The sequence below is a fragment of the Enterobacter sp. RHBSTW-00901 genome, from assembly GCF_014103115.1.
Taxonomy (GTDB): domain Bacteria; phylum Pseudomonadota; class Gammaproteobacteria; order Enterobacterales; family Enterobacteriaceae; genus Enterobacter; species Enterobacter cloacae_P.
The window spans coordinates 3389373-3447043 of record NZ_JABXPB010000001.1 but is presented as its reverse complement, the minus strand read 5'-3'; the positions used below and the strand labels follow the sequence as shown (position 1 = coordinate 3447043).

Here is a 57671-nt window from a genome sequence, read left to right as displayed (position 1 = left end):
CGCGTTTTATGAATAGCTTTCTGCATCAGGCGTCGTTCGCCACGGGGTATTGGTACTATGATCGGCATCGCTCAGTCCGGTTGGTGATTTTGGTTGGTTTGGCGATTGATCAGATCGCACAATCCGGGCTGAGTTCCCTTTCAGTGATCTACTATTCCGCGCAGCTATTTAGTAACACATGAAAGTCTGAATGGCGTTTGGAACCTACTAATTGATGGAGGCAACGCTGCTACCTTTCAGTTCGGCCAAAGAGGTCGTTATAGCGGTGCTCTTCGCTGTGTGCTTGATGAACTCAAGGAGAAGGGGCAAAAAATTGATTTAGCGATTTTAACTCACATCGATGATGATCACATTGGCGGCCTGTTAAAAGCATTTGAGACACCGGGCTATCTGAGTGAAATGGTGTCGTCAATCTGGTTCAATTCATCGCGGTTCATTACTGACTACTTCAATGTTGCCGAAATTTCAGACAACGATATTCATCTCCGGGACGATTCGCCCCTGACGAGCGTCAGGCAAGGTAAAAACCTGGAAACACTGTTGAATGAAATCAGTTGCGCGCGGCAACCTGTTGTAATGGCTTCTCAAGAAATCATAAAAGGTCCTTTCACATTTACTATATTATCTCCCGATGAAGACAAGCTCAGGAAACTTCTTCATAAGTGGCCTGATGACCCTGATCCAACTACTACCTCAGGGCATGCTACTGATTACGACTTGAGCCTTGATGACATTTGGGCTGATGATATATTTGAAAATGATCCTTCTGATTACAATGGCAGTTCTATTGCTTTCATTCTTGAAGCTGAGGGGAAAAGAATGCTTTTTCTCGGCGATGCTCATGACAAAATAATTGTGCGTAGTCTCCGGGCACTTGGATATAGTGAGACGAGAAAACTGCCGCTTGATTTTGTAAAGATTTCTCATCATGGCAGTCAGTACAATACCAGTTCAGAATTTCTTTCATTGCTAAATACACACCGGTTCATTATATCTACCAATGGAGCTATACACGGACTACCTAATAAAAGAACTATCGCCCGAATTTTGGCCTCTGGTAGTGGGAATATATATTTTAATTACTCTGAAATTATTTCGCCATTACTGCATGAACATGAGACCGAAACCTATTCCTCACGACTCGTAGCACTTGACGGAAAAATCAGGCTATAAAATGACCGCATCAGAATTAATGGCTTCCTATTGCGTCGTTGTAAATAAGGGCAGCGGCGTTCTGGTCAATGCTATGTCTCAGGATTATTCTTACGTTCTTACGGCAAGGCACGTGCTAACAGAGGCCGACGCTAAACTTGTCGTCACAGACGTTCAAGGTAGAGAGCTCAAGGTTTTATCAGTTCTGAATCACACCGATCAAAGTCATTCAGACACATATGACTGTGCCGTGATACAGGTTGAGTATATTCCAACAGTTGCACAACAATCATTCCCAGCCTCATCATTGCCTGATATGGCACCTCTTAAGCTTGTCGGTTTTCCGGGAACAGAGAGAGGAAGTACAGACCCAATGAAAGTCCAAGACGGACATATGACAAGCGTAAGGGACCATTTGATTGTCTTCACAGTCAGTGGCACACCAGGGAAAGATGCAATTGATGGTATGTCTGGTGGTGGTATTTATCATGTAGCCAATGAACGACCCTATTTGGTGGGGGTTGAATTTGGTATGGATAGTATCAACAAGCATCAACAATATGGCCGTGTTCAATGTCAAGGGCTAGTGAGATTTGAAGAAATCATCGAGGCAAATAATAAAGCCCCCATTATACCAGCCTATTTGGAATGCTTTTCGCGTCTGAGAGAACAGATATTCAGTTTTAATGTTATTAATAAAAATACTATTATTAGTTTAAAGACTGAGTTACTTAACTTTGCTGATAGCCTTGTCGCTCAAGGGATACCGCCTCCGTACGAGCTCATGACAAAATATAAAGACGATTTAATAATCGGACCTTTTCAGCCTGCTGACATAAAAGATAAAAGGTTATGGGTTGCTTATTTTGAATTTTTGATAATTTGCGCAATTCTGGATAATGTAAGCGCCACTGACTATCGCTATATTAAAGAATTAGAGCGACGCCGAAGAATCCTATATACAAATGATGGTTCTAACTGGGTTGGTAAGCTAGACATAATTCTAAAAGCCGCTAGAAAATTTCTTGATAAAGAAGGAACTGTGATTGTTGCGTCTCCAGAACAGGGAGCTGATTTATTGCCAGATGGATTTGAAGTGGACAGAGTTATACAAAATATCGCACTGGTTCCGGGAGCTGGACCTCTTGCCCCTATCGATCAGGTTGAACGGGCGATGTACAAAAGTTTTGTATTGACACACCTCGAGGGACTTCGTAAACAATGCGTCGTACGTAATGAAAGACTTTTTGCAAATACCGAACCTGGTGTTGCTCAGTTGCGTGCATTTAAGGAGCACTTCAATGCATTTATTAAATAAAGAACACGACTTAAATTTCCTGCATACAAAATTCAAAGAGATGAGCTTTCAGCTTTTTGTTTCAAATGATGAAGGTTCATATATCTCTTGTGTGGCATGCTGGTGTGAAAGTGCTTCCCAAGTTGTTGACAACTGGAGTGCCATCCAGAACTATTTATCTGTTTATTATCAACCCCCGGGGGATATAGCGTTATGGAATATTTACCTGGCATTTTTTTGTACAGAAACGCTTCCAATATGGGAGAAATATAAAATTGAAAATGATAAGTATGCTGTCAGAAAGTTGGTACTCGATGGAACTGGAACCATTCTTCCTAATGCTGAATCCCTGACTCTTCTAAACAACCACTTGTTAGGTGCTGATCTGGAGCTTACCGAACGAAACAAGGGTACAGAGGATGATTTTTCCTTATCTTTGGGTGATTATGTTCGAGGTACTCCTTTAGATTCAACTTTTGAATCAAGAGAGGCTCGAGCCCGAAGAATCGATAACATAATTGAATTTCTGAGCAAAAATGAAAATAAAAAAAGTTGAGATCGAAGGTTTCCGTGCCTATAAATATAAGGAGGATGGAATTTTCGATTTTACGAACGATGATGAAATGCCTTCTAACTTTGTTGCGATTTATGCTCCTAATGGTTTTGGAAAAAGCTCCTTTTATGATGCAGTTGAATGGGCGATTACGAATCATTTGGAAAGGCTTGGTGGTGACTATAATCGTTCAAATCATGAACTCGCAGCTAAAAGTACTAAAGAAAAAGGCATAGCTCAAAAAATCCTACGCAATAAGGATGTTGATAGCAGTATACCAACACGCGTTACAGTTACCACCACTCTCCCAAAACCGTTCAACCGAAACCTTAGAGCGCCACGTTCAAATTCAAGTGATATCAGAATCGGTGTAAATAAGAATAAAGAAAATGAATACTTTAGAAAAATCATCCTAAGCCAAGATGAAATTGATCGATTTTTAAGAGAGGCTAAACCGCAGGATCGATATAATCGTTTCATGGAAAGCTTTGGGTGCGATGCCGAGATTGCCCGTCAGGAGTTAACAGTTTTAATTAATGATAACAAGGTTGTACTAGCTGATCTGGAAAAAGAGAGAAACAAACTTCTAGATCAACTACATGAACCAGTTGATGTATATATGTTCGAACAATTTAATAAAATTGTGTCTGAATTGAATAAAGACGATGAAAATTTGATCTTGGTGGATGATCAATTCTCATTAAATACTCAACATGACATGGTTTCAGCCATCATAACCCGTACTCAAGAATTAAAAAAACAAGCTTCTGCTAATATCAATTTGCGAGAATCACTAACTAAATATTTTTCTAAATTGCCAGAATTAAAACTTAATCTTAGCCTAATTAAGGAGCAACAACACAAGCTGCTTAAATTTAGTAAAGGATTGCAGGAGGCTGAACGATATCAGTCATTGTTAACTTCATACTCGACTATTCAGAACGAATACCAGTATGCAAGCCAGCAATTGCTAACTCTAAATGAAGTGGCTGAATGCTTAAAAGTTTTTCTAGATACTCAATCAGAAATAACAAATGCCACTGAAAAACGCTCCTCGCTTTCCAGGCAACACACTTATGAAGCAACCATACTTGTTGATCTTCAACAGTCACTCAGCAAACTTGATTCAGACTTAACCGAGGCTGATAATCGCTCATTGCTTCTACGTACGGCGTTAGATAATTGCTCCTCTATTTACTCTGAAATAAATGTACAACAAGAACGACTAAAAAAACTTAGTGCTCAAGTTGCAAATACAAATTTGTCATTAACTCTAAATAAGAATCTTCGAGATAACATTCAGGTTGAGTTAACAACGATATCTTCCCTCACGGTTAATTCGGAATCATTGCTTAATTCTGATTTAAGCGCAATTAATTTTGATAAGCTTAAACTGGATGAATTAGGGCACATTTCTGAAGAACTGAATGCGTTACTACTGCACGATCAATCTATTAAGAAAACTCAAATTTCTTTAGCCGAACAAATGGGACTTCATGAACGTCTGGTTACCTCTGGTCTAGAGTATCTGAGTATATGGCCCACTAATATTTGCCCTTTATGTAACAAGCCGCATGATTCTGAGTCGGCTCTCCAAAAAGAAGTAAAGAATACAGAACTATTGTCAATTCTAAGTAAGGAGAATGCAGAAAAACTCAATGCTTCCACTAAACGACAAAACTTACTCAAAGCCAAAATGGATGCAATCGTCCAAGAGGCCGTTAGGATTCAGATGGATCGCCTTTCTGATCTAAGAACTAAACTTAACGACCTAGGTTTGCAAGTATCTAAACTAGAAGAGCAAAAATCATTACTTCAGGCAGAGGTCAACTCTCTGCAGTTGCAAATCAAATCCCTTCAACTTTCTGTCTGGGAACTTACTAAAGAAGAACTCATATCTCGGACAGAAGCCGAACTCAAAGATCTTAATTTAAAGAAAGAAGAATTGCTTAATAGTAAAACAGTGTTAAGCCAAAATATTGATGAAAAAAAATTGCTCATAACGCAGATTGAGTCATCGATTAAAATGCTCAATTTACAAATCCAAACCACTTCCTCTAGATCAGCTTATCAAAAGGTAAATGTTTACCTTACTGAAAATAGCTTGCAGCCACATGAATTTAAAACATATTATATCGAAAAGCGAACGGCAATTGAAAAATGCAGAAAAGAACATTTATCTGATGCAAAAAAAATTGCTGAGCAGTCAAAATCCCTGAAAGAGACTATGATTGCTAACGAAACTGTGACTGATATTGAGGTATTATCCGCAGAGAAAAAGCAGGCAGAGAGTCATATCGCTGAGTATGAATCATTTATACAGTCTTTCGTTGCGTCTTTAAATCAAATGATTGGCCCACAGGATGGCAAGACTGCCGATGAGATAGGAAATACTATAACCGAAACCATTAATCTCCAGATACTGCAATATCGAGGAATTGATAGCAAACTGAAAAAATTTGAACTGTTATCAGAATTATTGAAAGCAACAGAGTTGTATTTAACAAATCAAGTGCTCCGAGAAAACCTTACCACCGTGGAGAAACGCTTAGTTCAGAGAAATCAAGTTGATAAAGTACTGCTGGCTGAGAGAGAAAAGGTTATTGATGAACTTAGAAAGCTCATAAGAGAGTTCTTCTATGAAGATCTTATTGATTCTATTTACAGAAAAATCGATCCACATCCATCCCTAAAAAAAGTTGAGTTCCGCCCAGATTTTGAGACATCAGATCGTCCTGGATTAAATATTGTCCTCAGCGATGAGGAAGGGAAAACTGTGTCGCCAATTCTTTTTTTCAGCGCTGCTCAGCTGAATATTCTCAGTTTAAGCGTATTTTTGGCTAGTGCACTTCATGCCAAGGATGATAATGGTGATCCAATAGATGTCATTATGATTGATGACCCGATACAATCAATGGACTCAATTAATGTCTTAGCCACAATTGATCTCCTACGAAGCATTTCTGTTCGTTTTAATAAGCAGATTATAATCTCAACACATGATGATAACTTCTTTAATTTGCTTCAGCGCAAGATCCCTTCACAAGTAATGGGTTCAAAATTCCTTAAGCTGGAAAAATTTGGTGTTGTGGTTCCTGTCGAATCATTGAGTAATTAATAGCTAATAAAAATATGACCATATACTGGGCCAGTCCCGGACCAGTATATGGGATAAAATGGTCTGAATTAATCCTACGTAGCCCCTTTAGACCATCCCCCTTCTTGGGGGTAAAGATTGTGAAATTATTATGTTCACAATAAAATTAATTATTTTATAAAAACTAATGATTTACTGCTCACTGATAGTGAGTAGCCGCGTCTATCGGTCATGATTTTTATTTTGGAATAACAGAAAGCATATTCTTAACATGTCTTCTGTTTTCATTAATCGATTAGCACTGCTGCCCTACTTCGCAAAATCAAACGGACTAATCCCCTTATCACGATTAGCGTCAAGAAAATCTGCCCACCACTGCACCATCAATCTACGCTCTCCCAAATGCTCAGCCTTATGAATGTAGGCCGCACGTACAGAGTTACGTTCCTGATGGCTCATCTGCCTCTCTACCGCATCCTTCGACCACAATCCCGATTCAATCAACGAACTACAAGCCATCGTCCTAAAACCATGCCCGCAGACTTCAACTTTCGTATCGTACCCCATAACCCGCAGCGCCTTGTTCACCGTGTTTTCACTCATCGGTTTACGTGGATCGTGATCGCCAACGAAAATCAGCTCTCGATTCCCGTTCATGCATTTGATCTTTTCCAGAATAGCTAAGGCCTGACGCGATAAGGGAACAAGATGTGGAGTCCGCATCTTCGAACCACGCTGTGAATGTTTAACACCGTCCAGCGGTTCACGTGTAAGCACACCTGTTTTAGTTCCACGCACTTTTTGAGATTTCCGGTTTTTCAGCCATCAGCCGGTACTCTTCCGGAGTAAGGTTGTTCAGGGATTCATGAGGCCGCTCGTTGTTATATTCCATCAGCCAGCGCTCGGTAATTTCCCGTGCTTCATTCAGTGTTCTGAACAGGTAAAAATCCAGAATTTCTGTCCGGTATGTCCGGTTGAACCGTTCGATAAAAGCATTCTGTGTTGGTTTACCCGGCTTGATAAATTCGAGCTGCACGCCATGTTCTTCGGCCCATTGTGCCAGCGCCAGTGAGACCAGTTCTGGCCCGTTGTCCATCCGCATCTTCAGCGGGTAGCCGCGATTTGCTACGATCCTGTCCAACACCCGGATGACTCGCTGAGCCGGGATATTCAGGTCGATTTCTATCGCCAGTGCTTCACGGTTAAAATCATCCACCACATTGAAGGTCCGGAAGCGTCTGCCGCAAAGCAGCGCGTCATGCATAAAATCGATGGACCAGCTCTGGTTTAGCGCTTGCGGCGTCGCCAGTGGTGCTGGATTACGCACTGGCAGCCGCTGTTTTCCCTTGCGACGAAAATTCAGTTTCAGCAGGCAGTAAATCCGGTGAACGCGCTTATGGTTCCAGGTATTGCCCTGCCTGCGCAGCAGCTGGAACAGCTTCTTAAAACCGTAGCGCGGATAGCGTTCAGCCAGTTCAGTCAGTGCATGGATCACCGGTTCATCACGCCGGGTATCGGGCCGATAAAAATACACTGTCCTGCTCAGCGATAACGTCCTGCAGGCCTGGCGTAAACTCATGGCAAATTGCGCCGTCAGATAGCTGACGAGTTCACGCTTTATCGCTGGTTTTAAAGCTTTTTTTCGATTACGTCTTTAAGTGCCCGGCACTCAAGGCTAAGATCAGCAAACATCTGTTTAAGCCTTCGATTCTCATCTTCCAGATCTTTGATTTTTTTAATATCGGCCGCTTCCATCCCGCCATATTTCGCCTTCCAGTTGTAATAGCTGGCTTCGGATATCGCGGCCTCCCGGCACACATCTTTGACGGTTCGTCCGGCTTCGACGGACTTCAGCACGGCGATGATCTGGTGTTCAGTGAATCGGATCTTGCGCATAGCGACCTCCTCAGGGGACATAATCAGTATGTCGGAAGATCTCTAAAAGTGAATGGGTCGTTTTACCGGGATACTTACACACGCTCACCGGGGATCGTCCACATAGCCGTTTCAAAATCCACTTCTGTCCAGCGGGCAAAACGCAGCTCGCTTGAACGGATGAAAACCAACAAAGTGAGTTCAACCGCCAGTCGGGTTAACGGCCTGCCAGAATAGTGATCGATGCGGTGAAGTAATTCGGGAATGCGATTAAGCTCCAGAGCCGCACGATGCTGTCTTTTCGCCGTAGCAACCGCACCGGCAATCTCTTGTGCTGGGTTGTAATCGATTAAGCCGCTCTGCACAGCAAAGCGCATAATCGCGGTAGTACGCTGCTGTAAACGAGCAGCGACTTCAAGACGCCCGGAGGACTCGACGGCTTTGATGGGTACAAGCAGATCCCGAGTCTTCAGTTCCGCAATGTTCCGCTTACCGATAGCAGTAAAGAGATTATCTTCCAGGCTTTTCAATACACGAGCACTATGCGCTGAAGACCATTTCTGATTACTGGCATGCCAGTCTCTGGCAACTACTTCAAACGTTATCGCCTCTTGTTCTTGCTCTACTTTAACGGCTTTCTTGTTCTCACTTGGATCGACACCATTAGCTAACAGCTTACGGGCTTCATCCCGGCGTGCCCGGGCATCTGCCAGCGAGACTTCAGGGTATTTCCCCAGTGCCAGCATCTTCTCTTTGCCGCTGAAGCGATAACGAAGTCGCCAGTATTTAGAACCGTTAGGGTGAACCAGCAATACCATACCGTCACCATCAGTGAGCTTATAGGCTTTTGCTTCAGGCTTAGCCGAACGAACTTTCACATCACTCAGAGCCATGATGAGTATCCTTTCAAGGGTTCTTTGTGGGTACAAACATTATCGAACCGGGATATACCCGCAGATGTACCCGCATCAGTAAGTTGATGTAGATTGAATCAGGTTGACTTAGGTTGAGTGAAAAAGCGAGGAAAGCCTTGCGGATACTGGATTTCAGGCACAAAAAAAGACGTCCGTTGACGTCTATTGATGTTCCGATGGTGCCGAAGGCCGGACTCGAACCTAAGTCTCCATAACCTGCTGTAATCACGTTCCTATTAGCCTTTAAAAGAACAATCGTAGGACCTTTTTGTTCTAGGGGCTACATCTTAAGTTTGATCTGCTGGACGGAATCAAACCGAGTGTTCGTGGCGGCACAAATCATCAACGTGCCATACCTGCCTTTTGATGTTTATGGAGGTCTACCAGGTCGGGAGGAAAGAACATTTGTCAGCTATGTGGATGTTAAGTAAACGCCACTGCGTTCGGATTTTGAAACCAGTTAAACCCCGTCAGACCTTGTTCAGAATAACTATTTAACTCAATGTTATTTATATGAATTAAGCCATTCAGCGTCAAAGTAAAACGCCACCGTAACGCCTACGTAACGCCTACGTAACGCACCCGCATTTTGCTGTTTTATTCACTCTTATAGAAACAAAGAGCTGATGAAACGTGAGGCTATCAGCATCTAATGAACACTGTTCATCCATACAGCATGAAAATTCATAAACTTACACTTGAGCTACTTTCTCAGCTTGTCCCACCGAACCGCAGATACGATACCCCAGTTGCCGCTAGGATTAGGCCTACGCCATTTTGCTGTCTCCATGCTACGAAGATACTCAAGAGCTTCAGAAAACGTGCCAAACCGCTTCTGAGCCGTTTTATCACCTACGCCAAACGAGCCATCGCGAGTGCTTGCCAGCCCGGGATGAAAACACGAGCCATCAGCTGCATAGGGAACCAGTAATTCCGGGTCACTATCTTCAGATGAATCAGACACCAATAGTCGCCACGGTTCAACACTCAGAGCATTAGCCAGCACCTCAATCGCATCCAAAGACGCATTAGAGCCACCGCGTTCAATGCGGCTCATATAGCTACGAGCAAACCCACACCGATCGGCAAAGGCTTCTTGGCTCATTCCGGTGGCAATGCGCAACTCTTTTACTCGTTGTCCAAACAGTTTTCTCAGGGTCATGTTCATGCCCTGAATTTGCGCAGATGTCCACTAAAGAGCCACGCACCAATAGTGACATTTTGAATCAATGCGTTATCATGCGGTTAAAATCACCGCTGGGGTGGATTCTGAGGGATAACAACATGTCAAAAACACGGCTTAGTAAGCCCGGTTTTTCAGCCAAGTCTGTGCTGACCATTATGTTAATCGCTGCGTCATCTGCATCTTATGCAGCAGAAAGCATCGATCAACTGGCGACGCGCATCGGTATAGATCACTTTCGGGAAGCGATTAAGAATGGCGACCGTAACGCCTTTAAAACCCTACCGGCAAAAGGCTATAAAAACGGCTTAACCGGGTTACTACTTAAAACGAACACCTACGTTAACCCCGAATACAGCTTTGCTGATTGCGATACGGACACCGTTATTGTCTCGGTGCAAGAACACAAAACGCTCCCCGGTTGCCGCATATCTCTAAAGCTAGCGACTAAAGATGCTGACGGTAGCTATCACGATAATGGCATTCGCGTTGAATACGGTATTGCCATCGGCTCCAAAAAGTTTATCGCCAACAATTCAGCGTGGGCGCAGCATGCCATTACAGGTGATAAGGCGCTGGAAAGCTCGTTGAAGAGAGATGCTAACGATACTGTATGCACTGCATGGTCAACGATGGCAAAAAATATTGCCATCGGGCGAGACGAACACAACCCAATTTCTGTCTACCAACAACAAATTGAAGATCTCAGAGGCAAACCCGGCATCACTGAGAGTAATATTGTTTTTGCCCACGCCCTTGCTGGCATGGTTTACAAAGACATGGCCGCAAAAAAACCGCAAGAAGTTGAAGCATTGGTTTATCAAACCTGCCAATCAGGTATGTGAAAAATTAAAGATTAATCAAAGATTGCGGTAATAGTTGCTCTGGAAACGCCGTATTCGCGCGCTAAAGCACTGACACTGGTTCCATTATTCTTTTTCTCGGTAATCGCTCTACGGTCTTCTGGGGCGATTCTCGGCGGTCTTCCCAGCTTCTTACCTTCGGCTTTTGCCCGCAACAAACCCGCCTGGGTCCGCTCAATCAGCAGGTCACGTTCCATCTCTGCAACCGCTGCCAGCATTGACAGCAGAAGCTTACCCGCAGCGGAGGTGAGATCAGTCGTGCCAAGCTGGTGGACAATAACCTTGATGTTTCGGTCAGCCAACTTTCTGACCGTTTGCAGAACGTCAATCGCATCACGTCCCAGACGGTCTAGTTTTGCAACTACCAATGTTTCACCATCGCGGATTTTGCTGAGCATTTCAGAAAACGCTTTGCGTTGCACCGCAGGAACCTTCCCGCTAACAACATCAGTAAACCAAAAGTCGAACGTCCACCCAGCTTGTTCAAGTTCAAGACGCTGGTTCTCAGTATCCTGCTGCGATGTCGAAACACGCCCGTAGCCAAAAATCGCCATAGTCATCTCCTCATCCGGCCCCTGCCAGAAAACGGTGATGAAAATAGGATGGCCTGCCAAAAAAGCCAAGGCTAATTTTCCAACAGTGTGAAAGCACGCGATTGGAAGGTGCCGGAAAACGGTCGTTTGCTGGCAGCAACTTTTTGAAGAATCGAAAATTTCTACCATGAGTGCGAGGTAATGGCGGTATCACTATAAAATCCATACATCCGGGCTAATTGTCGTCAGAGTATTTATCCTGCCATTCCGACAACCACATAGTGCGTTCTTTCATCCAGCTAAAAAGTCTCATACAAACAAATGCCCCAACCAACCAGCCTACAACTAACGCTGCACCATTGATGGTGTAGTAAAGTAATGGTGAAGTGAAAAAATATGGATTGAATGGTTCAACAACTGAAACAAACAAAAGTGCGAACATAACGGGTAGTATCCATCCCTTCTCCCTGACAAATAAAGTCAAAGAATACTTAAATCTGATTGGTCTGCGTTTATTGTCGTTTCGATATAATTCTGGGAAAGCGTTCATGTGTGACCCAAGACCAAAAAACAGGGAGGCCCCCCCAAGAAAACCAAACATCAGAAATCCCCATAGCTGCAAAAGAAAGCAGGAAACCGGATGTTTCCAATCCCTATCAACCCAGTCCAAAAACTCATAACGAGCCCGATAGAACTTCTTGTGTGTTTGGATGCTTATCCAGTGTTTACTCTTCATGCGCCCCCCCAATGGCTGCCTGACATTATGTCACTACGCTGGTGAAGAATATGCGGTTAAGTATGCTCATCTCGACAGACTTCTCCAGACTCACTGAGATAGTGCCACAAATTTCGAGCCAGAAATCCACAGCCCCTGTTAAAAAACATTCCACAGGGCTTCCCAGCGTGTTGAATGCGTATGTCACCGCATCTGCAACGCTATGTGCTTCGTCTTATACACTACAGGTGAGCCGAAGCACCCTTTGTATATGAAAAACGACAGTGTTCTCATACCCTTAGGTTAACAACGGCTACTGCGTTCACAATATGAACGCAGTTTACTGATAAGTAAGGTTTTTATCGTAAAGCCGTTGTGCTAACGTGCTCGAAATGTTCTCAAATATGCTCAGTTCAAATTACCCTGATGCCGGTTTGAGGTTTCGTTCAATAAGGTCGCATGATGAAGATTCGAGAATGCAAAGCTGCCGAAGCAGACCGCAAATTCTTTAAAGTCTCAGCCGGGATTGACTGGCTGGACTTAAAGATCAGCTTATCCAGACTGACCCAGCATCGCTATGTTCAGGAAGAATTACTTAAAATCACCGGGTTAAAACTCTGGGTTGAACCCTGTGGCCTACGTATCTCGAAGTTGACATCATGCGAACCCCGTCCCGATAGCAACGTCAAAACGTGGGTAAAACCCATGATTAGCAGCACTAACGATACTTTTCGGATTCGCTTCCGCGATCTACTGGTAAAACATTGTGGGAAGCTAGAAACGGCACTCAAATCACTGCAAAACCGTTTCCCCTTTGTGCATGAGCCGCAAATCGTGGGAGTCGAAGTTTTCTGCGATTTCAGGCATAAACAACGGTCAGTATCAGCGACACGAGCAATGACCTATCGGCTTCAGACAAGCCTGCTTAGTAACGGAACCCGACCAAGGCAATTCAATCCCACTTCGTGGAAAAACGTCTACCTTTTCCCTGGAACACGTATCACTCCATATCGAAATTTCAGGATAGGTAACAAGTGGGACAACATCTCGTGGCAGGTCTACCACAAACGCACTGACGACGGTCAGAAACTACCTGTAGAAGAGCAACGCGCTCGTGTTGAAGTCACGTTAAAAGGTGCTGCGCTCACTCGTTACTCTCTTTTCAGTCTCAGTGACATGCAACGCTTTCGATTTGAAACCTTCGCTCACCTGTTCAAGTTTCGCAAACCAATTGAGCCTGAAATGATGGCTAACGGTGATATGTTCAGATTTACCGCTATCAACGCAGCTCGTAAGGTGAACGACGCAACAGCCGAGCGCGGATTGCATTCTTTCAATAACATCGGACGAAGGGATAAACGTAGCTGGATGATGGTCAACGGTGACAAGCGCCTGCGGAAAGAAAGCTCTCATCTGGCGGTTGTTAGCGATCTGCAAAACGCCGTCAAGGGTGCGTTACGTCGTCTACACGTTTGAGCCGCAGCCCGTTCCGTTATTCCAAAAAAAAGTGACAATCAGCAGGATAGAAGCCGCATTCCTGCTGGTTTGAATGCTGTTCTCTTAATAACTGTATATATAGCAACTCAACTATTAGCTCAAACACCTTAGCTATCGTTGTTTGTCGGTTGCTGTTCCCTTCAATCAAACACGAACCGAACGTTATTAGCCTTCAGCGTGTTCGCAGTGTAAATGCAGCTAGATAAGCTGGGCGAGAAAAAGTCGATCTCCTAGATCGGCAAACATCCCTCACAGGCATTGCATTCAAAAACTTCGGATGTGGCAGGCTTCTCCTTATAGAGGCAAACACCCTCCAAAGTTAAGCGGCGCGGTAAAGCTAAAGCTCACCCAGATTTCTCATTGATTGCTCGATCTCCGCTACCCACTGCTCAGGGCAAGGATAAACCCGGCTTTCGGTGTTAATGCGGTTTGGAGATACGCGGCGGGTGAGCCCATGCAATGACTTTACATGCGCTATCCAACATGTTTTGACTGTTTTTCCCGTTCGGGCTTTAACATCATCGGCAATCTGCCGGTAAGTCGCCATAAACACTCCTGCCCCATCAAGTTACAGCTGGGTTCTTTGAACAACCTTCACCATTTTGCCGTTCTTATCAAACAAAACAGCAATATGCGCCCCAGATCCTCCAGCCAAAGATCCACGAGAATACATCCATTGTAATAGCGTTCCACCATCTGGAGCGGCTGATATAGATTCTGGTTTGCCAAGCTTAGTTGATGCCTCTTGTATGGTTGTTAGCCCGGGCTGCATCGAATCCAAAGCATTTGCATCGAACTTATGACCTACGGTCATACAGGCAGTAAGTGTCAGTGAAGCAAGAACCAGAATAACGGCTTTCTTCATCTTCATAAATTTCCCTTTAAATTAATAAGATAAATTGAATAACGCATGCACTAGTCAATTGAAATGTAGTTATAGCCTACGAGGCCATTTATGAATACATGTGAAACATCACGAAATCAATATGATGCCGTCTGGTAACTCGCTGCATGACCCGGACTGCTACTACCTCATCCGCGCCTTTGATAACGCTGAAAGCATGGCTATGGTTCTAGATTCTTTCTACGCAAGCGCTGATTGGCGCAACGGCCCACGCGAAGACATCATTGGGAGCATAGGAACCAGCATTAAAACAGTGATGATCCTACCATCGGAAAGCGTGGAAGGGCTGCGGGTGCAATCGTAGGTCATATGGCTTCACCAGACGCGTTTTAAGCGCCTCCAAATTCAGCACTATGAAATCCACTACCCTCAATGAAAAACGCACCAGGTAGCCTTTCAGTGCGTTTTTCACTCATCGGAGAAGTAATCACAAACTAATCACGTTCCCTAACCGCGCTTTCTTCGAAGTGCATCTCTGACAGCATCCAGCCCATCAGGAATGTTGAATTTAGCTATCTCGGGTAACGAAAAATCAATTTTCTCGACAACTTCAACCATATACACCGGCTTGAGATCTTTGCTGTATCTCACTTCCGTTTCCGTTTTGCCGCGCACGTGCCCAGCAAGTTGAGCACGTAGTTCTGCGCTTACGCCTTTCTCTTTGAGCAAGGTCGAGACTGAGTGACGGAAAGAATGAAACGCCTTCGTTCTGTCTCTTTCGAGTTTTAATCGTTTCTTGAGAATCGATTCATTAAACCACCCGGACACAACCTTACCATGCCCCTTATCTTTATTGGGTGTGATTTCAGGGAATAAGCTATCATAACCAGCTCGCCTTAAAGCTTTCACATATTCAATTAACCCCAGTTTAATTAGAGTTGAGTGAACCGGGATCTCACGACGCGCATTTGCATTCTTCAGCTTCTTGTCACTTTCATCATCGATATCAAGATTGAAAAAGTAAATACCGTCATTCTCCTTGATGTCATCAAGCCTTAACTGAGCTAGTTCGTTAACTCTGGCTCCAGTAAACAACGCAAGCAAGGGCATCCAATAGTAATAAGGCTGATATTGATGAAAACGCCCATGTTTATTTCTCTCACCAGTTCCTGAAACATATTGCGGTAACGAGAATATGGCTTGTAGTTCATGCGGTTCAAAAACATCAACTTTATCTTGCTCTCTCTCGGTTTTATCTTCAGGAGGGAAGAAGTCAACACATGGAGACTTTAGAAGTATCCCCTCAGCTACAGCCCACTTCATCGAACCGTAGAGACCGTTTATATACTTCCTGACTGACTCACCTGTCATCAGCTTATCACCATGCTCTGCCGACTTAACTATGAGTTCATCCAGCGTTTTAACGCCGTATTTAATCTTCATTAAATTACGATTGGCAGGGATGGTGCGGAGCTTGCTTTCATAAGCACGTAGGAAATCCCGATCGAAATATTCAAGCCGGATATCCCCCATAACTTCAATCATTAAATCAAAGAAGTCTCGGTGAGCATTGAGCACCGTTTCAGCAGCTTTATGGTCGCGTCTGTATGTTAGATATTTATCACGTAGCCACGAGAGGTTGTTACCATAATTCTTACGGTTAACATGCTCATTGGCGGTAGCAGGTAAAACGATAGCAGAAGCAATCGTGGCTGGTGGTGTAGTCTTAGCCAGCCAGGCAAGCCGGAGGCTTTCTGCGTGGATTTTATTGATTAACAGATTATCGGGCTTAATTACCGGACAACAGGAAGTGAAAAACCAACCGCCTTTAGCTTCGCTTCCGGCAGTTTTGAATACCGAAACCTCTGAATAACTGTCGCTGATGATGTTACGCAAATGCGCTGGCTGCGCGGTGAGTTGCAGATAACCTTTAGCAACCCCCTCAATACCCTGCTCTTCGCCATAGTTCAGCACGTAGCTGCCATCAAGAGGATCTAACTCGGCCTCAGAGAGAGACTCAACATAAAATCCAGACTGCCCCGTTGCCAGCCAGAATACCGGGAGATTGCGATTCATCACCGCCTGAATCAACTGCGATACAGGCAACTCGATTGACTCCGCAAAGTTAGAAAGCGAGATCATACCCTCACCAGCAAGCAGCGGGGCGCAATCAGTTAAAGTTCGATAATCCAATTGTTCATACTCTTGTAAGGTCTGATACCAGACCGCCAACAGGAGCGCGGACCTCTGCTTTGCTTCATGAAGATCGTGAGTGCCTGTTGAAGTGTGAATCTCACACTGTCCTGCGTATCGACGAAAACGTTGGGGAACGCTAATGCGGACAACAAAAATGCCGCTGGTTCGACGATAGAGTTTATATCGCTGAGACATCGCCTCGTATACCCTTTTGTAAGAGGGGCTACGCGATTTCAAGCAAAGTTATGGATTAAATTGCTTTAAAACAATGACTTACATGAGACTTGGTGCCGAAGGCCGGACTCGAACCGGCACGTATTTCTACGGTTGATTTTGAATCAACTGCGTCTACCGATTTCGCCACTTCGGCACTGAAGGGGATGCGGAAACGTTGTGGATTATACCTGTCGCGCGCCGCCATGCAAGCGGCGACGCGCTAAACCCGCGCTAAGTGTCGAAAAAACCAGCGCAACCCTCAGTCCAGCTCTGAAACCGCCAGCCGAATCACCCCCGCGGCCTGCTTCTCTGGCAGCTTCAGCACCTTCGCCCACATCTCCTGCACCATATCGCAGGAAAGCTTCTCTTTGCCCACCGCCTTCTCTGGCATCTGCAACAGCTGAATGTCCTCGCCGTATTTGTCGGCCAGCGCTTTCATTATCGGGCGGACATCGGTCACGGCGGCTTCACGTTCTGCCGGGGTAACGGTGTGGCGATCTTTGCCGTAGGCCGAGCGCATCATGTCGGCATCGGCCTGCATACGGCGCTGCATCATCGGTTTATCCAGCACGCGCATGGGGTTAACGCCCCCCTTCACCGCCGGGTAGAGGAAGCGAAAACAGGCGTCGTCACTCACCTTCTGGATAGCGGCAGTCTGCTCCATGTTGGCCTTCATATACTCCACCACGCTGGCGTCCGGGGCATATTGCAGGCGCGACATCTGCAGGTTCAGGATCTGCGGCTGGATCACGTCGATGATGTGCTGCTCAGACTCACCCGCTTTCTGCATGGTGAGGATCTGGTCGCGGATGCGTTTTTGTAACGCAGGTTCCTGCTCTTTCAGCACCTGCCAGGCGGGCATCGCATTAAGGGTAGTATCAAGCTGTTGCTCAGGGTCTTGCTGCAAACGTTGCTTGTCAAAATAGACCCAGAACGCCACGGCGGCGGCCACAATAGCCACCACGGCAATACGCATCCACGTTCTTCTCATCTCGATATCGCATCCTGTTGATGTGTCGGTTTACACCGGCACGCCGCTATGGAAGCGAAACGCGTTATCCGGTGTCGAGATAAGTGTGGCTTCAATTTCACCAAAAAGCTTTATTCGGGGGGAGATATCATTGTCACTCACCTGTTGGGCAAGCGTCAGATAGTCCTGATAATGCCGTGCTTCCGAGCGCAGCAGCGAGAGATAGAACGTCTGCAACTCGTCGTCCAGGAACGGGGCCAGCGCGGCGAAGCGTTCGCAGGAGCGGGCTTCAATGTACGCACCGCAGATAAGCTTGTCGATCAGCGTCAGCGGTTCGTGGGTACGCACTTCTTTCAGCATCCCTTTGGCGTAGCGGCTGGCGGTGATTTTCACATACGGAATGTTGCGCGCCAGCATCGCCTCGCGCACCTGCCAGAAGTGGTGTAGCTCTTCTTTTATCAGCAACACCATGCTGTCGATCAGTGCCTGGCCCCACGGGTCGTCGGTTTTGGGCATCACGCTTTTGCCAATCTGCTTATGCAGGGCCACAAAATCCGGCTCCGGGCCTTCGCGGAAGGTAAAGGCTTCGTAAGGTTTGAGCCAGTCGAGCAGCGCGTCGGCACCGCTTTCATCGGCGACGTATTTGCGCACCAGCAGCAGCGCGGTCTGTGCAGCCTTCAGTTCGCACACCATATGGTCGGTGAGCAGCAGCGGCAGGTTAGCCGGGTCGCGGGCTTTATCAATCCATGCTTGCGGGGTTGGGCACTGGAGGAAGTTGAGTACGGGGGCGAGAATCTGCGGGTAATCCATTTTTTAACCTTGAAAAAGCGGTGGCAAATGCCACCGCCTGAAACGCTTAGTGACGCACGCCATCGTCGTCTTCATCGACGTAATCTTCGTCGTCTTCGTCGCCGTCTTCACCGTTCGGATCTTCGAAGTAGGTTCCCCAGCCGTCGTACTCCACGTCAAACTTCTCGGCCAGGTTCATCAGCTGTTCAACCTGTGCGTCGATAAGCTCCGCTTTCAGCGCGCCTTCGCTCAGGATGTCGCAGCAGATGACGGTGTCGCCCTCTTCCACTTCCAGCTCTTCCGGCTCAGTCACTTCGTAACCCAGTTTGAAGGCTTCAACCGCCAGTTTTTCCAGCGCATCGAAATCGTCGGCAGAGAAATGGTGCTCGATGGTGTACAGCGCGTCCGGATCGCTACCGTCTTCCAGCAGTTCTTCAATAATCAGACGCGTCTCTTCGCGTTGCTCTTCCAGGTGTTCCGGGTTTGCCATGGCTCATTCCTCTTTAAAGTGCGGCAGATACTTCTATTTTCACACACGGACGTGTTTGCCTCCACCTTTGTAAGAAAGATTTGTTAAACAGGGTTGCAAATGAATATTCATACATATAAAGTGAATTTTAATTCAATTAGTGGCGTTTGCCATGTGAGGATAAAATGTCTGATCTGTATAAGAAACACTTTCTGAAATTGCTCGATTTTACGCCTGCACAGTTCACCTCTCTGCTGACCCTTGCCGCACAACTCAAAGCGGATAAAAAAAATGGCAAGGAAGTACAAAGGCTTACTGGTAAAAACATCGCGCTCATCTTCGAAAAAGACTCAACCCGTACACGATGCTCTTTCGAAGTTGCCGCATTTGACCAGGGCGCACGCGTCACGTATTTAGGGCCGAGCGGCAGCCAGATTGGGCATAAAGAGTCAATTAAAGACACCGCTCGCGTGCTGGGCCGTATGTACGACGGCATTCAGTATCGCGGCCACGGTCAGGAAGTGGTCGAAACGCTGGCGCAGTATGCGGGCGTACCGGTCTGGAACGGGCTGACCAACGAGTTCCACCCGACGCAGTTGTTGGCAGATCTGCTGACCATGCAGGAGCACCTGCCGGGCAAAGCATTTAACGAGATGACGCTGGTCTACGCAGGCGATGCGCGCAATAACATGGGCAACTCAATGCTCGAAGCGGCGGCATTAACCGGGCTGGATCTGCGTCTGGTGGCACCAAAGGCCTGCTGGCCGGAAGAGAGCCTGGTGGCCGAGTGCAGCGCACTGGCAGAGAAGAATGGCGGTAAGATCACCCTGACGGAAGATGTGGCGGCGGGCGTGAAAGGGGCGGACTTCATCTATACCGACGTGTGGGTATCGATGGGCGAGGCAAAAGAGAAGTGGGTGGAACGTATCGCCCTGCTGCGCGGCTATCAGGTGAACAGCCAGATGATGGCGCTGACCGGCAACCCGAACACCAGGTTCCTGCACTGCCTGCCCGCCTTCCATGACGACCAGACCACGCTCGGCAAGCAGATGGCGAAAGAGTTCGATCTGCACGGCGGAATGGAAGTGACGGACGAGGTGTTTGAGTCGGCGGCAAGCATTGTGTTTGACCAGGCAGAAAACCGGATGCACACCATTAAGGCGGTGATGGTCGCGACGCTTGGGGAGTGATCCTCTGCGGTCTGGTGCCCTCACCCCAGCCCTCTCCCACGGGGAGAGGGAGTAAACATTAAAAAACGACAACAAAGTTGTCATTTTTGCTTTTGCCTTGCACGGGGAGAGGGAGTAAACATTAAAAAACGACAACAGAGTTGTCGTTTTTGCTTTTACCTTGCACGGGGAGAGGGAACAAGCCCGTTTCAGGCAACCCGCATTTTGACGACGACTTTTCTGACCTGCGCAGGCGCACCCACCGCGCACAGCGGCTTGTGTACTTCACCCGGCCAGAACACCACAAAATCCCCTTCGCTTAGCACCACGGTTTTCTCCTGCTCACCTTCCGGCAGAAACGCGATGTCTTTGTCCGCCAGCCAGTCGGTGTCAGGCGTGCCGTGCGGCAGGGTGCTGAAGGTCATCCCTTCCTGGCCTTTCATCATGATCTGGATATCCAGATAGTGCGCATGGTACTCGGCGCGACGCTCAGCAAACGGCTGGGTCATGTCTTCGGAAACCAGGTAAAACAGGTTGTTGCCGTTGATATCGTGCTTGCCCAGCGCCGTCGCGTCGGTGACGTGCGCTTTAACGTGCTCAATGGCCTGACGCAGTTCTTCTGGCAGCCAGGACTGCAGGTGGTGAATGTTGCCAACGATCATGATTAAACCCTCAATATAAAACGTCGTTTCAATTCAGCTTTTATACGAGAATTCAAACTACCATACCATTCATTTTTCGATGAGGTTTGCGCGAGCGCATGTTTATCGGGAAATGTGTTAACCCGCTGTTAATCACACTCAGGCAATTATGCAGTGGTTATGCATAACATCAGTTTTCACCCTTCAGCCTGAAAAGCTAACCTCCTGATCAACAACCCTTAATAACAAAACCCGCTGCTGCTTCACACTTTGTCATTTTGATAATTTGCTATAAAAACCCATAATTATTTATTAATTTTTATTAAGTCAAAAATAGTTAATTATCATTATTGCATAGTCATTCCATGACATTTATTTATTCATTTAAAATCAATTAGATAACAAAATATTTCAAAAGATTAAATTCTACAAAATAATAACAATCACAAATAATGCCAACGGAACATGCTTAGCTATTCACCCGCCAATAATATCAAATTAGCTATTATCTGATGCGAATCATGCAATTGAAAACAAACCCTTTAATATCCATTTTCGCGTGAGCAGCATCACAATACGGATTATTTAACTGCCTAGTATTGGCTCTGAAATCAATTGAGCTAAGCCGCCATGCAAATAAACGAAGCGCATGGCCAAGCCCTTTTTATTCTGAAAAACAGTTAAAGGAATAATTATGGAAAAGCATTACGTCGGTTCTGAAATTGGTCAATTGCGTAGCGTTATGCTGCATCGCCCAAATTTAAGTCTGAAACGTTTAACACCATCGAACTGTCAGGAACTGTTATTTGATGATGTGCTCTCGGTTGAACGGGCGGGTGAAGAGCATGATATTTTCGCAAACACGCTGCGTGAGCAGGGTGTGGAAGTCCTGCTGTTAACCGATCTACTTACCCAAACGCTTGATATTGCTGCAGCAAAAGCCTGGCTGCTGGAAACGCAAATCTCTGACTATCGCCTGGGGCCAACCTTCGCGGGTGACGTGCGGGGCTGGCTGGCAGATATGCCACACCGCGAACTGGCGCGTCGGTTAAGCGGCGGGTTAACCTACGGTGAAATTCCGGCAGCCATTAAAAATATGGTGGTGGATACCCACACGGCGAATGATTTTATTATGAAGCCGTTGCCTAACCATTTATTTACCCGCGATACCTCCTGCTGGATTTATAACGGTGTATCCATTAACCCAATGGCTAAACCGGCACGTCAGCGTGAAACCAATAACCTGCGCGCAATATACCGCTGGCATCCGGCATTTGCCGATGGCGATTTTATTAAATATTTCGGTGATGAAAACATTAATTACGACCACGCGACATTAGAAGGGGGTGACGTATTAGTGATTGGCCGCGGGGCAGTATTAATCGGCATGTCCGAGCGCACCACCCCGCAGGGCGTGGAGTTCCTCGCCAACAGTTTGTTCAAACATCGCCAGGCCGAACGCGTGATCGCCGTTGAACTGCCAAAACACCGCTCCTGCATGCACCTCGACACCGTCATGACCCACATCGACGTGGATACCTTCTCCGTTTACCCGGAAGTGGTGCGTAAAGACGCCCAGTGCTGGACGCTCACTCCGGACGGACGCGGCGGCCTGCTGCGCACGCAGGAAACCGACCTGCTACACGCCATCGAAAAAGCCCTCGGCATTAACCAGGTACGCCTGATCACCACCGGTGGCGATGCCTTTGAAGCTGAGCGTGAGCAGTGGAACGACGCCAACAACGTGCTGACCATCCGCCCGGGCGTGGTGATTGGTTACGAGCGCAACGTCTGGACGAACGAGAAGTACGACAAAGCAGGCATTACCGTGCTGCCGATCCCGGGTGACGAGCTGGGTCGCGGTCGCGGCGGCGCGCGCTGCATGAGCTGCCCACTGGAACGCGACGGAATTTAAAGGAGTCATCATGGAAAGAAAACCCACTCTGGTTGTGGCCCTCGGCGGCAACGCCCTGCTCAAACGCGGCGAACCGCTGGAAGCGGAGATCCAGCGCCAGAATATCGAGCTGGCGGCTCGCACCATCGCCGGGCTGACGGAACAGTGGCGCGTGGTGCTGGTTCACGGCAACGGGCCGCAGGTCGGGCTGCTGGCGCTGCAAAACAGTGCTTACGACAAAGTGACGCCTTACCCGCTCGACATCCTCGGAGCCGAAAGCCAGGGAATGATCGGCTACATGCTCCAGCAGGCGCTGAAAAATATCCTTCCCCAGCGTGAGGTCAGCGTGCTGCTCACCCAGGTGGAAGTGGATGCCAGCGACCCGGCCTTTACCAACCCAACCAAGTACATCGGCCCGGTTTACAACGAAGCGCAGGCGAAAACGCTACAGGCGGAAAAAGGCTGGGTATTCAAGGCCGACGGTAGCTACTTCCGCCGCGTGGTGCCCTCCCCGCAGCCGAAACGCATCGTCGAGAGCGACGCCATCTCGGCGCTGATCCAGCGCGATCACCTGGTGATTTGCAACGGCGGTGGCGGCGTGCCGGTGGTGGAAAACGCCAGGGGCTATCACGGCATCGAGGCGGTGATCGACAAAGACCTCTCTGCCGCACTGCTGGCGCGTCAGATCGAGGCCGATGCCCTGCTGATCCTGACCGATGCCGATGCGGTGTATCTCGACTGGGGTAAACCGACGCAGCGCCCGCTGGCACAGGTGACACCGGAACTGCTCAAAGGCATGCAATTCGACGCCGGTTCGATGGGGCCGAAAGTGGCCGCCTGCCGCGAGTTTGTTGAAGCCTGTCACGGCATTGCCGGGATCGGCGCGCTGGCCGACGGAGCAGAGATCCTGGCGGGCGAGAAAGGCACGTTGATTCGTAACTGAGTCGAAATTTCCCCTCACCCTAACCCTCTCCCAAAGGGAGAGGGACGGGGTGAGGGCATCAGACAGCTAAATTTTAAAAGGATTTCCCACATGACCATCAACCTGAAAAACCGCAATTTCCTCAAACTGCTGGACTACACCCCGGCGGAGATCCAGTACCTGATCGACCTCGCCATTGAGCTGAAGGCCGCCAAAAAAGCCGGACGCGAAAAGCAAACCCTGGTCGGGAAAAACATCGCCCTGATTTTTGAAAAAACCTCCACCCGCACCCGCTGCGCCTTTGAAGTCGGCGCATTTGACCAGGGTGCGCAGGTGACCTACCTCGGCCCAAGCGGCTCGCAGATTGGTCATAAAGAGTCGATGAAAGACACCGCCCGCGTGCTGGGACGGATGTATGACGGCATTGAGTATCGCGGCTACGGCCAGGCGATTGTTGAAGAGCTGGGTGAGTATGCAGGCGTACCGGTGTGGAACGGCCTGACCGACGAGTTCCACCCAACCCAAATCCTCGCCGACCTGATGACCATGCTGGAGCACGCCCCTGGCAAAACCCTGCCGGAGCTGAGCTTTGCCTACCTGGGTGACGCACGTAACAACATGGGCAACTCCCTGATGGTTGGCGCGGCCAAGATGGGCATGGACATCCGCCTTGTGGCACCGAAATCCTTCTGGCCTGAAGCGGGTCTGGTTGAACAGTGTCGCGCCATCGCCAAAGAAACCGGGGCGCACATCACCCTCACCGACGACGTGGAAGAAGGCGTACACGGTACCGATTTCCTCTACACCGACGTGTGGGTCTCAATGGGCGAGCCGAAGGAGGCCTGGGCCGAGCGCGTCAGCCTGATGACCCCGTACCAGATCAACACGAAGGTCATGAAGGCCACCGGTAACCCGAACGTCAAGTTCATGCACTGCCTGCCTGCGTTCCATAACGAGCACACCAAAGTGGGCCGTGAAATTGAAATGGCCTACGGCCTGAAAGGGCTGGAAGTGACAGAAGAGGTCTTTGAATCACCAAACTCTATCGTCTTTGACGAAGCCGAAAACCGCATGCACACCATTAAAGCGGTCATGGTGGCGACACTCGGCGACTAATCACCCCCCGGCACGCCACGGGGTGTGCCGGGTTTCAGGAGAACATCATGGGCAAGTTCAAGTTTCCTTCCGCTTACACCATTCTCTTTTTTCTGATTGCCGTCGTTGCGGCGCTGAGCTGGGTTGTGCCTGCCGGTCAGTACCAGATGGCCCTGAATGAAACCCTCGGCAAAGAAGTACCGATTGCCGGAACCTACGCACACGTTGCGGCACATCCGCAGGGGGTAATCTCCGTGCTGATGGCACCGATTGCCGGGCTGTACGATCCCGTCTCCGGCCAGGCCGGGGCGATCGACGTGGCGCTGTTTATCCTGATCATCGGGGGCTTCCTCGGGATCGTCACCAAAACCGGCGCGATTGACGCCGGGATCGAGCGCGTCACCACCCGCCTTCGCGGACGTGAAGAGTGGATGATCCCGATCCTGATGGCGCTGTTTGCCGCTGGCGGCACCATCTACGGCATGGCCGAAGAGTCGCTACCGTTTTACACCCTGCTCGTACCGGTGATGCTGGCCGCCCGGTTCGACCCGGTTGTGGCAGCCTCCACCGTGCTGCTCGGGGCGGGGATCGGCACTCTCGGCTCCACCATCAACCCGTTCGCCACGGTGATCGCCGCCAACGCCGCCGGGATCCCGTTCACCAACGGCATCATCCTGCGCGTGGCGCTGTTAGTGATTGGCTGGCTCATCTGCGTGGCATGGGTGATGCGTTACGCCCGTAAAGTGCGCCTCAATCCGTCGCTCTCTATTGTTGCGGATAAGCAGGAAGAGAACCTCGCCCATTTCCTCGGCAACAAAGGCGAGCAGTCGCTGGAATTTACCCCGGTGCGCAAAATCATCCTGGTGATCTTCGCCCTCGCCTTCGCGGTGATGATCTACGGCGTGGCGGTGCTGGGGTGGTGGATGGCGGAGATCTCAGCGGTGTTCCTCGCCAGCGCCATTATTGTCGGCCTGATTGCCCGCATGAGCGAAGAGGAGCTGACCTCAACGTTTATCAACGGCGCGCGAGATTTGCTGGGCGTCGCGCTGATTATCGGCATTGCGCGCGGTATCGTAGTGATCATGGATAAGGGCATGATTACCCACACCATTTTGCACAGCGCCGAAGGGCTGGTCAGCGGGTTATCCACGGTGGCGTTTATCAACGTGATGTACTGGCTGGAAGTGGTGTTGTCGTTTCTTGTGCCTTCTTCGTCCGGCCTGGCCGTTCTGACGATGCCGATCATGGCACCCCTTGCCGATTTCGCTAACGTCAACCGCGACCTGGTGGTTACGGCTTATCAGTCGGCATCAGGCATCGTTAACCTGGTCACTCCTACCTCTGCCGTCGTCATGGGCGGGCTGGCTATCGCCCGCGTGCCTTACGTGCGCTACCTGAAATGGGTTGCGCCGCTGCTGGGGATTTTGACAGTGGTGATCATGGCGGCGTTAAGCCTGGGGGCGTTGTTGTGATTTTTTGACGTTGTAGGCCCGGTAAGCGTAGTGCCTGCCGGGCGTTTTGTTTCAGCCACATACATGGGAAATAGTTATGACGGAATATGGTGATTACTCTCCAAAAGAACAGCTACAGCTGACGGTCTGCCAGCGTCTGATCACAGAAAAGAGTTATCTCTCCCAGGAAGAAATTCGCCGCGACTTGCAGGAGAGGGGCTTTGACAGCATTAGCCAGTCTACCGTTTCGCGTCTGCTCAGGTTGCTCGGTGTCATAAAAATTCGAAATGCTAAAGGGCTAAAGATTTATTCGCTGAATCCTCAGTTGCACCCTACCCCTGACGCCGCGCGTTCGGTTTCCGAAATGGTGGTTAGCGTGGAGCATAATAGCGAGTTTATCCTTATCCATACCGTCGCCGGGTATGGTCGCGCAGTGGCGCGAATTCTGGATTATCACCAGTTACCGGAAATTTTAGGAGTGGTGGCCGGAAGCAGTATTGTCTGGGTCGCCCCTCGGATAGTGAAGCGCACTGCGCTGGTACACAAACAAATTAATTATTTACTCAGAACGAATTAATATTCACAAAGAACCGTTTGCACTGAGTAAAATGTGCATTAAATCGCTTGATCCGAAAACCGGGCTGCGTATAATGCCCGACAATTTGCCGGGAGGAAGCATGGTCAAGCGTGTACGACATAACGTCTTACCGCGTCTGAAATCAGACGCTGGCCTGCCGTTTTTCTTCCCGTTGCACAATCTATTCCCAGAGCCCCTCATTTGAGGGGCTTTTTTTTGCCCGGCGTCAGGAGATAAACATGAATCCGCTTTATCAAAAACACATCATTTCCATAAACGACCTCAGCCGCGAAGAGCTGGAACTGGTTCTGGAAACCGCGGCAAAACTGAAAGCGAATCCGCAACCGGAGCTGCTGAAGCACAAGGTGATTGCGAGCTGCTTCTTTGAAGCGTCTACCCGCACCCGCCTCTCCTTTGAAACGTCCATGCACCGCCTGGGCGCAAGCGTGGTGGGTTTCTCAGACAGCAGCAACACGTCGCTGGGTAAAAAAGGCGAAACCCTGGCGGATACCATTTCAGTTATCAGTACCTACGTTGACGCTATTGTGATGCGCCACCCACAGGAAGGTGCGGCACGTCTGGCGACCGAGTTTTCCGGCGGCATTCCGGTGCTGAACGCCGGAGACGGGGCTAACCAGCACCCGACGCAAACCCTGCTGGATCTGTTCACCATTCAGGAAACCCAGGGACGTCTGGAAAATCTGAATATCGCGATGGTCGGTGACCTGAAATATGGCCGTACCGTCCACTCGCTCACCCAGGCGCTGGCGAAATTTAACGGCAACCGCTTCTTCTTCATCGCCCCGGATGCGCTGGCGATGCCGCAGTACATTCTCGACATGCTGGACGAGAAAGGTATCCCGTGGAGCCTGCACGCCAGCATCGAAGACGTGATGGGCAACGTGGATATCCTCTACATGACCCGCGTGCAGAAAGAGCGTCTGGATCCGTCCGAGTACGCCAACGTGAAGGCGCAGTTTGTGCTGCGCGCCAGCGACCTCGAAGGCGCACGCGACAACATGAAAGTGCTGCATCCGCTGCCACGCATCGATGAGATCACCACAGACGTGGATAAAACGCCGCACGCCTGGTACTTCCAGCAGGCCGGAAACGGCATCTTTGCCCGCCAGGCGTTACTGGCACTGGTTCTGAATCGCGAATTGGCTCTGTAAGGGGAAACGACAATGACACACGATAACAAACTCCAGGTTGAAGCCATCAAACGTGGCACCGTGATCGACCATATCCCTGCGCAGGTCGGCTTTAAGCTGCTGACGCTGTTCAAACTGACCGAAACCGACCAGCGTATCACCATCGGCCTGAACCTGCCGTCGGGCGAAATGGGCCGCAAAGACCTGATCAAGATTGAGAATACCTTCCTGACCGACGAGCAGGTTAACCAGCTGTCGCTGTATGCGCCGGACGCCACCGTGAACCGCATCGACGAGTATGAAGTGGTCGGCAAGTCCCGTCCGAGCCTGCCGGAGCGCATCGAAAGCGTGCTGGTCTGCCCAAACAGCAACTGCATCAGTCATGCTGAGCCGGTTGCCTCCAGCTTTGCAGTGAAAAAACGCGCTGATGACATCGCACTCAAATGCAAATACTGCGAAAAAGAGTTTTCTCATTATGTGGTGCTGGCCAACTAATTGAGGTTGGTAATGAAATCCCGGCTGTTATAATGGCCGGGAACATTTAATCAGCTGTTATTCTGGAGAAATCATGACCAAAGTACTCGCGACGGAAAATGCACCAGCGGCTATCGGCCCATACGTTCAGGGCGTTGATCTGGGTAGCATGATTATTACCTCTGGCCAAATCCCGGTGAACCCGAAAACGGGCGCAGTGCCGGAAGACGTAGCCGCTCAGGCGCGTCAGTCGCTGGAAAACGTGCAGGCTATCGTTGAATCGGCGGGTCTGAAAGTGGGCGATATCGTGAAAACCACCGTATTCGTTAAAGATCTGAACGATTTCGCGACCGTTAACGCCACTTACGAAGCGTTCTTCACCGAGCACAACGCCACCTTCCCGGCGCGCTCTTGCGTGGAAGTGGCGCGTCTGCCAAAAGACGTGAAGATTGAAATCGAAGCGATTGCGGTTCGTCGCTAAGGCGTTTTCGGTATGAAAAAGGCAGCCTGCGCTGCCTTTTTTGTGGCCTGCTACAGATTCCGCGTCGCCCTGAGTAGCGTTTCCAGCGGATACACCGCCGCTATCACCACTTCATCCTGCACCTTCGCCGCGTTATCCAGCTCGCCCTGAATTGAGGCGATCTCTTTGTCATCCAGCGTCCCCTGACGCGCCACCAGATCCGTCAGCCGCAGGCCAATCGAGGCCAGCTTATCCACCTCCTGGATCACCGGCTTGATGGCCTTCAGCTGGTAGCTGTTTTCACTTAACGCCAGCGCGTCGCTGGTATTGCTCTGCCAGCGGTTAAAGACGTGGCGCAGCGCGTCGGCACTTTCAGCATCTTCCGCGTCGCTCACCAGGCGCTCCGCCCATTTTTTCATCTGGCGCACGGTGTTACTTTCAGCGTTCAGCGCATCGGCAAAGCGGTTGAGCGGCTCAAACTGATGGTAGTTCCCGGCCTGGAACTTCAGGTGCTGACGGGTGTAATACTGCGCCGGTTCAACGGCCTGGGCGAGAATTTGCAACGGTAGTGTGTCGGCACTGTTCGCCAGTCGCGTGAACTGCACCTGCTGCTGGGTATGCTGCTGTAACCCGACCGATACCGTCGACCAGCTGTCCATCGCCTGCAGGCGGGTGTACATGTTGTCGACATCGTTGACGTCCTGCGCCGACCATAACCGCTCCGCCACCGCAAAGGCACGCGGCCACAGGCGAATATCCAGCACCGGTGCAACCACGTTTTCCGCCCACAGCGCGGCCTCACCGCCGAGCAGGTTGACCTGATGGGCGCTGTCCGGCACCACCGGCGGAATGCCTTTAGGTACCTCATCAAGACGTTTACCCTTAATCGGATAACGGGCGTTACCCACCAGGAAATAGCCGCTCAGCGTATCGTTATCGACAGAAACGACCGGGCGCGTTTCCCCCATCCAGGTATCGACGGTGAAGGTCACCTGGTTGTCATTACGCCATGCAATATCCTGCACCGCACGACGGGATTTACCCGCGAAATCAATAAACCCGCGCCAGCCAGAATCCCCTTTCACCAGCGTGAAGCTTCCTTCCACCGGCTTGCCTTTCAGGCGCGGCATGGTGAAAGACCAGCTCTGAGGGCTGTCGGTATCCGTAATGACATCCACGCCGTTCAGCCCCTGCGGCACAATCTCATTGCGGTAGTGATAGGCAGTGGACTGGGGCTGGTCGAGGTAGAAACCCGTCGAGAGAATACCCTTGTAGCCGTTCTGCGCTACCTGCCCCAGTGCGTCCTGCCCTTGCCAGGACTGGATCAAGATGTTTTTTGGCAGATCGGGATGGTAGATCTCATCCCAGCCCACCATCTGCCGGTGATGTTTTTCGAGGATCGTCTCCAGCTTGCGGTTGAAATACGCCTGCAGCGCATGGCTGTCCGTCAGCCTGTTGTCGCGCATAAATTTCTGAATGGCGGCGTTCTCTTTCCACTGGGTGTCATCCACCTCGTCACCGCCGATATGCAGATACGGATCGGGGAAGATCTCTGCCAGTTCGCTGACCATCGCGTCGGCGAAGGTATAGGTCGCTTCTTTTGTCGGATCCAGTACCGGTTTTAGCACGCCCCAGTGGCGCTCCATGTCATACGGCCCCGGGGTGCTCATCAGTTCAGGATATGCCACGGCGATCGCCGAGGCGTGGCCCGGCATGTCGATTTCCGGCACCACACGGATACCGCGCTCAGTGGCGTAGCGCACAATCTCGCGCATCTGTTCCGGGGTGTAATACAGCCCGTCGCTGGCAAGCCGGGTCAGCTTTGGATAGCGTTTTGAGGTAAAGCGCCATCCCTGATCGTCGGTTAAGTGCCAGTGCAGCACGTTCAGTTTCGCTGCCGCCATGCCGTCGATCTGGCGCTTGAGATCCGGCAACGGAATAAAGTGGCGTGCCGAATCAAGCAGCAGGCCGCGCCACGGGAAGCGCGGTGAATCCTCTACAGACACCCAGGGCAGCGAGGTGTTTTCCGCACCATTCTGAATGAGCTGGAGCAACGTCTCCATTGCACGCAACGCACCGAAACGGGTATTGGCAGAGATATCGACGCCGCTGGCATCTACCGTGAGCTTATAGCTTTCATCGCTGTCCGGCAGCGGCTGCGACTTCACCTTTTTGGCAATCTTTATACGGATGGTCGGTTTTCCCCCCTGGGGTTGCAGCGTCCAGCCGGTTTGCAGGGCGACGCGCTGACGCAGACGGTTGACCGCATCGTCGAGTTCGTCGCCGCTGACGCTGACGGACACGTTGTTGCTGAGTACCAGCGTCCCCTGGGTGACAGGGCGTTCAACCTTCGCAGGCCAGGGCATCAGAGGGAGATCGCCTGCCGGAGCGGCAAACGCTGACGCGCCGAGCATCAGCCCGGCGGTTAAGAGGCTGTACCGTAACATGAATGTTCCTTATCTGACGGGCCAAAGTAAGGCAAAACATTCTGTTAACATGCGTACAAATTGTCGTCAAGCAAACGGCATGACGAGGATCACAGGTTGTTGAATTTGAGAGGAAAGCCAGTCCCCTCACCCCGTCCCTCTCCCCTTTGGGGTGTGTACGGTCCGGGGAGAGGATTAGGGTGAGGGGTAAGGTGTTTTTACTGCCACCCGTATCGACGGCTATAGAACCCTTTCACCATCTGCGTCAGCACCATGTAACCGGCGAGGATCGCCACCAGCCACGGGAAGTAGCTCAGCGGTAGCGCCTGGAGCTGCAGGTAGCTTGCCAGCGGTGAGAACGGCAGCGCGATACCGAGCAGCATCACAATCCCCGTCATGATAATCAGTGGCCACGCGGCGCGGCTCTGAATAAACGGAATGCGGCGCGTGCGGATCATATGCACAATCAACGTTTGTGACAGCAACCCGACCACGAACCAGCCGGACTGGAACAGTGTCTGATGCTCAGGCGTGTTGGCGTGGAACACAAACCACATCAGGCAGAAAGTCAGAATGTCAAAGATGGAGCTGATCGGGCCAAAGAACAGCATGAAACGGCCCAGATCGGACGGGTTCCAGCGCTGCGGCTTCTGGATCTGCTCGTCGTCCACGTTATCAAACGGGATCGCCACCTGAGAGACATCGTACATCAGGTTCTGGATCAGCAGGTGCAGCGGCAACATCGGCAGGAACGGCAGGAACGCGCTCGCCACCAGCACGCTGAAGACGTTACCGAAGTTAGAGCTGGCGGTCATTTTAATGTACTTCAGCATGTTAGCGAAGGTACGACGTCCTTCGATAACGCCCTCTTCCAGCACCATCAGGCTCTTTTCCAGCAGGATGATATCCGCCGCTTCACGGGCGATATCCACCGCGCCGTCAACGGAGATGCCAATGTCTGCCGCACGCAGCGCTGGCGCATCGTTGATGCCGTCACCCATAAAGCCCACTACGTGCCCCTCGCGGCGCAGCAGCGTCACGATGCGCTCTTTATGCATCGGCGTCAGGCGGGCAAACAGCGTGGTGCGCTGCGCCAGTGTTGCCAGGTCGTCGTCGGAAAGGTTCTCGATGTCGCTCCCCACCACCACGTCACCTGCATCCAGCCCCACTTCGTGACACACTTTAGCAGCCACCAGCTCGCTGTCGCCGGTGAGGATTTTTACGGTAATACCGCTCGCTTTTAACGCTTTCAGCGCAGGTGCAGTCGTCTCTTTCGGCGGATCGAGGAATGCGATGTAACCCTCAAGGATCAGATCGGATTCGTCAATGCGCTGATAGTCCCCTTCACGCGCAGGCAGAATTTTGCTGGCCACTGCCACCACGCGCAGCCCCTGACGGTTCAGGTTATCGGTGACGCGTTTGATACGGCGCAGCATGGTGTCGTCCAGCGGCACAATGTCGTCGTTATACCGCACTTGCGTGGAGACATTGAGGATCTCCTGCAATGCCCCTTTGCAGATCAGCTGATGTACATCCGGCTGCTCGCTCACCACCACCGACATACGGCGGCGTTCAAAGTCGAACGGGATCTCATCAACCTTCTGCCAGCGACCAGAGAGCGTGCGGGCCACCCCTTCATCAACCCCTTCCAGCACGGCGACGTCGAGCAGGTTTTTCAGCCCGGTCTGGTAGTGACTGTTCAGCCAGGCGCTGTTCAGCACGCGATCGCTGGTCTTGCCGGTGATATCGGTATGGTTCTCCAGCACAATTTTGTCCTGGGTCAGCGTGCCGGTTTTATCGGTGCAGAGAATGTCCATCGCACCAAAATTCTGGATGGCATCCAGGTGTTTGACGATCACTTTTTGCTTAGAGAGTTTTACCGCCCCGCGTGCCAGCGTGGAAGTGACAATCATCGGCAGCATTTCTGGCGTTAAGCCCACGGCGACAGAGAGCGCAAACAGCGCCGCTTCCCACCAGTCACCTTTGGTGTAGCCGTTGATCAGCAGCACAATTGGCGTCATCACCATCATAAAGCGGATCAACAACATGCTGACGCGGCCAATCCCTTTCTGGAAGGCGTTCGGCTCGTTTTCCTGCTCGCTGACGCGCCCGGCAAGCTGCCCAAACCAGGTGTTGCCCCCGGTGGCGGTCACAATTGCCTGCGCCGTGCCGCTCACCACCGTGGTGCCCATAAAGCACAGGGTGTCGCACTCGAGTGGGTTCATTTGCTGTGGGTCGCGGGTTCGCGCCACCTTTTCAACCGGCAGAGATTCACCGGTCAGCGAGGCCTGCGCCACAAACAGGTCGCGCGCCTGGATGATACGTAAGTCAGCCGGGATCATATCCCCGGCCGCGAGTTTAACCAGATCGCCCGGTACCAGCTGGTCGATGGGCAGCTCAACCCAGGCATTTTCACCCAGATCGTTAATCACACGGGAGACGGTCGCCGTGTTGCTGACCATCGCTTTCAGGGCATCCGCCGCTTTGGTGGAGCGGGCTTCCTGAATAAAGTTCAGCATGGTGGAGATCCCCACCATCAGGGCGATCACGCCTGCGGCAAACAGGTCTTCAGTGGCGTAGGAAATAATGCCCAGCACCGTCAGCAGCAGGTTGAACGGGTTGCGGTAGCAGGCCCACAGGTGAACCCACCATGGGGCAGGCTTTTGCGCCGGAATTTGGTTGTCGCCATGTACTGCGCGGATTTTTTCCACTTCCGCCGCGTTCAGCCCTTCCGGATGACCACCAAAGGCACGCCAGACTTCGTTTTCATCCATCGCCGCCACGTTCAGGCAGTGTTCTGCCAGGCTGGCGGGAATGGCCGCCCCCGCGATGTTTTTGGCGTTAGGCAGTGGGTCGCGCTCAGTCAGGCGACGAGGCAGGTGGCGGCCCAGCAGCGCTTGCAACTGCCGGGTGATATTTTTCAGCATAGTCATTCCCCCGCATCCGCAAATGCGGACACAGTATTTCCTGCAGGCGTGGCAAAGCCGTACCTGACAGGCACTCTATTTTTTTAAGCAGGAACGTCTGGACGTTGCTGCCTCACGCCGGTGAGACAGCTTAAGGCTGGCTTACCGGAAAGAACGTATTCTCCCGTTCAGGAGAGATGTGGGATCGGGATCCATGTAACCTCCGGTAAGTAAATGAGGGTGTCGCCGCGCAGTATAAGGATTTAACCATACCGTTTGTGACCATTCGGGCGGTATTATAGCACCACGCAAATAAACCAAACGTAAACCAGACTTTGCCCATAGCGAAATCACGCTATAGCATTAAGGCTTGATTCACTACTTTGTCGTTGTTACAGGGAATACAGCATGCAGAACCGCCTTACGATTAAAGACATCGCGCGTTTAAGCGGCGTGGGGAAATCCACCGTGTCGCGCGTGCTGAACAACGAAAGTGGTGTCAGCGAACGCACGCGCGAACGCGTCGAGGCGGTGATGAATCAGCACGGCTTTTCCCCGTCCCGCTCTGCACGCGCCATGCGTGGGCAGAGTGACAAAGTGGTCGCCATTATTGTCTCGCGCCTGGACTCACTCTCGGAAAACCTGGCCGTTCAGACCATGCTCCCCGCTTTTTACGAGCAGGGGTATGACCCGATCATGATGGAGAGCCAGTTCTCCCCGCAAATGGTTGAAGAGCATCTGGGCATGCTCCAGCGCCGCAACATTGATGGCGTGGTGCTGTTTGGTTTTACCGGCATTCAGGAAGAGATGCTGAAACCGTGGCAACCCTCACTGGTACTGCTGGCGCGCGATGCCAGCGGATTTGCGTCTGTCTGCTACGACGACGAGGGCGCAATTATTACCCTGATGCAGCGCCTGTACGATGCGGGTCATCGCCACATCAGTTTCCTTGGCGTACCGCACGCAGACGTCACCACCGGCAAACGTCGTCATGAAGCGTACCTGGCATTTTGCAAAAAGCACAACCTCTCTGCCGTGGCCTCCCTGCCAGGGCTGGGCATGAAGCAGGGTTACGAGCAGGTCGCCAGCGTGCTAACCCCACAGACCACCGCGCTGGTGTGCGCCACGGATACCCTGGCGCTGGGCGCGAGTAAATACCTGCAGGAACACCGTATCGACGATTTACAGGTCGCCAGCGTGGGCAGCACGCCGCTGATGAAGTTCCTTCATCCTGAGATTATCACCGTCGATCCCGGTTACGCCGAGTCCGGAAGACAGGCTGCAACCCAGTTGATCGAGCAGATCAACGGCCGCACGGAACCGCGTCAGATAGTCATTCCAGCCCATCTTTCATAAACGCCATTAAACGGATTATTGTGATCTTCGCTTGATTTCGGGAACGTTCCCATTTTCGCCATCACGCGGAAGGAGTAGGCTTGCGCTCAGGTCATTACACCCCTCTCCATCTGTCATGAGGTTTCATGATGAGTAAAGTCAAACAAGCAGATATCGATCAGCTGATCGTCCTGGTCGGCGGCCGTGAAAACATTGCGACCGTCAGCCATTGCATTACCCGCCTGCGCTTTGTGCTGAACGACCCGGCCAAAGCCAACCCAAAAGCCATTGAAAAGCTTTCAATGGTGAAAGGTTGCTTTACCAACGCCGGGCAGTTTCAGGTCGTTATCGGCACTGAAGTGAGCGATTACTATCAGGCTCTGCTCGCAACCACCGGGCACTCTTCTGCCGATAAAGAGCAGGCGAAGAAAGCCGCACGCCAGAACATGAAATGGCACGAGCAGCTGATTTCCCACTTTGCGGAGATCTTCTTCCCGCTGCTGCCCGCGCTGATTAGCGGAGGCCTGATCTTAGGTTTCCGCAACGTCATCGGCGATGTCCCGATGAGCGACGGCAAAACCCTGGCGCAGATGTATCCCGCACTGAAAACGGTTTACGATTTCCTGTGGCTGATTGGCGAAGCTATCTTCTTCTACCTGCCGGTCGGTATTTGCTGGTCAGCGGTACGTAAAATGGGCGGTACACCGATTCTGGGTATCGTACTGGGCGTTACGCTGGTCTCTCCACAGTTAATGAACGCTTACTTACTTGGTCAGCAAGTACCGGAAGTATGGAACTTCGGCCTGTTCACCATCGCCAAAGTTGGCTATCAGGCGCAGGTTATCCCGGCATTGCTGGCAGGTCTGGCACTGGGCTTTATTGAAACCCGCTTAAAACGCATCGTGCCGGATTACCTCTATCTGGTGGTCGTGCCGGTTTGCTCGCTGATTATTGCGGTCTTCCTTGCCCACGCCTTTATCGGCCCGTTTGGCCGCATGATCGGCGACGGTGTAGCCTTCGCGGTTCGTCACCTGATGACCGGCAGCTTCGCGCCAATTGGTGCTGCCCTGTTCGGCTTCCTGTACGCCCCGCTGGTGATTACCGGTGTACACCAGACAACGCTGGCCATTGATATGCAGATGATTCAGAGCCTGGGCGGTACGCCAGTCTGGCCTATCATCGCGCTGTCTAACATTGCGCAGGCTTCAGCGGTCACTGGCATTATCCTGGTCAGCCGTAAGCATAACGAACGTGAAATTTCCGTGCCGGCAGCGATCTCTGCTTACCTCGGCGTGACCGAACCGGCGATGTACGGTATCAACCTCAAATACCGCTTCCCGATGCTCTGCGCGATGATCGGTTCCGGTCTGGCGGGCCTGGTCTGCGGCCTGAACGGTGTGATGGCGAACGGGATCGGCGTTGGCGGCCTGCCGGGCATCCTCTCCATTCAGCCGACCTACTGGCAGGTGTTTGCCCTGGCGATGGCCATCGCGATTATCGTCCCAATGGCGCTCACTACCGTGGTTTACCAGCGTAAGTTCCGTCAGGGCTCGCTGCAGATTGTTTAACTTCATCTTTCGGGGCGCAGTTGCGCCCCTTCGCATTTGCAGGAACGTACTATGAATACCCTTCCTCAGTGGTGGCAGAACGGTGTCATCTATCAGATCTACCCAAAGAGTTTCCAGGACACCACCGGGCGCGGCACCGGCGATTTACGCGGCGTGACGCAGCGCCTGGACTATCTGAAAACGCTTGGGATCGACGCCATCTGGCTGACGCCGTTTTATATCTCCCCGCAGATAGATAACGGTTACGACGTGGCGAACTACATCGCCATCGACCCGGCCTACGGTACGCTGGATGACTTTGACGAGCTGGTCGCCCAGGCGCACGCACGCGGTATTCGCATCGTGCTGGATATGGTGTTCAACCATACCTCGACGCAGCACGCCTGGTTCCGCGAATCGCTGAAAAAAGAGAGCCCGTACCGCCAGTTTTATATCTGGCGGGACGGTACACCAGAACAGCGTCCCAACAACTGGCGCTCCAAATTTGGTGGCAACGCCTGGGACTGGCACGCCGAAAGCGAGCAGTATTATCTGCACTTGTTCGCACCTGAGCAGGCCGATCTCAACTGGGAAAACCCGGCCGTACGTGCAGAGCTGAAAAAGGTCTGCGAGTTCTGGGCCGATCGCGGTGTCGACGGTTTACGTCTCGACGTGATTAACCTGATCTCCAAAGACCAGGATTTCCCGAATGACAACGCAGGTGATGGCCGTCGTTTCTACACCGACGGGCCGCGTATTCACGAGTATTTGCAGGAGATGAGCCGCGACGTCTTTACCCCGCGTCACCTGATGACGGTGGGTGAGATGTCTTCAACCTCGCTGGAAAACTGCCAGCAATACGCGTCACTGGACGGGCGCGAGCTGTCGATGACCTTTAACTTCCACCACCTGAAGGTTGATTACCCCGGCGGTGAAAAGTGGACGAAAGCAGAGCCGGACTACGTGGCGCTGAAAACCCTCTTCCGCCACTGGCAGCAGGGGATGCACAATAAAGCCTGGAACGCACTGTTCTGGTGTAACCACGATCAGCCGCGCATCGTCTCGCGCTTTGGTGACGAAGGGGAATACCGTACCCAGGCCGCAAAGATGCTCGGCATGGTGCTGCACGGGATGCAGGGCACGCCGTATATCTACCAGGGGGAAGAGATTGGCATGACCAACCCGCACTTCACCCGCATTACCGATTACCGCGATGTGGAAAGCCTGAACATGTTCGCCGAACTGCGGGAAAAAGGTCGTGATCCTGAGGAATTACTGGCCATTCTGGCGAGCAAGTCCCGCGATAATGGCCGCACGCCGATGCAGTGGGATGCCTCGCACAATGCGGGCTTCACTGAGGGAGAGCCGTGGATTGGTGTCTGCGATAATTACGAAACCGTGAACGCCCGCGCGGCGCTGGACGATCCTGACTCGGTGTTTTACACCTATCAGTCGCTTATTGCGCTACGCAAAACCCTGCCGGTACTGACGTGGGGAGATTATCAGGATCTGCTACCTGAGCACCCTTCCCTGTGGTGCTACCGCCGCCAGTGGCAGGGGCAAACCCTGGTGGTGGTTGCCAACCTCAGCCGGGAGTGCCAGGAATGGCGACCAGAAGCCGTCAGTGGCGACTGGCAGGTGATGATCAGCAATTACGGAGAGACGGCTAACTGCCCACAAGCAATGACGCTACGGCCGTTTGAAGCAGTGTGGTGGCAACAAGCTTAAAAACCACAAGAGATACAAAAAGGACTTTGTATCTCTTTGTTATTTAAAGTGTATAACGATACGCTGAATGTATGACAATAACTTTTACAGATCGTAATAATTAAAATAAAAATGTCACTGTCAATATTAATAACATCGGCAGGACATCATGAAGAATTTAATTATTAAAGCAAGTTGTATGAGTGCATTGCTTATTAGTGGTCAGGGATGGTGTGGAAATACGTCTGTAGATCTTCGTTTTGGTCATAACACCAGTTCTGATGTTAATGATTCCCGTATTAAGGTTATGCATCAGGCAGATAACGGTTTTTATTTCTCCGTTGAAGCCGCACAGAACCACAATGACACCTTTTTTGGTGATACCGACAGATACAACTCTGATGATAAAGGGGTAACAGAAGCGGCTCAGGAAATAGAAACTCGCTGGCGCTTTGATTTGGGTAATGGTTATGCCGTGGCTCCCGGTCTGGTCACCGTATTCACAGCCAGTAATACCCATTATCGTCCCTTTATTCAGGGCTGGAAATCATTCGATAATGGTCTGAACCTCTCCGCACGTTACCGCTATAACACCGTTAATGATGCACACAGCGACAGAGAATTAGACGGTAGCGGTTATACACGCCGTGAATCACATCAGTTCGATCTCTGGTTCGCTTATAATATCGGTAAATTCGGTATGTCCTATAACCCACGCTTCCGCTATCAGGACGGTGTTGACCAGGGCACTGGCGACGATACCTACTGGGAACATACCGTATCCTTCAACTATAAGCTCGATGATGGCTGGACGCCTTACGTTGAACTCGTCTCACTGGATAAAACCTATATCAATGATGATGGTAATCATGAAAATGATTACGCCATTCGACTGGGTGTCGTTAAGCAACTCTAAGCCTGAGGCTATGCCGCATCGTGTTGCAGCAACCAGCAGCCGATGCGGTCAACAGCATTCAGCAGCTCCAGCTGGCCTTCCCGCTGATATAAAGAGATCGCGTTTATGTTGATTTCCAGAGGCCAGCACAACGTAGATACCGACGCCAGCGTAGATCCCTCGCGAGTTATCGCGATAATCTTTAACCCTTTACGCAACGCGTTACGCGCCATTTCAATTAACGATTGTGTCTCGCCTGACTTACTGATCAGTACCAGTGTTCCTCTGGAAACACGCGTTAGCTGATGCACATCATTAAGAATTAAATGTGGTAAACTTGCCAGAGATAAAAACCGTGATAAATAATTCAGGCTAGTCAGTGATGCACCCCGTGCATATAAATAAATATGGCTGGAGTGCAGTAACAGTTCAGATAATTGCGTGACAATATTATCTTCACCAGTGAGCGTAACGGGCCACGAAGGTGTCGCCGTTAACTGATCGCGTAAAAATTTGTATCGTAGTTCAGTGTAACTATTATACCCCATTTTTTTACACACCCGGTTAACAGATGTTGTCGTGGTAAAGGTATCTCGCGCGATCGCTTTCGCTGAGATAGTAGAAATATCATGTGCATGGTGTTGAATATACTCGAATATTAATCGCTCACTTCCCTGGAAAGAATTCATATTTCGCTCTCATAAAAAATATAATTTAATATTAACAAAGAACCGTTTTCTTCTCTGGAAGGAGAATCACATATTACGGAAATGAGTATCACGGTACGCAATTAGTATCAGCAAACGTTAAGGGTTGTTTTTATTTGTATTTATAATCGCCTCAATTCTCTTTGAGGAAATTATCACCATGACTAAACAAAGAATTGTTGCCGTGACGGCCTGTCCTACCGGTATCGCTCATACGTTTATGGCTGCCAATAAAATTACAGCATGGGCGAAAGAAAAGGGTATTGATGTCAAAGTCGAAACCCAGGGAAGCGACGGTGTTAAGAACAAACTGTCGGCCCACGATATCGCCAGCGCCAGTGCCATTATTCTCGCCACCGACGTTCCCCTTCAGGACGCCGAGCGTTTCGACCATGTGCCGCACCTGAAAACGCGCACCCAGGAGCTTATCAGGCATACCGATCGTTACCTGCGCCAGGCGCTGGCAATGGAAAAAACGGTCACGCACATTGAAGACCACGCTGAAAGCAGCCGCTCCGCTTACCAAATCTTTATTGGCCATATCATGGCCGCCATCAGCTACATGCTGCCGGTTGTTGTGCTGGGTGGCCTGCTGATGGCGACGGCGAAAATTACCGGGCAATTTATCAGCATCGAACACACGCCGTTTAGCGTGCTGGATAAGCTTGGGTTCATGACCATTAAATTTATGTACCCTGTTTTTGCCATGTATCTCGCGTTTTCAATTGCCGGTAAGCCTGCGCTGATCCCCGGGCTGATTGGCGGCATCATGTCTGATGAGGTTTACAAGCGCTTCTTTGACATTGAAGGGTTTATGCCATCAGGCTTTTTTGGCGCGATAGGTATCGGCTTTTTTGTCGGCTATCTGGTGCGCTGGCTTAACGATACCATTCAGGTTCGCCAACAGCTTACAACGATTAAGACCATGTTAATGGTGCCGCTGATTACCGGTATTACGCTGGTGATGGTGATGGAATACCTGATTAACCCTGTTTTTGGTGCGCTCAACCAGCTGATGGTTGAATTCTTTACTTCCGCCGGGGATACCGGGCGCGGTTTCTATTCCGCGATGATCGCCGCAGGCACCGCTTTTGACCTGGGTGGCCCGGTGAATAAAGCCGCCGGTTCCGTGGCGCTGGGTTTGAATGGCGTCAGTGAAACCTTTGATTTAACCGCCAGAGAGCTGGCGATTGTTATTCCTTCCATTGGTGTAGGTATCGCCGCATTTCTGAACGGGCGCTTCGGCCTTCCTGCCGTGTTCAGTAGTGAAGAGAAAACAGTGGGCAGCACATCATTGCTGCTGGGTCTCATCGGCATATCAGAAGGTGCGATCCCCTTCATTCTGAAAAACCCACGGCTGATCCCCGTCTTCATGGCTGGCGCAATGTCCGGCGCACTGCTGGCTATCGCACTGGGAGTGAAGCAAACCCTGCCGCTTCCGGCGATATGGGGATGGCCGCTGGCAACCAACGTCACGGGATATCTGCTAAGCGTTTTCACTGGTGCACTGGTCTGTGCGCTGGGCGTTCTCTATGCCAGCCCACGAATGGCGAAGTAAGGACAGGAAGATGAGTCACATCCACGTCGTCGCACATACGCACTGGGATCAGGAGTGGTATTTCACGCTCCAGGACAGCAACATTCTGGCGTCTTACAATTTCGCTGAAGTGATTGCCACGCTCGAACAAGATCCGTCATATACCTGCTACCACCTTGATGGGCAAATGGCCGTCGTTGAGGATTTCCTGGGCATTAACCCCGAATATCGCCAGCGCCTGAATACACTGGTACGCGACAAGCGTCTGTTTATTGGACCGTGGTATTCGCAAACCGATACCTACAACGTTCACGGCGAGTCAATTATTCGCAACCTGAAATACGGTATGTTGTCCGCGAGGGAACATGGCCATGCCATGATGGTGGGATACCTGCCGGATACGTTCGGCCACAATGCACAAATGCCGACCCTGCTACGCGGCTGCGGCATTGATAACATTGTATTCTGGCGCGGCATTAACCACGACGAGCAGGCCAGCAAGAGTCAGTTTATCTGGCGAGCCCCCTCAGGAGCCGAAATCATCGCCTGCGCGATGGCATTTGGCTATGGCGCAGCAAAAAATATCAGCGCCGATGCTGAACACCTGCATGGCAAAATTTACCCGCTCGTCAATGCGCTTCGCCAGCGCGCCGGGCTGGAACATTTATTACTGCCCAGCGGCGGCGATCAGGTCAATATCGATCCTGATTTACCCGGTATTCTGCGCACGGCGAGCCAGCACTCACCAGAAAATGACCAGTACCGGATCGGCTCGCTGGAGCACTACGTCGGGCTCCTGCGACAGCGGCAAGGCGGTTTTGAGCGCTGGGAAGGTGAACTGAAATCCCCTCGTTATACGCGCATTCACAAAACGATCGGCTCCGTCCGTTATGACATCAAAAAGAAAAATTACGATATTGAACAATTTATCCTGCGTCGGCTGGAGCCCACGATTGCGTTAGCGCGTCATCACGGTATTCACGTCAATCTGGAATGGGTCGATCGCATCTGGAAACAGCTATTGCGCTGCCATGCTCACGATTCCATTGGCGGTTGTAATAGCGATGCCACCAACCGTGATATTGCTCATCGCCTCGAGCAAACCGAGCAGCTTTGCCACAGCCTGTGGAATCTGGTGGTGAAAGAACTGGGCTCGGCGTGCTGCCAGGAAGGTGAGCTACTGGTTGTGAATACCAGTGCGGATAAGGCGTCACGCGTCGTGAATACCACGGTATACAGCCGCAGCGATACCCTTGCGCTACGGTACCAACACCAGCCTCTGGCGTTCAGCGTTCTCGACCGGCAGTCCCTCCCTGGTGGGCGGGTTGTTCAACTGACGCCTGAAGGTGAAAAAGAGATCGTATTACCCGACTATTACCGCTGGAACATCGCGCTGGATATGCCGGACTTACCCGCTCTCGGTTATATGGCCGTCACCGTAGCAGAAGCACCGGGCATAAGCGATTGGGCACATACCGTCCAGGATACCGTTATTGAAAACGAGACGAGCAGGCTGCGAATCGAAGCGGGTTATCTCTCTCTGGAAGATAAACATAGCGGCAGGCGGATTGAAAAACTGTTCACGTTCGAAGACTGCGCCGACTCAGGCGACAGCTACGACTTCTCCCCACTGAAGGGCGATACGCCTCAATACACTGCTCAATTCAGGCTTCTTGACTGCCAGAAGTGTCAGCTCATCGAAAGAATGACGTTAGAAACGGAACTCTTGTTACCCGTGGATCTGGCAGCTCGCGCGGGAGGCGCAACAAAAACGCTGTCCGTGCGGCTGCAATGTGAACTGCGCAAATACGATCCTCATTTATATGTCGCGATAGATCTGGAGAACACCGTTTGCGATCACCGTCTGCGCTTGCTGATCAACAGCGATATCACGACGCGGCACACCCTTGCCTCGCAGCCTTTTTCGATCATCCGCCGTCAGGCTGGCGTGAAAAACGATCGGTGGCGTCAGCAGTACCGGGAATTTCCCGTGGATATCGAAACCAGTGAGGGGATTATTGCTGTTGAAGACGCAGGCAAAGCACTGATCATTAACAGCCAGGGAATGAAAGAGTTTCAGCTCCACGGAACAGAACCCACCCACATTGCACTGACGCTGTTTAAAGCCACGGGGGTACTGGGCCGCGACGATCTTGCCTGGCGACCTGGCCGTGCCTCGGGGATCAATAACACCATTGTTGAAACACCGGACGCACAGCTCCTCAAACCGCTGCACTTTTCTTTTGCCCTGTCGCTGGCAGACAACGCAGAGCACGCCACGTTACGGAAACGGGAAAAACAGGCTATTGACCAACCCTTTACCTGGCAGCGGCAAACGCTGCATACGCTGGATAACCGTCTTGAGCGGTTCACATTAAACATAAAAACGCGCTCGCTGCCGGGTTATTTCTCGCTTCTGGACGTCCCCGAGCCGCTCATACTTTCCGCTCTGCCACATGCCCAAACGGTGAACGGCACCCTCGTGCGTCTTTTTAACGCCGGTGACCAGCCGGTGCCCGTTCCGGCCTGTTTTACAGCGCTTGCACAGGTCAACTATCTGGAAGAGATCGTCCCCACACAAACCATGATCCCGCCTTCCAGTAGCTGTGATTTTCTTATTGCTTACACGGAGCGTAACGATCCGCAATGACTCTTACCCCTCTGATTAACGAAACACTCACGCAGCTGTATCCCCATCAGGATCCCGCTGTGACCGGCGAGAGAATTCTCCAACTCTGCAAACAATGGGAGTCTGGTCAACACACTCCGGTTCCGCTGGACCAAACCCGCGTCTGGATGATTGCTTATGGTGACAGTATGACCTCACCAGGCGCACCGGCACTTAACGTACTGCACCGGTTTTCACAGACGTGGCTGAAAGAGAGGATCAGTGACATCCACCTGCTGCCTATGTATCCGTGGAGTTCCGATGATGGGTTTAGCGTCAAAGATTACCGACAAATAGCCCCTGAACTGGGCGGCTGGCAGGACGTCGAAGCGATGGCAAAAGATTTCAATCTGATGTTCGACTTCGTTATCAACCATATCTCCCGGGAAAGCACCTGGTTTAAAGGGTATCTGGACGGTGATGCCCGCTACGAGAATTTTTTCCTGAATGCCGACCCGGAGGGCAATTACCATCAGGTGACGCGTCCCCGGGCGTTACCGCTACTCACGCCATTTACACGTAAAAGCGGGGAAAAGGTTCATATCTGGACAACATTTAGCGCCGATCAGATAGATTTGAATTTCCGTGAACCGGAAGTCCTTCTGGAGAGCATTGCGATCCTGCTGGAATATGCCGCCCGTGGCGCACGCGCGATCCGTCTGGATGCTATCGGTTTTCTCTGGAAGGAGCCAAATAGCCGCTGTATTCATCTTCCACAGGTGCACCAAATCATTAAGCTCTGGCGAGCCATTCTTGATAAAACGTTCCCCGATTGCCTGCTCATTACGGAAACCAACGTCCCGCATCAGGAGAATATCCGTTACTTTGGTACCGGTGATGAAGCAAGCATGGTCTATCAGTTCCCTCTGCCTCCGCTGACGCTGCATGCATTTTTACGCGGCAATGCTCGCTGGCTAAGACAGTGGGCAAAAACGCTGGAAGCCGACCCCCTTCCTGGCAACTGCACATTTTTCAACTTCCTGGCCAGCCATGACGGTATTGGTTTACGCCCGGTAGAGAATGTGCTGGATGCAGAGGAAAAAAACTTTCTGATCAGTGAAGTGGAACGCAAAGAAGGACGTATTTCCTGGAAAACGGATCCTGACGGTAGCCAGTCGCCGTATGAAATCAACATCAACTATCTGAGTGCGTTAAGCGAACCCGGCGAAAGCCAGGACTCACAAATAGCCCGCTTCAGCGCCGCACATGCGATTTTATTCATGCTACAGGGCGTTCCGGCAATTTATTACCACAGCCTGCTCGGGAGTGAAAATGATGTTGCCGGGCTGCGCGCCTCTGGCATTAACCGGCGTATCAATCGCGAAAAGCTGGATCTTTCACGTCTGCACAGCGAGCTTATCGACCCACAGAGCCTGCGCACCCGCATCTATGGCGAACTGACGAAACTGTTACAGATACGGCGGCAGCATCCGGCCTTTTCGCCCCACGCCGGGCAGCGTGTCCTGCCGCTGGAGGACTCGCTCTTTGGTGTGGTACGCCAGAATAAACAAGAAAGTGAAACCCTCTATTGTGTCGTCAACGTCACGGGAACCCCGCAGCCGCTTTCGTTACCGGTGGCAGGTATCGATCTCGTGACAAACAAACCGTTTACCGGCAGGTGCATTCTTGCAGGCTGGCAGACACTGTGGGTTCAGGTTAACTCACCCCTGGAGGCATAAAATGAATTTACTCACGCTGACTCACGCTGATTTCATCTTTATCAACCCCGAGCCACGCACGCCGGAAGCGCTCATCAGGCACATGTCAGATTCGCTAGCCAGACGGGGTGTGATCCACGATAAGCACGCGTTTATTGATAGTGTCTTACATCGCGAAAGCGAAGGCCCTACCGCGCTCGGTGAAGAGCTTGCCGTCCCGCATGGAAAATCAGAATCTGTCGCCCAGGCGGCCTTCTGTGTTGCACTTTTTGAAGAGCCCATCACATGGCCCGGGCTGGAGGGCGACGAAAAGGTCAGAATGGTATTCCTGCTGGCCATTCCTTCCCGTGAAGCGGGAAGCACCCATATGCAGCTTCTGACAACGCTGACAACCTCCCTCACTGATGACGAAACGCGCAGTAACCTTCTCGCGGCAAGCACCCGCGAAGAGGTGCTGTCCATTTTAGGGGGTGAGGAGGAAGCGCCTGTACCACCTGCAATGCCTGCCGCACCGGCTAACAACCCACTGCTTCCGGTGATACTTGGCATCATCACCGCGATGGCGCTGATCAACGCCGGGCTAAGCTGGGCCGGTCACCTGTAACGCAGAACTCACACCTGTCAGTCAAAACCAGGCTCAGCGCAACCTGCGCTGAGCTGATGATTTTGTTGAAAAATTAATCAAAATTTGACGCAAGGAATTTACAAAGCCTGTAACGCTTGTCATCTGTACTCTCCCTTTTTTACTTTGTTCTGAATCAAAAAAATCGCAAACAAGTTTGATGCAAATCACTATATGTAGCACTTAAAATGCACGCCGACCCAACATCTTGTATTTATCGTCTACTATTCCAACAACAAGACGGCGACCCTGCTCCCCGGAATTGTGGATAACAAGTGTCGGGAACGAGGGAAATAGCGGGGCGGATTGAAAATCTGCCCGGCGCAATCTTCTCCACCTCTGTGGATAACCTGTTTTTAAAATGGAGTGATCATGACACCGCATGTGATGAAACGTGATGGCTGTAAAGTGCCGTTTAAATCAGAGCGCATCAAAGAAGCCATTCTGCGTGCAGCTAAAGCAGCGGGAGTCGATGACGCAGATTACTGCGCCACCGTCGCAGAAGTCGTTAGCAGCCAGATGAATACACGCAGCCAGGTTGATATCAGTGAGATCCAGACTGCCGTTGAGAACCAGCTGATGTCGGGGCCTTACAAGCAGCTGGCCCGCGCCTACATTGAGTATCGCCACGATCGTGACATTCAGCGTGAGAAGCGCGGTCGTCTGAACCAGGATATTCGTGGTCTGGTAGAGCAGACCAACTCCGCCCTGCTCAATGAAAATGCGAACAAAGACAGTAAAGTCATCCCGACCCAGCGTGACCTGCTGGCGGGTATTGTTGCCAAACACTATGCCCGTCAGCACCTGCTGCCGCGCGACGTCGTTTCCGCGCACGAGCGCGGCGAGATCCACTACCACGATCTCGACTACTCGCCGTTCTTCCCGATGTTCAACTGCATGCTGATCGATCTGAAAGGGATGCTGACCCACGGTTTTAAAATGGGTAACGCCGAGATTGAACCGCCAAAATCCATCTCCACCGCTACCGCAGTAACGGCGCAGATTATCGCCCAGGTCGCCAGCCATATTTACGGTGGCACCACCATTAACCGCATTGATGAAGTGCTTGCGCCGTTTGTCAGCGCGAGCTTCAACAAGCACCGTACAACGGCGGAAGAGTGGCAAATCCCGGATGCCGACGGCTATGCCCATTCGCGCACCGAAAAAGAGTGTTACGACGCATTCCAGTCGCTGGAGTATGAAGTTAACACGCTGCACACCGCCAACGGCCAGACGCCGTTTGTCACCTTCGGTTTCGGCCTGGGTACCAGCTGGGAATCGCGACTGATCCAACAGTCCATTCTGCGCAACCGCATCTCTGGTCTTGGCAAGAACCGCAAAACGGCGGTATTCCCAAAACTGGTGTTTGCCATTCGCGACGGTCTGAACCACAAGTTTGGCGACCCGAATTACGACATCAAGCAGCTGGCACTGGAGTGCGCAAGCAAGCGTATGTATCCGGACATCCTGAACTACGATCAGGTGGTCAAGGTCACCGGTTCGTTTAAAACGCCAATGGGCTGTCGCAGCTTCCTCGGCGTGTACGAGGATGAAAACGGCGAGCAGATCCACGACGGGCGTAATAACCTGGGCGTGATCAGCCTTAACCTGCCGCGCATCGCGCTGGAGGCCAAAGGTAATGAAGCGGCCTTCTGGACGCTGCTGGACGAACGTCTGCTGCTGGCACGTAAAGCGTTGATGACCCGTATTGCCCGCCTGGAAGGGGTGAAGGCGCGCGTTGCGCCAATCCTGTATATGGAAGGTGCCTGCGGCGTGCGTCTGAAAGCAGACGATGACGTTTCTGAGATCTTCAAAAATGGCCGTGCGTCTATCTCGCTGGGCTATATCGGCATTCACGAAACCATCAACGCGCTGTCTGGCGACAAGCATATGTATGACAGCGACGCGCTGCGTGAAAAAGGTGTCGCTATCGTGCAGCGCCTGCGCGATGCGGTTGACCAGTGGAAAGATGAAACCGGCTATGGCTTTAGCCTGTACAGCACCCCGAGCGAAAACCTGTGCGACCGTTTCTGCCGCCTGGACACCGCAGAGTTTGGCATCATTGAAGGGGTGACCGACAAAGGTTACTACACCAACAGCTTCCACCTCGACGTCGAGAAAAAGGTTAACCCGTACGACAAGATCGACTTTGAAGCTGCTTACCCGCCCATCGCCAGCGGTGGTTTCATCTGCTACGGCGAGTACCCAAACATCCAGCACAACCTGAAAGCGCTGGAAGACGTGTGGGATTACAGCTATCAGCACGTGCCGTATTACGGTACGAACACGCCTATCGATGAGTGCTACGAGTGCGGCTTTACCGGTGAGTTCGAATGCACCAGCAAAGGATTCACCTGTCCGAAATGCGGCAACCATGATGCCTCGCGCGTTTCCGTGACTCGCCGCGTGTGTGGTTATCTCGGCAGCCCTGATGCACGTCCGTTTAACGCCGGTAAGCAGGAAGAGGTGAAACGCCGCGTGAAACATCTGGGGAATGGGCAGATCGGGTAAGTTCTTTGCCAGGTTCTCCCCCTCACCCTACCCCTCTCCCTCAAGGGAGAGGGAACCGATCGAGCACATTGTCATGCCGGACGCCGGTTTTCTCCCTCTCCCTGTGGGAGAGGGCCGGGGTAAGGGCATCAGGTTAACACTATGAATTACCACCAGTACTACCCCGTCGACATCGTCAACGGCCCCGGCACCCGCTGCACCCTGTTTGTTTCTGGCTGTGTTCACGAATGCCCCGGCTGCTACAACAAAAGCACCTGGCGCTTAAATTCAGGCATGCCGTTTACTGCAGAGATGGAAGACCGGATCATCAACGACCTGAACGACACGCGCATTCGCCGCCAGGGGATTTCACTCTCCGGTGGCGACCCGCTTCACCCGCAAAACGTGCCGGAGATCCTGAAGCTGGTAAAACGTATTCGCAGAGAGTGTGCAGGAAAGGACATCTGGGTCTGGACAGGCTACAAGCTGGATGAGCTGAATGCGCAGCAGATGGAAATAGTGGATCTGATTAACGTGCTGGTCGACGGCAAGTTTGTGCAGGATTTAAAAGACCCGGCGCTTATCTGGCGCGGCAGCAGTAACCAGGTTGTGCACCACTTGCGGTAATTAAAAGGCGGATATCCTCTATCCGCCTTCATCTCAAAACCGGCTCAAACTCTCCATCGCCACGGTCTTAAACTCCGCAAAATCCCCGCAACCGCACAGCCGTGACATGGCGCGTTCGCGCAGGAATGTCACGAAGATGTCGTAAATCGCCATCGCCTCTTCGTATTCGCTTTTACTGATGGCAAGCAGGAAGATGACGTGCGCAGTTTCATCGCCCCACGGAATACCCTGCGGAGCCAGCACGGTGTAAACCACTGTTTTCTGCGCCAGTAACCCGAGGGAGTGCGGCAGCGCGATACCATCACCGAGCATGGTGCTGACGATGGCTTCGCGCTCGACGACGGAGCCCAGGAATTCCGCGCCGACAAAACCTTCGTCTTCAAGCTGCTCACACAGCTCACGGAACAGCGTTTGCTGGTCAATGGGTTTATCAATAATGCGGAAATGGGCCGCGTCGAAGTATTTGTCCAGCATCCACGGACGGGTTCTGTCCACCAGCACCAGCTTGCCGATCTGCTCCAGCTGGTAGTCCGTCGGGAACGGGGCGATCATCACCACCGGCTTGGACTTTTCGCTCACGCGGGCGGTGGCGATAACAAAGTCTTCGCTGATCGACCCGGCCTGTTCGTACTCGCGCAGCGTAAGGGTACGCGTCACCTCAATTTGCGGATATTTACGCTGCAGCACCGCCTCAATCATTCGCACCATCGCGTTACCAGCATCGCACACCAGCAGCACGCGCGGCTGACGCTGGTAACCAATATTGTAGTGACGCTCAAGACCAACCCCGATATGCAGCACCAGGAAGCCAATTTCGTTTTCACTGATCACATACGGCGTGTATTTGCCCCAGCTCGACACCGCCGCCAGCGTCATATCCCACGCCATCGGGTAGTGCTGTTTGATGTTATCCAGCAGCGGATTGGGGATCATGATTTGATACCGCACGCGGGTGATCATGGTTTTAATATGTGTCAGCAAATCCGCATGCAGCTGCTCGTCGCTGAGCAGATTGTAGTTATAGTGGGTGTTGATGTAGCGCAGGATGTAATTAACCAGCGCTTCGTCGTCATCGGCATTGATGGCGCTGGGGGCGATGTCCTGGATCTGTCGCGACGCAATGTGTACGCACAGCCAGTTCTCTTCTGAAGGCGAAAGCGCCTTACCTGCCAGCTGCTGGATAGTCACCGCGATATCCTTCGCCGCTTCACGCACATTCTCTTCCACACCTTCCGCATGGAATTCCGGCAGCGGGTAGCCTTCACTGATGCGACGCACCGACACCGCACAGTACAGGCGCAGGAACAGTTCACCTTCGTCGGTCAGGCGGATATGGTGGCGGGTCAGCGCGTCATGCAACACGCTCACCATCTGCTCAGGTACACCTGCGTTGAGTGCAACTTCCGTCACCAGTGGGTTCAGGCTGTCCTGCTGCGCCAGCTCCCAGAGGAGATCGGTCAGACAGGCGCGGGTTGCCATCTCGCTACCAAACAGCTTCATGCCGTGGCGTGGGCGGGTTTCCAGCGTCAGGTGGTAGCGATGGAACCACTCGCGCACTTCCGCCATGTCGCTTTGCAGCGTGGCGCGGCTGACAAACCACTCGTCAGCCAGATCTTCCAGCTTGAGGGAAAACGCCGAGGTGAGAAAACGCACCACCAGATAGTACACACGCTCCGGCCCCGTCCGGGGAATGCGCAACGCGCGCGGGTGAGACTCCTGGAGCTGCTGGTAGCGCTCTGCATCGTCAATTTTGAGCTGGTAGCCATTGCCACGGCTCAAAATAAACTGTGCGCCGTGGCTCGCCAGCAGCGCGTTCAGGGCGGTGATATCAGCGCGGACGGTTCGCGTGGAGACCGACAGACGCTGCGCCAGCTCGTCCTGCGGCAGCGTCTCGTTTTGCAACAGATCGAAAAGTTGCGCTAAACGTTGGTTCGGGAATCGCACGTCGTTGTCCTCTTACTACTTAGGGTGAAATAACCATCTGGGATGGGCTGCCGACCGGGGTATAACCCGGCTCGAAGCTCAGTTTTCCATCCTGCGCCACGCGGAAACGGGTAATGTTGTCGCTGCGCTGGTTCATGACATACAGCCAGCGCCCCTGCTTATCGAGCGTCAGGGTTCGCGGATAATCGCCCCGCGTCCAGACATCGTCCTGATGCCGCAACGTGCCATCCTCTTTTACGGTAAAGTGCCCGATGCTGTTATGCAAACGGTTAGCCACATACAGCTGCCTGCCGTCGGCACTTAATGCCAGCCCGGCGGCAAAACTGGTGCCTTTATAACCTTCCGGCAGCGCGGAGAAGGTTTTGCCTTCTTTCAGCCTGCCGCTGGCATCCAGCGTATAGTGCGTCAGCGTGGAGGCCTCTTCGTTAATCAGCCACAGGGCATCACCTTTCGGTGTAAAGACGAAGTGACGAGGCCCGGCTCCTTTTGAAGAGGCACGGATAAACGGCGGATCGTTGGGGGTCAGCTTCCCGCTTCGATCGTCAAAGCGGTACTGGTAAATACGATCCAGCCCCAGATCGGTGGAAAAAACGTATTTCCCGCGCGGATCGGCGGCGATCATATGTGCGTGCGGGCCGTTATGATCGCTGATGGCAAAACTCCCTTCCACCGCCGCCTCCGGTTTCGCCGCACCCGGCTCGCCCTGATCCTGATGTTTATCCGTGGCATCACCCAGGCTGCCGTCGGTTTTGATCGGCAGAACCGCAATCGAACCGCTGACATAATTCGCCACCAGCAGATGTTGCCCGTTCGGCGTCAGGGAGAGATAAACCGGCCCCGCACCACCGGACGCCACCTGATTGAGCTCACTCAACTCCCCGTTATCCCCCACGCGCAGCGCCTGCACCACCCCCTGCTCCACTTCGCTGGCCACATACAACGTTTTACCGTCGTGCGAGACAGTGAGCTGCGCGGCGTTCGGCAGCTTGCTCACCAGCGTTTTGCTGCCGAGCGCGCCAGTTTGCGGGTCGACGGTAAAGCGGTACAGCCCTTCACCATTGGGGTTGTAGGTACCGACCCAGGCGTACTGCGTCTGGGCGACGGCAGCAGTAGCCAGTAAAGAGAGTGAAGCGACAAGCAGATTACGGGTGTGCATGGTGGCTCCTTCAGGTGTGTGCGGTTTGTTCCCCTCACCCCAGCCCTCTCCCATGTACGGTCCGGGGACATGGTAGACAGGTGTTCGGGGACATGGTGAACACTTTTTAACATCCTTTACCTATGGTGATCGACTTTTTCTTCAGGTCGATCACCCCCACTTTCGTGCTGTACCACCACACGTCATAACAGCCGTCTTCCTGTGTTTCCCTCAGCCCTACCCGTTCCCCCCTGAACGCCTTGCCTGCGCTCAGACTGACTCCTTTCACGCTCAGCTTCCCGCTGATATCGACTTTCCTGACCATCACCCCCTCATCGTATTCCGGTGGGATTGTGTTGCCGTTGTACTGCCGTGCGGACGGCTGATACCGGGAGGCCGGAACGTTCATACCCAGCGCCTCGTGCGGTCGTTCAAGGTTATAGACGGTGCGCCAGTGTTCAAATGCACGCTGCAGTTCACCGCTGTCCGCGAACCACTTCCCCTGCAACACTTCCGCCTTCAGGCTGCGGTGAAAACGCTCCAGCTTGCCCTGTGTCTGCGGATGATATGGCCGGGAGTGCCCCACCCGGATACCCAGGCGCATCAGCCACAGCTCCAGTGCCGTCCAGATGCCGGTGGTGTCGCCCCACGGCGCTCCGTTATCCATCGTCATCCTGTCCGGCAGACCGTAGCGTTCAAACACGCTGACCAGCTGCTGCTGTACGGTCTCACGCCGTTCATCGGTGCAGTGTGCCAGGCACAGGGAAAAGCGGGAGTGGTCATCCAGCAGGGTGAGCGGATGACAGCGGCCACCACCAAAGGGAAAGTGTCCCTTAAAATCCATCTGCCAGAGGCGATTGGGCGCATCATGTTCGAACCGCCCTGAGGCCGGAATGCCCGGTGAAACGCCCGGCAGCAGACCGTGGCGGGCCATCAGGTTATGGACGGTGCTGAAAGCGGGCATGCAGTGCCCCAGGTCTTCCAGCCAGCGCTTAATCTTGCGTGCGCCCCAGCGTTCATGACGGTCATGTGCCATGCGCAGAAGAGCTGTGATGTCATCAGATGAGCGGTTCGGGGAATGATGAGGTATACGGGGCCGGTCCAGAAGGCCGGATGCGCCTTCCTGAGCCCAGCGCTGAAGCCACTTATAGCCGGTGGCAGGCGAAATGCCGTAGTGACGGCACAGGGAACGGATGTTCGCCCCGTCCTGCGAGGCGAACAAAACAAACTCGGTACGTAATGACATGGTATCTCTCGCATCCCAGGGCATAAGTGACTCCATAAACGGGTTCTTATGCCTTAGTTGTAAGTGTCTACCATGTCCCCGAACAAGTGTTCACTATGTCCCCGGACTGTACACCCAAAGGGAGAGGGGGGAAATGTTCCCTCTCCCTTTGGGAGAGGGTGAGGGTGAGGGTTCAGGTTTTACTTCACCAGCTTCTTCGTCATGTCCAGCAGCGTACGCACATCTTCCGGACGCGTATCGCCGCTGGCTTTGTCGATAATCGAACTGTAGATATGCGGGATGATTTTGCTCACACCCGCGTCCAGCGCGATCTGCAGGATCTCCTCAAAGTTTTCCAGATCGATACCACCGGTCGGCTCCAGCCAGAAATCGTGACGGGCGCAGGCTTCTGCCACCGCGTTGTACTCGTCACGACATTTCAGGCCGCCCATCGGGAAGTATTTGATGGAGCTGCCACCAAAATCTTTCAGCAGGGCAATTGCAGTTTCCACAGGAACGATGCCATCCGGTGCCATACTGCTCAGCGGGCCAGTGGAGATTTTCACCATGCCAACGGTACCGGTCGGGGAGACCAGGCCGTTCACCACGGAGTCGTTCTGCCCCAGCAACGCACGGCTGGTTGCCACACCGGTGAAGACCTGGTTCACGTGCTGCGGTTGTACCTGACGGGAGATTTCACTCACCATCGCAGACTGGTTCGGATCACCTGCGCCCAGGCCCACGGACAGCGCATTATCAATCAGCGCCGCGTATTCGCGCATATCGGCCACAGCGCTTGCCACGTCCGGGTAATTTTTGGAGAGCACACCCACCAGCACATGGCCTTCCGCCGCCTCGTAAATGGCGCTGGCGTTGGCTCTGGAGCCTGCCAGTACGTTCAGACAGACGCGGTCACGGTAAAAATTAGGGGTCAGCTTCATGCGTTTTTCTCCTGTCCTAATACTTCGCGAATGCGGCGGAACACAATGTTCAGCTGTTCAGCATTCACGCTGCGCACATCCGCTTCGATAATCCCTTCGTTGGCCTTGTAGCCACGGAAATAAATGGCGTATTCGCCCTGCTTCAGCGCATTCACCAGGTCACCTGTCCCCATGCCGGTGGTCGCTTCATCAAACGCAATCTCGGTGCGCGCAATGTCACGACCAGCGCTGTCCCAGACCACGCGTGCCGTTACGCCATTCAGGGTGTTGAGCGCGTCGACAAACGGCGTCATCTTCGCCACCATCTCTGCGCCACTCTCTTTGGTCGCCGTCAGATAATGCTCAATGGCGCAGGTCAGGCCAAGAATGCCCTCTTTACCCACCTTCATGGCGCGGCCAATGCCTGCCGTCTGGCGCTTCACCCATTCAACGTACTGGGCTTTACCGATCACCAGCCCGCTGGTTGGCCCTTCAATGGCTTTCGCACCGCTGTAGATAACGAGATCCGCACCGGAGCGGTAGTAAACATGCAGATCTTCTTCTGCCGCCGCATCAACGATCAGCGGCAGACCATGTTTACGCGCCACCACGGCTGCCTGCTCCACGCTGAGCATGCTTTTCTGCACGCAGTGGTGAGACTTGATATAGAGGATCGCCGCCGTACGTGGGGAGATCGCCGCCGCCAGCTGCTCGGCAGAACATTCGTTGGCATAACCCGCCTCCACCAGCTTGCCCCCCCCCAGCGCCACCATTGTGCCCACCGGTGCGCCAAAGTTGACGTTGTGACCTTTCGGCAGCACGATTTCGTTGTTCTCAGGTGGGGTGACGTGCAGGTTTTCCAGCAGCCAGTCGCTGTCTTTCACCAGCACTGCGGCCACGGACTGCGCAATACCCGCCGAGGCACAAGAGACCACTGTCGCCCCTTCCACATCCAGCAACTTCGCAATGTATTCCCCGGTTTTATTGACCAGATCCTTCATCTCAAAATACTGATTCATACCGTCCATCGCCGCCTGCACCACTTCCGGGCGCGGCGTGGAAACCCCCAGCGCCGTCATACGGCCAGAGGTGTTAATGACTTGCTTTAAGTGGTACTTCTCATAAATCGAAGGCATGTTCCGTGCTCCCTTGTTCGGTCATGTAGCCCTTGCCCGCGCGGATCGCAGCAAGCGGCACCAGAATGTGTTCAGCCTGCAGGCTGTCGTTTTCGGCATCCGTCAGCACCGTCGGCTGACGTTTAATGGTGAACAGCGTCAGGTCGCCGTCGAGCCCAGGCTGGATGCGGCCCTTGCGCGTCAGGCGCAGGCCATCAGCCGCATTTGCCGTCACGCGCTCAACCACCTGCGGCAGTGACATACCGATGGCGAGGAATTTCGACATCACGCTCGCAAGTGAGCCTACCGGGCCGTGAAGACGGTTGCGGCAGTAGATATCCGAGCTGATGGTGTGCGGCAGAATGCCCATCGCGATGGCGCGTTTTGCCACCTCAAAGCTGAAGCTCGCCGTACCGTGGCCGACGTCCAGACGCACGCCGCGTTTCAAGGCGGAAGTGATGGATGCACGCAGTTCGCCGGATGGGGTGAGAATGCGGTTTGGCTTGCCGTTGTAGCAGTGGGTGATGATGTCGCCAGAGCTGAGCAGTTCAGCGATTTCGTCGAGGTTTGGCGGGTTATTACCAATGTGTACCATCAGCGGCAGGTCGCCGTTCTCTTTCTGGATAGCTTTCGCACGTTCCAGTGGCGTAATGCCATTCTCACCGACCACGCTGCTGCTCATGCGCGCTTTCAGGCCAACGATAAAATCAGGGTAACGTTTAACCGCCTGTTTCACCGCATCGGCGTCGATGTTAGCCAGATTAGCCAGCTCGTTCTGCGCAATCAGTCCAACGCGGGAGATGTTCAGCAGAGCGTAAACCTCGGTTGTCGCTTTGCGGGTGATGGCGTAAAAATCGTCCACGTCATCCGCCCCGGTACTGCCCGCATCCACCACGGTGGTGACGCCAGTGGCAATGCCCACGCTGTCTGGTTCGTCGTGGTAAATGGGGGAATTCGGGTAGCAGTGTACGTGGGAATCAATCCAGCCCGCGCTAACGTATACGTCACCGTTGAGCGCCACCGTTTGATGGGCGGGTGCGTCAATGTCGCCCAGCGCCGCGATTTTTCCGTCCTGAATGGCGATATCAGTCAGGGTATCGTCAGTAAGACGCGCACGGCGCAGGAGTAAATCAAACATAGTGCTCTCCTGATAAGGCGGGCGCGCTGCGCCCGCGGGTGTTAAAGGGCGACCGGGAACAGCCAGCCTAAA

At 52.1% G+C, this 57671-nt stretch carries 48 protein-coding genes, 1 tRNA gene and 5 pseudogenes (2 of these 54 cut by a window edge); 29 read left to right on the top strand and 25 right to left on the bottom strand.

Features of this window, described 5'->3' with window-relative positions; genetic code table 11:
• Positions 1-68 carry the beginning of an IS630-like element ISEc33 family transposase gene (locus HV318_RS16605; RefSeq protein ID WP_001395480.1) on the bottom strand. 964 nt of this gene lie to the left of the window's left edge, so only the first 68 of its 1032 coding nucleotides appear in the window; the start codon lies at positions 66-68; its stop codon lies beyond the left edge, outside the window.
• An 85-nt stretch (positions 69-153) separates the two neighbouring features.
• Between HV318_RS16605 and HV318_RS16600 the strand changes: the two genes are divergently transcribed.
• The 4 genes from HV318_RS16600 to HV318_RS24230 are packed head-to-tail and all read left to right on the top strand — an operon-like array spanning position 154 to position 6120.
• Complete coding sequence (locus tag HV318_RS16600; protein ID WP_182274619.1) at positions 154-1173, top strand: ComEC/Rec2 family competence protein; 1020 nt, start codon at positions 154-156, stop codon at positions 1171-1173.
• 1 nt (position 1174) lies between these two features.
• Positions 1175-2470: an ABC-three component system protein gene (locus HV318_RS16595; protein ID WP_182273571.1), complete on the top strand. Its 1296-nt coding sequence runs from the start codon at positions 1175-1177 to the stop codon at positions 2468-2470.
• Positions 2454-3005, top strand: coding sequence for an ABC-three component system middle component 1 (locus tag HV318_RS16590; protein WP_182273570.1), 552 nt, complete (start codon positions 2454-2456; stop codon positions 3003-3005). Before HV318_RS16595 ends, HV318_RS16590 begins: the two co-directional genes overlap by 17 nt.
• Positions 2986-6120, top strand: coding sequence for an AAA family ATPase (locus tag HV318_RS24230; RefSeq protein ID WP_249421810.1), 3135 nt, complete (start codon positions 2986-2988; stop codon positions 6118-6120). The genes HV318_RS16590 and HV318_RS24230 overlap by 20 nt, the downstream gene beginning before the upstream one ends.
• Before the next feature lie 288 nt (positions 6121-6408).
• Here HV318_RS24230 and HV318_RS16580 read toward each other — a convergent pair.
• From HV318_RS16580 to HV318_RS16565, 4 genes and pseudogenes are all read right to left on the bottom strand, one after another.
• Positions 6409-6867: pseudogene (locus HV318_RS16580) on the bottom strand (tyrosine-type recombinase/integrase); the annotation flags it as partial.
• A 16-nt stretch (positions 6868-6883) separates the two neighbouring features.
• Positions 6884-7995 (bottom strand): IS3 family transposase gene (locus HV318_RS16575; RefSeq protein WP_524537203.1). Its coding sequence is split into 2 segments (ribosomal slippage): positions 6884-7734 and positions 7734-7995, totalling 1113 coding nucleotides; the frame shifts between segments, so codons are not numbered across the junction.
• 80 nt (positions 7996-8075) lie between these two features.
• Positions 8076-8867: pseudogene (locus tag HV318_RS16570) on the bottom strand (tyrosine-type recombinase/integrase); the annotation flags it as partial.
• Between the two features lie 724 nt (positions 8868-9591).
• The gene (locus HV318_RS16565) at positions 9592-10050 is read right to left on the bottom strand and encodes a helix-turn-helix domain-containing protein (RefSeq protein ID WP_000175313.1); all 459 of its coding nucleotides are present in this window, start codon (positions 10048-10050) and stop codon (positions 9592-9594) included.
• Positions 10051-10172: 122 nt separating this feature from the next.
• Here HV318_RS16565 and HV318_RS16560 point away from each other — a divergent pair.
• Positions 10173-10661: pseudogene (locus HV318_RS16560) on the top strand (hypothetical protein); the annotation flags it as partial.
• A 266-nt stretch (positions 10662-10927) separates the two neighbouring features.
• On the opposite strand, the gene HV318_RS16555 reads toward HV318_RS16560, so the two are convergent.
• Both HV318_RS16555 and HV318_RS16550 read right to left on the bottom strand, forming a co-directional pair.
• The gene (locus HV318_RS16555; RefSeq protein ID WP_123007250.1) at positions 10928-11488 is read right to left on the bottom strand and encodes a recombinase family protein; all 561 of its coding nucleotides are present in this window, start codon (positions 11486-11488) and stop codon (positions 10928-10930) included.
• 214 nt (positions 11489-11702) lie between these two features.
• Complete coding sequence (locus HV318_RS16550; protein WP_182273569.1) at positions 11703-12203, bottom strand: hypothetical protein; 501 nt, start codon at positions 12201-12203, stop codon at positions 11703-11705.
• Between the two features lie 196 nt (positions 12204-12399).
• Between HV318_RS16550 and HV318_RS24225 the strand changes: the two are divergent.
• Both HV318_RS24225 and HV318_RS16545 read left to right on the top strand, forming a co-directional pair.
• A pseudogene (locus HV318_RS24225) lies at positions 12400-12489 on the top strand (DUF1643 domain-containing protein); the annotation flags it as partial.
• A gap of 152 nt (positions 12490-12641) precedes the next feature.
• Complete coding sequence (locus HV318_RS16545) at positions 12642-13658, top strand: hypothetical protein (RefSeq protein ID WP_249421809.1); 1017 nt, start codon at positions 12642-12644, stop codon at positions 13656-13658.
• A 589-nt stretch (positions 13659-14247) separates the two neighbouring features.
• Here HV318_RS16545 and HV318_RS16540 read toward each other — a convergent pair.
• Complete coding sequence (locus HV318_RS16540) at positions 14248-14550, bottom strand: hypothetical protein (RefSeq protein ID WP_220471158.1); 303 nt, start codon at positions 14548-14550, stop codon at positions 14248-14250.
• Positions 14551-14665: 115 nt separating this feature from the next.
• On the opposite strand from HV318_RS16540, the gene HV318_RS16535 reads away from it, so the two are divergent.
• Positions 14666-14887: an NIPSNAP family protein gene (locus HV318_RS16535; RefSeq protein ID WP_346010759.1), complete on the top strand. Its 222-nt coding sequence runs from the start codon at positions 14666-14668 to the stop codon at positions 14885-14887.
• Positions 14888-15030: 143 nt separating this feature from the next.
• Here HV318_RS16535 and HV318_RS16530 read toward each other — a convergent pair whose 3' ends face one another.
• From HV318_RS16530 to rraB, 5 genes are all read right to left on the bottom strand, one after another.
• The gene (locus HV318_RS16530) at positions 15031-16914 is read right to left on the bottom strand and encodes a site-specific integrase (RefSeq protein ID WP_182273568.1); all 1884 of its coding nucleotides are present in this window, start codon (positions 16912-16914) and stop codon (positions 15031-15033) included.
• Positions 16915-17004: 90 nt separating this feature from the next.
• A tRNA-Leu gene (locus HV318_RS16525) sits at positions 17005-17089 on the bottom strand.
• A 105-nt stretch (positions 17090-17194) separates the two neighbouring features.
• The gene (locus HV318_RS16520; RefSeq protein ID WP_182273567.1) at positions 17195-17926 is read right to left on the bottom strand and encodes a topoisomerase II; all 732 of its coding nucleotides are present in this window, start codon (positions 17924-17926) and stop codon (positions 17195-17197) included.
• A 30-nt stretch (positions 17927-17956) separates the two neighbouring features.
• Complete coding sequence (gene miaE, locus HV318_RS16515) at positions 17957-18715, bottom strand: tRNA isopentenyl-2-thiomethyl-A-37 hydroxylase MiaE (RefSeq protein WP_182273566.1); 759 nt, start codon at positions 18713-18715, stop codon at positions 17957-17959.
• 46 nt (positions 18716-18761) lie between these two features.
• Positions 18762-19184 carry a ribonuclease E inhibitor RraB gene (gene rraB, locus HV318_RS16510; protein ID WP_182273565.1) on the bottom strand — a complete coding sequence of 141 codons (423 nt, stop codon included), beginning with the start codon at positions 19182-19184 and terminating at the stop codon, positions 18762-18764.
• Between the two features lie 99 nt (positions 19185-19283).
• Here rraB and argL point away from each other — a divergent pair, with 99 nt between their 5' ends.
• Positions 19284-19379, top strand: coding sequence for a putative translational regulatory protein ArgL (argL, locus tag HV318_RS24540; protein WP_230857839.1), 96 nt, complete (start codon positions 19284-19286; stop codon positions 19377-19379).
• Positions 19349-20353 (top strand): ornithine carbamoyltransferase, encoded by a 1005-nt coding sequence (gene argF, locus HV318_RS16505; protein ID WP_182273564.1) that lies wholly within the window; start codon positions 19349-19351, stop codon positions 20351-20353. Before argL ends, argF (HV318_RS16505) begins: the two co-directional genes overlap by 31 nt.
• Before the next feature lie 188 nt (positions 20354-20541).
• On the opposite strand, the gene HV318_RS16500 is transcribed toward argF (HV318_RS16505), so the two are convergent.
• Positions 20542-20994, bottom strand: a complete 453-nt coding sequence (locus tag HV318_RS16500) for a YhcH/YjgK/YiaL family protein (protein ID WP_182273563.1) — start codon at positions 20992-20994, stop codon at positions 20542-20544.
• 673 nt (positions 20995-21667) lie between these two features.
• On the opposite strand from HV318_RS16500, the gene arcA reads away from it, so the two are divergent.
• The 5 genes from arcA to HV318_RS16475 all read left to right on the top strand — a co-directional run bounded on the left by arcA (position 21668) and on the right by HV318_RS16475 (position 26912).
• A complete protein-coding gene (arcA, locus tag HV318_RS16495; RefSeq protein ID WP_182273562.1) occupies positions 21668-22888 on the top strand; it encodes an arginine deiminase in 1221 nt (406 codons plus the stop codon).
• Positions 22889-22898: 10 nt separating this feature from the next.
• Complete coding sequence (arcC, locus tag HV318_RS16490; RefSeq protein WP_182273561.1) at positions 22899-23810, top strand: carbamate kinase; 912 nt, start codon at positions 22899-22901, stop codon at positions 23808-23810.
• 90 nt (positions 23811-23900) lie between these two features.
• Positions 23901-24905 carry an ornithine carbamoyltransferase gene (gene argF, locus HV318_RS16485; RefSeq protein ID WP_182273560.1) on the top strand — a complete coding sequence of 335 codons (1005 nt, stop codon included), beginning with the start codon at positions 23901-23903 and terminating at the stop codon, positions 24903-24905.
• 47 nt (positions 24906-24952) lie between these two features.
• A complete protein-coding gene (locus HV318_RS16480; protein ID WP_182273559.1) occupies positions 24953-26356 on the top strand; it encodes a YfcC family protein in 1404 nt (467 codons plus the stop codon).
• Positions 26357-26432: 76 nt separating this feature from the next.
• The gene (locus HV318_RS16475) at positions 26433-26912 is read left to right on the top strand and encodes an arginine repressor (protein ID WP_182273558.1); all 480 of its coding nucleotides are present in this window, start codon (positions 26433-26435) and stop codon (positions 26910-26912) included.
• Positions 26913-26915: 3 nt separating this feature from the next.
• Here the strand turns inward: HV318_RS16475 and HV318_RS24535 are convergent.
• A pseudogene (locus HV318_RS24535) lies at positions 26916-27033 on the bottom strand (hypothetical protein).
• Here HV318_RS24535 and HV318_RS16470 point away from each other — a divergent pair.
• The 4 genes from HV318_RS16470 to ridA all read left to right on the top strand — a co-directional run bounded on the left by HV318_RS16470 (position 27013) and on the right by ridA (position 29018).
• Positions 27013-27117, top strand: coding sequence for a pyrBI operon leader peptide (locus tag HV318_RS16470; protein ID WP_168769597.1), 105 nt, complete (start codon positions 27013-27015; stop codon positions 27115-27117). The pseudogene HV318_RS24535 and the gene HV318_RS16470 overlap by 21 nt on opposite strands.
• 34 nt (positions 27118-27151) lie before the next feature.
• Entirely contained in the window at positions 27152-28084 is a 933-nt protein-coding gene (pyrB, locus tag HV318_RS16465; protein WP_182273557.1) for an aspartate carbamoyltransferase, read from the top strand.
• A gap of 12 nt (positions 28085-28096) precedes the next feature.
• The gene (gene pyrI, locus HV318_RS16460; RefSeq protein WP_182273556.1) at positions 28097-28558 is read left to right on the top strand and encodes an aspartate carbamoyltransferase regulatory subunit; all 462 of its coding nucleotides are present in this window, start codon (positions 28097-28099) and stop codon (positions 28556-28558) included.
• 73 nt (positions 28559-28631) lie between these two features.
• Complete coding sequence (gene ridA / locus HV318_RS16455; protein ID WP_014068687.1) at positions 28632-29018, top strand: 2-iminobutanoate/2-iminopropanoate deaminase; 387 nt, start codon at positions 28632-28634, stop codon at positions 29016-29018.
• Between the two features lie 50 nt (positions 29019-29068).
• Here ridA and HV318_RS16450 read toward each other — a convergent pair whose 3' ends face one another.
• Positions 29069-31444, bottom strand: a complete 2376-nt coding sequence (locus HV318_RS16450; protein ID WP_182273555.1) for a beta-N-acetylhexosaminidase — start codon at positions 31442-31444, stop codon at positions 29069-29071.
• A 197-nt stretch (positions 31445-31641) separates the two neighbouring features.
• The gene (mgtA, locus tag HV318_RS16445) at positions 31642-34350 is read right to left on the bottom strand and encodes a magnesium-translocating P-type ATPase (protein ID WP_182274615.1); all 2709 of its coding nucleotides are present in this window, start codon (positions 34348-34350) and stop codon (positions 31642-31644) included.
• Between the two features lie 387 nt (positions 34351-34737).
• On the opposite strand from mgtA, the gene treR reads away from it, so the two are divergent.
• The 4 genes from treR (at position 34738) to HV318_RS16425 (ending at position 39834) form a co-directional block, all read left to right on the top strand.
• Positions 34738-35685, top strand: a complete 948-nt coding sequence (treR, locus tag HV318_RS16440) for a trehalose operon repressor TreR (RefSeq protein WP_182273554.1) — start codon at positions 34738-34740, stop codon at positions 35683-35685.
• Between the two features lie 128 nt (positions 35686-35813).
• Positions 35814-37232: a PTS trehalose transporter subunit IIBC gene (gene treB / locus HV318_RS16435; RefSeq protein WP_182274614.1), complete on the top strand. Its 1419-nt coding sequence runs from the start codon at positions 35814-35816 to the stop codon at positions 37230-37232.
• A 51-nt stretch (positions 37233-37283) separates the two neighbouring features.
• Positions 37284-38939, top strand: a complete 1656-nt coding sequence (treC, locus tag HV318_RS16430; protein WP_182273553.1) for an alpha,alpha-phosphotrehalase — start codon at positions 37284-37286, stop codon at positions 38937-38939.
• Positions 38940-39087: 148 nt separating this feature from the next.
• Entirely contained in the window at positions 39088-39834 is a 747-nt protein-coding gene (locus tag HV318_RS16425) for an oligogalacturonate-specific porin KdgM family protein (RefSeq protein WP_182273552.1), read from the top strand.
• A gap of 8 nt (positions 39835-39842) precedes the next feature.
• Here HV318_RS16425 and HV318_RS16420 read toward each other — a convergent pair whose 3' ends face one another.
• The gene (locus HV318_RS16420; protein ID WP_182273551.1) at positions 39843-40502 is read right to left on the bottom strand and encodes a MurR/RpiR family transcriptional regulator; all 660 of its coding nucleotides are present in this window, start codon (positions 40500-40502) and stop codon (positions 39843-39845) included.
• A 178-nt stretch (positions 40503-40680) separates the two neighbouring features.
• Between HV318_RS16420 and HV318_RS16415 the strand changes: the two genes are divergently transcribed.
• From HV318_RS16415 to nrdG, 6 genes are all read left to right on the top strand, one after another.
• Positions 40681-42078, top strand: coding sequence for a PTS fructose transporter subunit IIC (locus HV318_RS16415; RefSeq protein ID WP_182273550.1), 1398 nt, complete (start codon positions 40681-40683; stop codon positions 42076-42078).
• Between the two features lie 10 nt (positions 42079-42088).
• Positions 42089-44707, top strand: a complete 2619-nt coding sequence (locus HV318_RS16410; RefSeq protein WP_182273549.1) for a glycoside hydrolase family 38 N-terminal domain-containing protein — start codon at positions 42089-42091, stop codon at positions 44705-44707.
• Positions 44704-46404 (top strand): sugar phosphorylase, encoded by a 1701-nt coding sequence (locus tag HV318_RS16405; RefSeq protein WP_182273548.1) that lies wholly within the window; start codon positions 44704-44706, stop codon positions 46402-46404. Before HV318_RS16410 ends, HV318_RS16405 begins: the two co-directional genes overlap by 4 nt.
• A gap of 1 nt (position 46405) precedes the next feature.
• Positions 46406-46987: a fructose PTS transporter subunit IIA gene (locus HV318_RS16400; protein ID WP_182273547.1), complete on the top strand. Its 582-nt coding sequence runs from the start codon at positions 46406-46408 to the stop codon at positions 46985-46987.
• Between the two features lie 390 nt (positions 46988-47377).
• A complete protein-coding gene (gene nrdD / locus HV318_RS16395) occupies positions 47378-49516 on the top strand; it encodes an anaerobic ribonucleoside-triphosphate reductase (protein WP_182273546.1) in 2139 nt (712 codons plus the stop codon).
• Positions 49517-49657: 141 nt separating this feature from the next.
• Positions 49658-50122 (top strand): anaerobic ribonucleoside-triphosphate reductase-activating protein, encoded by a 465-nt coding sequence (gene nrdG, locus HV318_RS16390; RefSeq protein WP_182273545.1) that lies wholly within the window; start codon positions 49658-49660, stop codon positions 50120-50122.
• A 33-nt stretch (positions 50123-50155) separates the two neighbouring features.
• On the opposite strand, the gene HV318_RS16385 is transcribed toward nrdG, so the two are convergent.
• The 7 genes from HV318_RS16385 to HV318_RS16355 form a co-directional block, all read right to left on the bottom strand.
• A complete protein-coding gene (locus HV318_RS16385) occupies positions 50156-52066 on the bottom strand; it encodes a BglG family transcription antiterminator (RefSeq protein WP_182273544.1) in 1911 nt (636 codons plus the stop codon).
• Between the two features lie 19 nt (positions 52067-52085).
• On the bottom strand, positions 52086-53222 hold the full coding sequence (locus tag HV318_RS16380; RefSeq protein ID WP_182273543.1) for a lactonase family protein: 1137 nt from the start codon (positions 53220-53222) through the stop codon (positions 52086-52088).
• 106 nt (positions 53223-53328) lie between these two features.
• Positions 53329-54471 (bottom strand): IS481 family transposase, encoded by a 1143-nt coding sequence (locus HV318_RS16375; RefSeq protein ID WP_419195714.1) that lies wholly within the window; start codon positions 54469-54471, stop codon positions 53329-53331.
• Positions 54472-54626: 155 nt separating this feature from the next.
• Positions 54627-55367 (bottom strand): 2-dehydro-3-deoxy-phosphogluconate aldolase, encoded by a 741-nt coding sequence (dagF, locus tag HV318_RS16370; protein WP_182273542.1) that lies wholly within the window; start codon positions 55365-55367, stop codon positions 54627-54629.
• On the bottom strand, positions 55364-56482 hold the full coding sequence (locus tag HV318_RS16365) for a DgaE family pyridoxal phosphate-dependent ammonia lyase (RefSeq protein ID WP_182273541.1): 1119 nt from the start codon (positions 56480-56482) through the stop codon (positions 55364-55366). The genes dagF and HV318_RS16365 overlap by 4 nt, the downstream gene beginning before the upstream one ends.
• Positions 56466-57599 carry an EF_0837/AHA_3915 family putative deacetylase gene (locus HV318_RS16360; protein ID WP_182273540.1) on the bottom strand — a complete coding sequence of 378 codons (1134 nt, stop codon included), beginning with the start codon at positions 57597-57599 and terminating at the stop codon, positions 56466-56468. The genes HV318_RS16365 and HV318_RS16360 overlap by 17 nt, the downstream gene beginning before the upstream one ends.
• Before the next feature lie 41 nt (positions 57600-57640).
• Positions 57641-57671, bottom strand: partial view of an EF_0833/AHA_3914 family membrane protein gene (locus HV318_RS16355; protein ID WP_182273539.1) — the final stretch only. The gene runs 611 nt beyond the window's last position; the window shows 31 of its 642 coding nt (coding positions 612-642); its start codon lies off the right edge, out of view; the stop codon is at positions 57641-57643.

What these genes read in the sequence shown, in the direction of transcription:
- HV318_RS16595 (WP_182273571.1), top strand. Translation starts at nt 1,175, where the DNA reads ATGACCGCATCAGAATTAATGGCTTCCTATTGCGTCGTTGTAAATAAG.
- HV318_RS16590 (WP_182273570.1), top strand. Translation starts at nt 2,454, where the DNA reads ATGCATTTATTAAATAAAGAACACGACTTAAATTTCCTGCATACAAAA.
- HV318_RS24230 (WP_249421810.1), top strand. Translation starts at nt 2,986, where the DNA reads ATGAAAATAAAAAAAGTTGAGATCGAAGGTTTCCGTGCCTATAAATAT.
- HV318_RS16565 (WP_000175313.1), bottom strand. Translation starts at nt 10,050, where the DNA reads ATGACCCTGAGAAAACTGTTTGGACAACGAGTAAAAGAGTTGCGCATT.
- HV318_RS16555 (WP_123007250.1), bottom strand. Translation starts at nt 11,488, where the DNA reads ATGGCGATTTTTGGCTACGGGCGTGTTTCGACATCGCAGCAGGATACT.
- HV318_RS16550 (WP_182273569.1), bottom strand. Translation starts at nt 12,203, where the DNA reads ATGAAGAGTAAACACTGGATAAGCATCCAAACACACAAGAAGTTCTAT.
- HV318_RS16545 (WP_249421809.1), top strand. Translation starts at nt 12,642, where the DNA reads ATGATGAAGATTCGAGAATGCAAAGCTGCCGAAGCAGACCGCAAATTC.
- HV318_RS16540 (WP_220471158.1), bottom strand. Translation starts at nt 14,550, where the DNA reads ATGAAGATGAAGAAAGCCGTTATTCTGGTTCTTGCTTCACTGACACTT.
- HV318_RS16535 (WP_346010759.1), top strand. Translation starts at nt 14,666, where the DNA reads ATGATGCCGTCTGGTAACTCGCTGCATGACCCGGACTGCTACTACCTC.
- HV318_RS16530 (WP_182273568.1), bottom strand. Translation starts at nt 16,914, where the DNA reads ATGTCTCAGCGATATAAACTCTATCGTCGAACCAGCGGCATTTTTGTT.
- HV318_RS16520 (WP_182273567.1), bottom strand. Translation starts at nt 17,926, where the DNA reads ATGAGAAGAACGTGGATGCGTATTGCCGTGGTGGCTATTGTGGCCGCC.
- miaE (WP_182273566.1), bottom strand. Translation starts at nt 18,715, where the DNA reads ATGGATTACCCGCAGATTCTCGCCCCCGTACTCAACTTCCTCCAGTGC.
- rraB (WP_182273565.1), bottom strand. Translation starts at nt 19,184, where the DNA reads ATGGCAAACCCGGAACACCTGGAAGAGCAACGCGAAGAGACGCGTCTG.
- argL (WP_230857839.1), top strand. Translation starts at nt 19,284, where the DNA reads ATGAATATTCATACATATAAAGTGAATTTTAATTCAATTAGTGGCGTT.
- argF (WP_182273564.1), top strand. Translation starts at nt 19,349, where the DNA reads ATGTCTGATCTGTATAAGAAACACTTTCTGAAATTGCTCGATTTTACG.
- HV318_RS16500 (WP_182273563.1), bottom strand. Translation starts at nt 20,994, where the DNA reads ATGATCGTTGGCAACATTCACCACCTGCAGTCCTGGCTGCCAGAAGAA.
- arcA (WP_182273562.1), top strand. Translation starts at nt 21,668, where the DNA reads ATGGAAAAGCATTACGTCGGTTCTGAAATTGGTCAATTGCGTAGCGTT.
- arcC (WP_182273561.1), top strand. Translation starts at nt 22,899, where the DNA reads ATGGAAAGAAAACCCACTCTGGTTGTGGCCCTCGGCGGCAACGCCCTG.
- argF (WP_182273560.1), top strand. Translation starts at nt 23,901, where the DNA reads ATGACCATCAACCTGAAAAACCGCAATTTCCTCAAACTGCTGGACTAC.
- HV318_RS16480 (WP_182273559.1), top strand. Translation starts at nt 24,953, where the DNA reads ATGGGCAAGTTCAAGTTTCCTTCCGCTTACACCATTCTCTTTTTTCTG.
- HV318_RS16475 (WP_182273558.1), top strand. Translation starts at nt 26,433, where the DNA reads ATGACGGAATATGGTGATTACTCTCCAAAAGAACAGCTACAGCTGACG.
- HV318_RS16470 (WP_168769597.1), top strand. Translation starts at nt 27,013, where the DNA reads ATGGTCAAGCGTGTACGACATAACGTCTTACCGCGTCTGAAATCAGAC.
- pyrB (WP_182273557.1), top strand. Translation starts at nt 27,152, where the DNA reads ATGAATCCGCTTTATCAAAAACACATCATTTCCATAAACGACCTCAGC.
- pyrI (WP_182273556.1), top strand. Translation starts at nt 28,097, where the DNA reads ATGACACACGATAACAAACTCCAGGTTGAAGCCATCAAACGTGGCACC.
- ridA (WP_014068687.1), top strand. Translation starts at nt 28,632, where the DNA reads ATGACCAAAGTACTCGCGACGGAAAATGCACCAGCGGCTATCGGCCCA.
- HV318_RS16450 (WP_182273555.1), bottom strand. Translation starts at nt 31,444, where the DNA reads ATGTTACGGTACAGCCTCTTAACCGCCGGGCTGATGCTCGGCGCGTCA.
- mgtA (WP_182274615.1), bottom strand. Translation starts at nt 34,350, where the DNA reads ATGCTGAAAAATATCACCCGGCAGTTGCAAGCGCTGCTGGGCCGCCAC.
- treR (WP_182273554.1), top strand. Translation starts at nt 34,738, where the DNA reads ATGCAGAACCGCCTTACGATTAAAGACATCGCGCGTTTAAGCGGCGTG.
- treB (WP_182274614.1), top strand. Translation starts at nt 35,814, where the DNA reads ATGAGTAAAGTCAAACAAGCAGATATCGATCAGCTGATCGTCCTGGTC.
- treC (WP_182273553.1), top strand. Translation starts at nt 37,284, where the DNA reads ATGAATACCCTTCCTCAGTGGTGGCAGAACGGTGTCATCTATCAGATC.
- HV318_RS16425 (WP_182273552.1), top strand. Translation starts at nt 39,088, where the DNA reads ATGAAGAATTTAATTATTAAAGCAAGTTGTATGAGTGCATTGCTTATT.
- HV318_RS16420 (WP_182273551.1), bottom strand. Translation starts at nt 40,502, where the DNA reads ATGAATTCTTTCCAGGGAAGTGAGCGATTAATATTCGAGTATATTCAA.
- HV318_RS16415 (WP_182273550.1), top strand. Translation starts at nt 40,681, where the DNA reads ATGACTAAACAAAGAATTGTTGCCGTGACGGCCTGTCCTACCGGTATC.
- HV318_RS16410 (WP_182273549.1), top strand. Translation starts at nt 42,089, where the DNA reads ATGAGTCACATCCACGTCGTCGCACATACGCACTGGGATCAGGAGTGG.
- HV318_RS16405 (WP_182273548.1), top strand. Translation starts at nt 44,704, where the DNA reads ATGACTCTTACCCCTCTGATTAACGAAACACTCACGCAGCTGTATCCC.
- HV318_RS16400 (WP_182273547.1), top strand. Translation starts at nt 46,406, where the DNA reads ATGAATTTACTCACGCTGACTCACGCTGATTTCATCTTTATCAACCCC.
- nrdD (WP_182273546.1), top strand. Translation starts at nt 47,378, where the DNA reads ATGACACCGCATGTGATGAAACGTGATGGCTGTAAAGTGCCGTTTAAA.
- nrdG (WP_182273545.1), top strand. Translation starts at nt 49,658, where the DNA reads ATGAATTACCACCAGTACTACCCCGTCGACATCGTCAACGGCCCCGGC.
- HV318_RS16380 (WP_182273543.1), bottom strand. Translation starts at nt 53,222, where the DNA reads ATGCACACCCGTAATCTGCTTGTCGCTTCACTCTCTTTACTGGCTACT.
- HV318_RS16375 (WP_419195714.1), bottom strand. Translation starts at nt 54,471, where the DNA reads ATGCCCTGGGATGCGAGAGATACCATGTCATTACGTACCGAGTTTGTT.
- dagF (WP_182273542.1), bottom strand. Translation starts at nt 55,367, where the DNA reads ATGAAGCTGACCCCTAATTTTTACCGTGACCGCGTCTGTCTGAACGTA.
- HV318_RS16365 (WP_182273541.1), bottom strand. Translation starts at nt 56,482, where the DNA reads ATGCCTTCGATTTATGAGAAGTACCACTTAAAGCAAGTCATTAACACC.
- HV318_RS16360 (WP_182273540.1), bottom strand. Translation starts at nt 57,599, where the DNA reads ATGTTTGATTTACTCCTGCGCCGTGCGCGTCTTACTGACGATACCCTG.